This window comes from Uliginosibacterium silvisoli (genome assembly GCF_036017035.1).
GTDB lineage: Bacteria > Pseudomonadota > Gammaproteobacteria > Burkholderiales > Rhodocyclaceae > Viridibacterium > Viridibacterium silvisoli.
In genome coordinates this window covers 933944-990194 of the sequence record NZ_JAYXHS010000001.1, presented here as the reverse complement: position 1 = coordinate 990194, position 56251 = coordinate 933944, and the positions used below count along the sequence as shown (strand labels likewise).

55 protein-coding genes are annotated in these 56251 nt (G+C 62.7%); 18 read left to right on the top strand and 37 right to left on the bottom strand.

The features are described from left to right. Positions 1 to 141: 141 nt before the first annotated feature. On the top strand, positions 142 to 1035 hold the full coding sequence (locus tag VVD49_RS04525; RefSeq protein ID WP_327597939.1) for a LysR family transcriptional regulator: 894 nt from the start codon (positions 142 to 144) through the stop codon (positions 1033 to 1035). Between the two features lie 31 nt (positions 1036 to 1066). Here VVD49_RS04525 and VVD49_RS04520 read toward each other — a convergent pair whose 3' ends face one another. After that, the gene (locus VVD49_RS04520) at positions 1067 to 1837 is read right to left on the bottom strand and encodes an SDR family NAD(P)-dependent oxidoreductase (RefSeq protein WP_327597938.1); all 771 of its coding nucleotides are present in this window, start codon (positions 1835 to 1837) and stop codon (positions 1067 to 1069) included. Positions 1838 to 2189: 352 nt separating this feature from the next. On the opposite strand from VVD49_RS04520, the gene VVD49_RS04515 reads away from it, so the two are divergent. From VVD49_RS04515 to VVD49_RS04505, 3 genes are all read left to right on the top strand, one after another. Then, the gene (locus tag VVD49_RS04515; RefSeq protein WP_327597937.1) at positions 2190 to 3092 is read left to right on the top strand and encodes a LysR family transcriptional regulator; all 903 of its coding nucleotides are present in this window, start codon (positions 2190 to 2192) and stop codon (positions 3090 to 3092) included. 108 nt (positions 3093 to 3200) lie between these two features. After that, a complete protein-coding gene (locus VVD49_RS04510; RefSeq protein ID WP_327597936.1) occupies positions 3201 to 3752 on the top strand; it encodes an NADPH-dependent FMN reductase in 552 nt (183 codons plus the stop codon). Between the two features lie 187 nt (positions 3753 to 3939). After that, on the top strand, positions 3940 to 6486 hold the full coding sequence (locus VVD49_RS04505; RefSeq protein WP_327597935.1) for an ATP-binding protein: 2547 nt from the start codon (positions 3940 to 3942) through the stop codon (positions 6484 to 6486). A gap of 16 nt (positions 6487 to 6502) precedes the next feature. Here the strand turns inward: VVD49_RS04505 and VVD49_RS04500 are convergent, their stop codons facing one another. Continuing rightward, positions 6503 to 7450 carry a LysR family transcriptional regulator gene (locus tag VVD49_RS04500; protein WP_327597934.1) on the bottom strand — a complete coding sequence of 316 codons (948 nt, stop codon included), beginning with the start codon at positions 7448 to 7450 and terminating at the stop codon, positions 6503 to 6505. A gap of 133 nt (positions 7451 to 7583) precedes the next feature. On the opposite strand from VVD49_RS04500, the gene VVD49_RS04495 reads away from it, so the two are divergent. The 8 genes from VVD49_RS04495 to VVD49_RS04460 all read left to right on the top strand — a co-directional run bounded on the left by VVD49_RS04495 (position 7584) and on the right by VVD49_RS04460 (position 13956). Beyond that, positions 7584 to 8207, top strand: coding sequence for a glutathione S-transferase family protein (locus VVD49_RS04495; RefSeq protein WP_327597933.1), 624 nt, complete (start codon positions 7584 to 7586; stop codon positions 8205 to 8207). Between the two features lie 47 nt (positions 8208 to 8254). Then, a complete protein-coding gene (locus VVD49_RS04490) occupies positions 8255 to 9226 on the top strand; it encodes a pyridoxamine 5'-phosphate oxidase family protein (protein WP_327597932.1) in 972 nt (323 codons plus the stop codon). Between the two features lie 91 nt (positions 9227 to 9317). Continuing rightward, a complete protein-coding gene (gene trmA / locus VVD49_RS04485) occupies positions 9318 to 10418 on the top strand; it encodes a tRNA (uridine(54)-C5)-methyltransferase TrmA (RefSeq protein ID WP_327598942.1) in 1101 nt (366 codons plus the stop codon). A gap of 67 nt (positions 10419 to 10485) precedes the next feature. Then, positions 10486 to 10917, top strand: coding sequence for a thioredoxin TrxC (gene trxC / locus VVD49_RS04480; protein WP_327597931.1), 432 nt, complete (start codon positions 10486 to 10488; stop codon positions 10915 to 10917). An 83-nt stretch (positions 10918 to 11000) separates the two neighbouring features. Further along, positions 11001 to 12128: a bifunctional DNA-binding transcriptional regulator/O6-methylguanine-DNA methyltransferase Ada gene (ada, locus tag VVD49_RS04475; protein WP_327597930.1), complete on the top strand. Its 1128-nt coding sequence runs from the start codon at positions 11001 to 11003 to the stop codon at positions 12126 to 12128. 13 nt (positions 12129 to 12141) lie between these two features. Next, positions 12142 to 12792 (top strand): DNA oxidative demethylase AlkB, encoded by a 651-nt coding sequence (gene alkB / locus VVD49_RS04470; protein WP_327597929.1) that lies wholly within the window; start codon positions 12142 to 12144, stop codon positions 12790 to 12792. Between the two features lie 82 nt (positions 12793 to 12874). After that, positions 12875 to 13582 carry an N-acetylmuramoyl-L-alanine amidase gene (locus tag VVD49_RS04465; RefSeq protein ID WP_327597928.1) on the top strand — a complete coding sequence of 236 codons (708 nt, stop codon included), beginning with the start codon at positions 12875 to 12877 and terminating at the stop codon, positions 13580 to 13582. After that, complete coding sequence (locus VVD49_RS04460) at positions 13579 to 13956, top strand: lysozyme inhibitor LprI family protein (RefSeq protein WP_327597927.1); 378 nt, start codon at positions 13579 to 13581, stop codon at positions 13954 to 13956. The genes VVD49_RS04465 and VVD49_RS04460 overlap by 4 nt, the downstream gene beginning before the upstream one ends. Positions 13957 to 14029: 73 nt before the next feature. Here VVD49_RS04460 and VVD49_RS04455 read toward each other — a convergent pair whose 3' ends face one another. From VVD49_RS04455 to VVD49_RS04435, 5 genes are all read right to left on the bottom strand, one after another. After that, a complete protein-coding gene (locus VVD49_RS04455; protein ID WP_327597926.1) occupies positions 14030 to 15007 on the bottom strand; it encodes a trypsin-like serine protease in 978 nt (325 codons plus the stop codon). A 217-nt stretch (positions 15008 to 15224) separates the two neighbouring features. Continuing rightward, positions 15225 to 16451, bottom strand: coding sequence for an exo-beta-N-acetylmuramidase NamZ family protein (locus VVD49_RS04450; protein ID WP_327597925.1), 1227 nt, complete (start codon positions 16449 to 16451; stop codon positions 15225 to 15227). A gap of 13 nt (positions 16452 to 16464) precedes the next feature. Further along, on the bottom strand, positions 16465 to 17013 hold the full coding sequence (locus tag VVD49_RS04445; RefSeq protein WP_327597924.1) for a DOMON-like domain-containing protein: 549 nt from the start codon (positions 17011 to 17013) through the stop codon (positions 16465 to 16467). Positions 17014 to 17056: 43 nt separating this feature from the next. Then, a complete protein-coding gene (locus VVD49_RS04440; RefSeq protein WP_327597923.1) occupies positions 17057 to 17479 on the bottom strand; it encodes a DUF4870 family protein in 423 nt (140 codons plus the stop codon). Positions 17480 to 17525: 46 nt separating this feature from the next. Continuing rightward, the gene (locus tag VVD49_RS04435; RefSeq protein ID WP_327597922.1) at positions 17526 to 18164 is read right to left on the bottom strand and encodes a hypothetical protein; all 639 of its coding nucleotides are present in this window, start codon (positions 18162 to 18164) and stop codon (positions 17526 to 17528) included. Between the two features lie 270 nt (positions 18165 to 18434). Here VVD49_RS04435 and VVD49_RS04430 point away from each other — a divergent pair, with 270 nt between their 5' ends. Further along, positions 18435 to 19295, top strand: coding sequence for an NAD(P)-dependent oxidoreductase (locus tag VVD49_RS04430; protein ID WP_327597921.1), 861 nt, complete (start codon positions 18435 to 18437; stop codon positions 19293 to 19295). Between the two features lie 165 nt (positions 19296 to 19460). On the opposite strand, the gene VVD49_RS04425 is transcribed toward VVD49_RS04430, so the two are convergent. The 5 genes from VVD49_RS04425 to VVD49_RS04405 all read right to left on the bottom strand — a co-directional run bounded on the left by VVD49_RS04425 (position 19461) and on the right by VVD49_RS04405 (position 23689). Next, positions 19461 to 20135 (bottom strand): cytochrome c3 family protein, encoded by a 675-nt coding sequence (locus tag VVD49_RS04425; protein ID WP_327597920.1) that lies wholly within the window; start codon positions 20133 to 20135, stop codon positions 19461 to 19463. 10 nt (positions 20136 to 20145) lie between these two features. Next, entirely contained in the window at positions 20146 to 20622 is a 477-nt protein-coding gene (locus VVD49_RS04420) for a nitrate reductase cytochrome c-type subunit (protein WP_327597919.1), read from the bottom strand. Between the two features lie 42 nt (positions 20623 to 20664). Next, a complete protein-coding gene (gene napA, locus VVD49_RS04415) occupies positions 20665 to 23154 on the bottom strand; it encodes a periplasmic nitrate reductase subunit alpha (protein WP_327597918.1) in 2490 nt (829 codons plus the stop codon). Then, a complete protein-coding gene (locus VVD49_RS04410) occupies positions 23138 to 23437 on the bottom strand; it encodes a chaperone NapD (protein ID WP_327597917.1) in 300 nt (99 codons plus the stop codon). The genes napA and VVD49_RS04410 overlap by 17 nt, the downstream gene beginning before the upstream one ends. An 84-nt stretch (positions 23438 to 23521) precedes the next feature. Further along, a complete protein-coding gene (locus VVD49_RS04405; RefSeq protein ID WP_327597916.1) occupies positions 23522 to 23689 on the bottom strand; it encodes a periplasmic nitrate reductase, NapE protein in 168 nt (55 codons plus the stop codon). Between the two features lie 343 nt (positions 23690 to 24032). Between VVD49_RS04405 and VVD49_RS04400 the strand changes: the two genes are divergently transcribed. Further along, positions 24033 to 25751, top strand: coding sequence for an ABC transporter ATP-binding protein (locus VVD49_RS04400; RefSeq protein ID WP_327597915.1), 1719 nt, complete (start codon positions 24033 to 24035; stop codon positions 25749 to 25751). Between the two features lie 141 nt (positions 25752 to 25892). Here the strand turns inward: VVD49_RS04400 and hisC are convergent, their stop codons facing one another. From hisC to VVD49_RS04380, 4 genes are all read right to left on the bottom strand, one after another. Beyond that, positions 25893 to 26948, bottom strand: a complete 1056-nt coding sequence (gene hisC / locus VVD49_RS04395; RefSeq protein WP_327597914.1) for a histidinol-phosphate transaminase — start codon at positions 26946 to 26948, stop codon at positions 25893 to 25895. Positions 26949 to 27090: 142 nt separating this feature from the next. Further along, entirely contained in the window at positions 27091 to 27888 is a 798-nt protein-coding gene (locus tag VVD49_RS04390; RefSeq protein ID WP_327597913.1) for an SDR family NAD(P)-dependent oxidoreductase, read from the bottom strand. Positions 27889 to 27915: 27 nt separating this feature from the next. Then, positions 27916 to 28359 carry an SRPBCC family protein gene (locus tag VVD49_RS04385; RefSeq protein WP_327597912.1) on the bottom strand — a complete coding sequence of 148 codons (444 nt, stop codon included), beginning with the start codon at positions 28357 to 28359 and terminating at the stop codon, positions 27916 to 27918. Beyond that, on the bottom strand, positions 28356 to 28748 hold the full coding sequence (locus VVD49_RS04380; protein WP_327597911.1) for an ArsR/SmtB family transcription factor: 393 nt from the start codon (positions 28746 to 28748) through the stop codon (positions 28356 to 28358). The genes VVD49_RS04385 and VVD49_RS04380 overlap by 4 nt, the downstream gene beginning before the upstream one ends. Before the next feature lie 221 nt (positions 28749 to 28969). On the opposite strand from VVD49_RS04380, the gene VVD49_RS04375 reads away from it, so the two are divergent. Further along, positions 28970 to 29182, top strand: coding sequence for a hypothetical protein (locus VVD49_RS04375; protein WP_327597910.1), 213 nt, complete (start codon positions 28970 to 28972; stop codon positions 29180 to 29182). Between the two features lie 227 nt (positions 29183 to 29409). On the opposite strand, the gene VVD49_RS04370 is transcribed toward VVD49_RS04375, so the two are convergent. Then, complete coding sequence (locus tag VVD49_RS04370) at positions 29410 to 29958, bottom strand: hypothetical protein (protein WP_327597909.1); 549 nt, start codon at positions 29956 to 29958, stop codon at positions 29410 to 29412. Between the two features lie 1141 nt (positions 29959 to 31099). Between VVD49_RS04370 and VVD49_RS04365 the strand changes: the two genes are divergently transcribed. Next, positions 31100 to 31633 (top strand): REP-associated tyrosine transposase, encoded by a 534-nt coding sequence (locus tag VVD49_RS04365; protein ID WP_327597908.1) that lies wholly within the window; start codon positions 31100 to 31102, stop codon positions 31631 to 31633. Positions 31634 to 31758: 125 nt separating this feature from the next. Here VVD49_RS04365 and VVD49_RS04360 read toward each other — a convergent pair whose 3' ends face one another. From VVD49_RS04360 to VVD49_RS04285, 16 genes are all read right to left on the bottom strand, one after another. Continuing rightward, a complete protein-coding gene (locus VVD49_RS04360; RefSeq protein WP_327597907.1) occupies positions 31759 to 33747 on the bottom strand; it encodes a family 2A encapsulin nanocompartment cargo protein cysteine desulfurase in 1989 nt (662 codons plus the stop codon). Then, on the bottom strand, positions 33722 to 34648 hold the full coding sequence (locus VVD49_RS04355; RefSeq protein ID WP_327597906.1) for a family 2A encapsulin nanocompartment shell protein: 927 nt from the start codon (positions 34646 to 34648) through the stop codon (positions 33722 to 33724). The genes VVD49_RS04360 and VVD49_RS04355 overlap by 26 nt, the downstream gene beginning before the upstream one ends. 340 nt (positions 34649 to 34988) lie before the next feature. Beyond that, entirely contained in the window at positions 34989 to 35231 is a 243-nt protein-coding gene (locus tag VVD49_RS04350) for a helix-turn-helix domain-containing protein (RefSeq protein WP_327597905.1), read from the bottom strand. Continuing rightward, positions 35228 to 36181, bottom strand: a complete 954-nt coding sequence (gene epsC / locus VVD49_RS04345) for a serine O-acetyltransferase EpsC (RefSeq protein WP_327597904.1) — start codon at positions 36179 to 36181, stop codon at positions 35228 to 35230. The genes VVD49_RS04350 and epsC overlap by 4 nt, the downstream gene beginning before the upstream one ends. Positions 36182 to 36351: 170 nt before the next feature. Beyond that, the gene (locus VVD49_RS04340; protein ID WP_327597903.1) at positions 36352 to 36879 is read right to left on the bottom strand and encodes a rhodanese-like domain-containing protein; all 528 of its coding nucleotides are present in this window, start codon (positions 36877 to 36879) and stop codon (positions 36352 to 36354) included. A 134-nt stretch (positions 36880 to 37013) separates the two neighbouring features. Further along, on the bottom strand, positions 37014 to 37688 hold the full coding sequence (locus VVD49_RS04335) for an RBBP9/YdeN family alpha/beta hydrolase (protein ID WP_327597902.1): 675 nt from the start codon (positions 37686 to 37688) through the stop codon (positions 37014 to 37016). A gap of 65 nt (positions 37689 to 37753) precedes the next feature. Further along, the gene (locus VVD49_RS04330; RefSeq protein WP_327597901.1) at positions 37754 to 37969 is read right to left on the bottom strand and encodes a TOBE domain-containing protein; all 216 of its coding nucleotides are present in this window, start codon (positions 37967 to 37969) and stop codon (positions 37754 to 37756) included. A 43-nt stretch (positions 37970 to 38012) separates the two neighbouring features. Further along, complete coding sequence (locus VVD49_RS04325) at positions 38013 to 38852, bottom strand: ATP-binding cassette domain-containing protein (RefSeq protein WP_327597900.1); 840 nt, start codon at positions 38850 to 38852, stop codon at positions 38013 to 38015. Positions 38853 to 38928: 76 nt separating this feature from the next. Further along, entirely contained in the window at positions 38929 to 39717 is a 789-nt protein-coding gene (ssuC, locus tag VVD49_RS04320) for an aliphatic sulfonate ABC transporter permease SsuC (protein WP_327597899.1), read from the bottom strand. Positions 39718 to 39719: 2 nt separating this feature from the next. Beyond that, positions 39720 to 40907 carry an FMNH2-dependent alkanesulfonate monooxygenase gene (gene ssuD, locus VVD49_RS04315; RefSeq protein ID WP_327597898.1) on the bottom strand — a complete coding sequence of 396 codons (1188 nt, stop codon included), beginning with the start codon at positions 40905 to 40907 and terminating at the stop codon, positions 39720 to 39722. 36 nt (positions 40908 to 40943) lie between these two features. Continuing rightward, the gene (locus tag VVD49_RS04310) at positions 40944 to 41930 is read right to left on the bottom strand and encodes a sulfonate ABC transporter substrate-binding protein (protein WP_327597897.1); all 987 of its coding nucleotides are present in this window, start codon (positions 41928 to 41930) and stop codon (positions 40944 to 40946) included. 82 nt (positions 41931 to 42012) lie between these two features. Continuing rightward, complete coding sequence (locus VVD49_RS04305) at positions 42013 to 42990, bottom strand: sulfonate ABC transporter substrate-binding protein (RefSeq protein ID WP_327597896.1); 978 nt, start codon at positions 42988 to 42990, stop codon at positions 42013 to 42015. A gap of 65 nt (positions 42991 to 43055) precedes the next feature. Then, positions 43056 to 43631 (bottom strand): NADPH-dependent FMN reductase, encoded by a 576-nt coding sequence (gene ssuE / locus VVD49_RS04300; RefSeq protein ID WP_327597895.1) that lies wholly within the window; start codon positions 43629 to 43631, stop codon positions 43056 to 43058. 225 nt (positions 43632 to 43856) lie between these two features. Beyond that, positions 43857 to 44378: a chemotaxis protein CheW gene (locus VVD49_RS04295; protein WP_327597894.1), complete on the bottom strand. Its 522-nt coding sequence runs from the start codon at positions 44376 to 44378 to the stop codon at positions 43857 to 43859. Between the two features lie 8 nt (positions 44379 to 44386). Beyond that, on the bottom strand, positions 44387 to 46033 hold the full coding sequence (locus VVD49_RS04290; RefSeq protein ID WP_327597893.1) for a methyl-accepting chemotaxis protein: 1647 nt from the start codon (positions 46031 to 46033) through the stop codon (positions 44387 to 44389). Positions 46034 to 46292: 259 nt separating this feature from the next. Further along, a complete protein-coding gene (locus tag VVD49_RS04285; protein WP_327597892.1) occupies positions 46293 to 47306 on the bottom strand; it encodes a sulfate ABC transporter substrate-binding protein in 1014 nt (337 codons plus the stop codon). On the opposite strand from VVD49_RS04285, the gene VVD49_RS04280 reads away from it, so the two are divergent. Continuing rightward, on the top strand, positions 47287 to 47475 hold the full coding sequence (locus VVD49_RS04280) for a hypothetical protein (RefSeq protein ID WP_327597891.1): 189 nt from the start codon (positions 47287 to 47289) through the stop codon (positions 47473 to 47475). The genes VVD49_RS04285 and VVD49_RS04280 overlap by 20 nt on opposite strands. On the opposite strand, the gene VVD49_RS04275 is transcribed toward VVD49_RS04280, so the two are convergent. The 4 genes from VVD49_RS04275 to VVD49_RS04260 form a co-directional block, all read right to left on the bottom strand. Then, entirely contained in the window at positions 47457 to 47837 is a 381-nt protein-coding gene (locus VVD49_RS04275) for a group II truncated hemoglobin (RefSeq protein WP_327597890.1), read from the bottom strand. The two genes, VVD49_RS04280 and VVD49_RS04275, sit on opposite strands and share 19 nt — an antisense overlap. A gap of 376 nt (positions 47838 to 48213) precedes the next feature. Next, positions 48214 to 49653: a glycoside hydrolase family 88/105 protein gene (locus VVD49_RS04270; RefSeq protein WP_327597889.1), complete on the bottom strand. Its 1440-nt coding sequence runs from the start codon at positions 49651 to 49653 to the stop codon at positions 48214 to 48216. Between the two features lie 446 nt (positions 49654 to 50099). Further along, entirely contained in the window at positions 50100 to 51503 is a 1404-nt protein-coding gene (locus VVD49_RS04265; protein ID WP_327597888.1) for a glycoside hydrolase family 88/105 protein, read from the bottom strand. Between the two features lie 389 nt (positions 51504 to 51892). Continuing rightward, positions 51893 to 53371 (bottom strand): glycoside hydrolase family 88/105 protein, encoded by a 1479-nt coding sequence (locus VVD49_RS04260; protein ID WP_327597887.1) that lies wholly within the window; start codon positions 53369 to 53371, stop codon positions 51893 to 51895. A gap of 513 nt (positions 53372 to 53884) precedes the next feature. Here VVD49_RS04260 and VVD49_RS04255 point away from each other — a divergent pair. Next, positions 53885 to 55858: an ABC transporter substrate-binding protein gene (locus tag VVD49_RS04255; protein ID WP_327597886.1), complete on the top strand. Its 1974-nt coding sequence runs from the start codon at positions 53885 to 53887 to the stop codon at positions 55856 to 55858. Positions 55859 to 56251 lie beyond the last annotated feature (393 nt).

Genomic DNA, 56251 nt, shown 5'->3' with positions numbered 1-56251 from the left:
GGGTGAAGCGGCCGCATCGGCTGGTGGCCAAGACGGGACACTGTGGGGAGTGCCTGCAGTCTAGGTCCGCACGACTTGCGAATAAAGCGTTAGAGTTGATCAGGATTGTTTCCTGAAACGAACAAATTGCCGGGAGCCGTAGTGGACCGTCTGATCAACATGGCCAGCTTTGCCGAGATCGTCGACGCGGGTGGCCTGTCTGCCGCCGCCGAGCGCCTGAACTGCTCGCGCGCTGTAGTCAGCAAGCGCCTCAGCGCGCTGGAGCAGGACTTCGGCGTCACCCTCCTGAACCGCACCACGCGCCGCCAGAGTCTTACCGAGGCGGGCCAGACGCTTTACGCGCACTGCCGCCGCATGCTCGATGAAATGCTCAGCGCGGAGACCCGCCTGCACGAATTCTCGGCCAGCCCGAGTGGCACCCTGCGTGTCTCGGCGCCGCATTCCTACGGCACGCGCGTCCTCAGCAAGCGCCTGCCGGAATTCCTGCAGCGCTATCCCGACATCCGCCTCGAGCTGCAACTGGCCGACCAGCTTGCCGATCTGGCCGGCACCGCTGTCGATATCGCCGTGCGTCTTACGGACAAGCCGGCACCGGGCCTCGTCGCGCGCAAGCTGGTCGGCGTGCCCTACGTCGTGTGTGCCTCACCCGACTACCTCAGGCGCCACGGCAAGCCGCAGCACCCGCACGAGCTGGTGCGGCACAACTGCCTCTACTATGTCGGCGGCATCATCCAGACGCCCTGGCATTTCGATGGGCCAGACGGGCACAGCGTGGTGGAAGTGCAGGGCTCGCTGACCGTGAACAGCGTGGAAGTCCTGCGCGACGCCGTTGTCGGCGGGCTCGGTATCGTCGCGATCTCGCGTTACCACCTGACCGACGAGATCGCGCGTGGCGACATCGTCGAGCTGCTGCAGGACTATCGCCTGCCCGAGCGCGCCATCTACCTCATGACCTTGCCCGACCGCCTGTTGCCGGCCAAGACGCGCGCCTTCATCGATTTCCTGTGGCAGCGTGGCGATCCGGCGCAGGCGTGAGTCCCGGCTTGCGCCGGGATGACAAGGGCGCTCAGATGAACTGGCCGCCCGACACCTCAATGCGTTGCGCATTGATCCAGCGGTTGTCGTCCGACAGCAGCGACGAGATTACTCCGCCGATGTCGTCAGGCAGGCCAACGCGGCCCAGTGCCGTGTTCGACGCAACGAAGCGGTTCAGCTCGGCGTTGTCACGCACCCTGCCACCGCCGAAATCCGTTTCTATTGCACCCGGCGCCACCACGTTCACCGCGATGCCACGTGCGCCCAGCTCCTTGGCCATGTAGGTCGTCAGCACTTCGACAGCACCCTTCATCGATGCGTAGGCGGCGTAACCCGGTAGTGCGAAGCGCGTCAGCCCTGTCGACACATTCACGATGCGGCCACCATTGGCCAGCAGCGGCAGCAGTTTCTGCGTGAGGAAGAACACGCCCTTGAAGTGGATGTTCACCAGCTCGTCGAACTGCGCCTCGCTCATCTCCGCCAGCGGGCCATAGATGCCGACGCCAGCGTTGTTGACCAGGAAATCGAAGCTGTCGCGTTGCCAGTACGTGCTCAGGGAGCGCTTCACGATCGACGCGAAATCCGCGAAGGATTTGCTGTCGGCCACATCCAGTTGCAGCGCCACGCCGCGGCCGCCCAGCGCGGCGATCTCTGCAACTACCGCGTCGGCTTCTGCCTGCTTGCTGCGGTAGGTGAGGATCACATCCACGCCCTTGCGTGCCAGTTGCAGCGCCGTGTTCTTGCCCAGCCCGCGGCTACCGCCGGTGACGATTGCGATCTTTCTTTCCGTGTTCGTGCTCATGTCCTGCTCCTTGTGGGTTCGGGGCTGGTCCGGTTGAGTCAGCCAGTGAGGGCAGTATATTGAGCGGATATTTGGCGATAAATTGGCTTGTTTTGATTAAACTGTTCGTGATTTTCGAACAGTTATCGACGGCCGGTTCGATGCAGAAGAGCGCTTGAGAATAGACGAGGCCCTCACCCGGCCTGACGGCCACCCTCTCCCATCGCATGGGAGAGGGGACTGCTACGAGCGGCCCGAGCGCCCACCTGTGCGCACCGGCGTCGTCTCCTCCAGCGTTTGCGGGAGAGGGTGGGCGCGACAGCGCCGGGTGAGGGTGCCTTGGGAAAAGTGGACGTCGCAAAGGAGCGGGCGAATGAACAAACTCGAAGCCATGCAGATCTATCTGCGCGTTGCCGAGCTGGCCAGCTTCACCCAGGCGGCCGACAGCCTTGGCCTGCCCAAGGCCAGTGTTTCCAGTGCCGTGCAGCAGCTTGAAGCGCAGCTTGGCACGCGACTCCTGCAGCGCACGACGCGCAAGGTGCAGATGACGCACGACGGCCAGGTCTTCTACGAACGCAGCCGCGACCTGCTGGCCGACATGGAAGAGTTGCAGGGCTTGTTCCAGGCCAATCCGGCGGCGCTCACTGGCCGGTTGCGCGTGGATATGTCCGACGGCATCGCACGCAATATCGTGGTGCCGCGCCTGCCTGAATTCCTCGATGCGCATCCCGGACTGGAGATAGAACTCTCCAGCACCGACCGCCGCGTCGACCTCATCCGCGAAGGCTTCGATTGCGTCTTGCGTGTCGGCGCGCTCAGCGACTCCAGCCTCATCGCGCGGCCGCTGGGTCACTACCGCCAGATCAACGTCGCCAGCCGCACCTACCTCGCCGAGCATGGCACGCCAGGCACGCTGGCCGATCTGGCGCAGCACAGGCTGATCCACTACGTCCCCTCGCTGGGCGCGAAGTCGGCCGGCTTCGAGTACGTCGATGACGACGGGGCACTGCGCTGCGTGCCCATGGCGGGCGCGCTGACCGTCAACAGCTCCGGGGCCTACACCGCGGGCTGCCTCGCCGGCCTCGGCATCATCCAGTCACCGGGGGTCGGCTTGCGTGAGCATCTTGCCAGTGGCGCCCTCGTTGAAGTGCTGCCCGGGTATCAAGCGCCTCCCCTGGCGGTCTCGCTGCTCTACGCCAATCGCAGGCACCTGCCGAAGCGCGTGCAGGCGTTCATGGCGTGGGTTGCCGAGGTGATGCGGCCGGCGCTGGGGTGACAGCGCCATCCGGCATGCGCGGAGGCGCTGCGGACCGAAGGCCATGACGACAGACACGCCCGCATGAATTGGGCATGATCTGTTCTCATCTTCAGCAGGAGTATTGCCATGGCCAGGATCGTCGGTATTGCGGGCAGCTTGCGCGCAGGTTCGTACAACGCCTCCTTGTTGCGCGCAGCGACGGGCTTGATGCCTGCGGGCAGCACGCTGGAAGTTGGCACCATACGCGGCATTCCGCTGTACGACGGTGACGTGGAAGCTGCCGAAGGCGTGCCGCCTGCCGTGGTGACGCTCCGCGACCAGATCGCCACCGCGGATGGCGTGCTGATCGTCAGCCCCGAGTACAACAACTCCATGCCCGGGGTGCTCAAGAATGCGATCGACTGGCTGTCGCGCCAGTCGGCGAATGGCGACCACACTTTCGGCAATCGCGCCTTCGCCGTCATCGGTGCATCGCCCGGCGGTTTCGGCACCATCCTCGCGCAGAACGCGTGGTTGCCGGTGCTGAGGACTCTCGGCACGCGCCAGTGGTTCGGCGGGCGCCTGATGGTGTCGCGCGCGGGTAGCGTCTTTAATGAAGCAGGCGAGTTGGTCGATGAAAAAATCGCCGCGCAACTGGCTAAATTCCTGGACGGTTTTGTAGCCTTTACAAAATCCTGACGATTGGCTGACAGCAAGGCTGGGCGCGCTTTACCGGCGGATGTCCCGCCTTGCAGAATGAATATGGTGCACCGCGCAATAAATAGGTGCGCAGCGCACCGGATGCGCTATGCTGTTTCGGCAGACCCAGTCCACCGCCTGGCAGACTAATGCTGCCGAATCCCGCCACTGGCTGTAGAAGGACCGAATGAATCCGGACTCCCCACGCGCTCTCGAGCCTCGGTCCCTGTCAGCGAGATTGCGGCCCTGGCTGTTCGTACTGCTGGCCGTCGTGGTCAGCATGGGGATCACGCTGGCCTTGCGGCCGATCTTCGGGCCGCGGGCTTTCATCATTGCCTTTCCCGCAGTCATCATCGTGGCCTTGTTCGTGGGCGTCACGCACGCCATGTTTACGGCCGTAGGCTGCGTACTGTGGGTGCTGGTTTCGCAGCTGTATCACCCGCCTCCTTTGCCGGCCGACGTGGCGGCGATTGCGTCGTTCCTTGCCCTGTCCTTCCTGCTGGCAACGCTGTGCGGCCTGGCGCGTACGCGCGCACGCCAGGCGGGGGCGCAGCAGGCCCTGCAGCCGCGCGGCGATGGGCATACCAGCTTGCCGCGTACGGCCCTGGTGAACTGGCTCACGGCTTCGATGTATGCCGCTGTGGTACTGCCGGCAACCTTCTTCGTGGGTGCGAGCTGGTACGCCTATGAACGTGCAACGGACCAGGCCAGCCTGGAAGTGGAACGCGCCAACCGCATGGCCGACCAGTTGCTGCAGAACTCGTTCAGGACCAATCTCGCCGCGCTCGACCGGCTGAAAGCGCTGGTCGGCACGACGCCGGACTTTGCGCTGAAGATGCGCGAGAAGGAATTGCATGAGCATCTCGTCGAGCTGGCCGCAGGCCGGGCCGACACGCAGGCAATCTGGATCTGGGGGGCAAACGGGCGCGCCGTAGCGACCAATCGTTTCTACCCGGTACCGCAGGACACGGTGATTACCGACCGCGAATATTTCCGCGTGCACCAGCGCGGCGAGATCGGCCTGTACATCAGCGACATCCTGTTCGGGCGCATTTCGAACGAGCACTTCTTCAATATCAGTGCGCGCCGGAATTATGCGGATGGCACTTTCGGCGGCATCGTGTCGGTGTCGATGTATCCATCTTTCTTCGCCAACACCTACGCCACCATGGCGCGCGACATGAAGGACCTGACCATCACGCTGGCGCGCGAGGATGGCAAGATCCTGGCGCGCTGGCCGAGCTCGTCGCCCCTCGAGGGCAAGGCTGCCGTGATGAGCAATGAGGCGATGCAGGCGATCGCCGGCAAGGCGGCGACGGGCATGTTTTCGCATATCTCGCCGGTCGACGGCGAGAAGCGGCTCGTCTCGTTCCGCAAGGTCGGGCCATGGCCCTTGTATGTCTACGCGGGTCTGAGCTATCGCGAAATCCTCACCGACTGGTATCGCGACGTGCTGGTGCTGGCGGGCTTCACGCTGACGACGGCGATCGGCCTGATCTATGTGTCCTGGGTGGCGCTGCGCCTGACGCGCCGAGAACAGCTCGCGCAAGTCGAACTGCAGTCCGAGAATGCGCGTCGCCTGCAGGCCGAGGATGCCTTGCTGCAGGCGCAGAAGCTCGAAGCGCTCGGCCAGATCACCGGCGGCGTGGCGCATGACGTCAATAACCTGCTGATGGTGATCGGTACCAATACGCACGTGCATCGCATGATGCAGCCGCACCTGCCCGCCGATAACGCACAGCTGGCGGCCATCGACCGCTCGGTTGCGGCCGGCGCCAAGCTGACGCGCCAGCTGCTGTCGTTCTCGCGCAAGCAGACGGTGGCCCCCGAGGTGATCCACCTGCAGACGCAGTTGCTCGGCCTGCTGGATCTGGTGCGTACCTCGTTGGGCGGCGGGATCGAGCTCACGATGGATGTCGCCGCGGACACGCGTCTGGTGGTGCTCGATCTCGTCGAGCTGGAGCTGGCGCTGATCAATCTCGCGCTCAACGCGAGAGACGCGATGCAGCAAGGCGAAGTGCGCATCACGGCCTGCAATGGCAGGGTCGGCGACATTCCGGCAGCACCGACACAGGAATGCGTCGTGGTGCGCTTCAGCGACAAGGGCGCCGGTGTCTCGCCGGACAATATCGAGCGCCTGTTCGAACCCTTCTTCACCACCAAGCCGCCGGGCAAAGGCACCGGCTTGGGCCTCAGCCAGGTGTATGGCTTCTGCGTGCAGGCCGGCGGCACGGCGCGCATCGAAAGCACCCTGGGCGAGGGCACCTGCGTGTCCATGTATTTCCCGGTGGCGTTGGAAGCAGGCCACACGCCCAAGCCCGTCCAGCCCCTGGCCGTGCCGCGCAAGCTGAGCGGCCATGTGCTGCTCGTCGAAGACAATGAAGAAGTCGGCACCAGTACCATGGCCCTGCTCAAGAGCCTTGGCCTCACGGCCTATCGGGTGGCCAGCGCCGACGAGGCGAAGAACCTGCTCCACGAAGCGCCCGTCGGCCATTTCGATGCGGTGCTGAGCGACATCTTCATGCCCGGCACGCTCGATGGCATCGACCTCGCATTGCGCTTGCAACGCGATGCGCCGGATCTGCCCGTCATACTCATGACGGGATACGCTGCCGAGGAACACAAGGCGGTTGCAGCAGGGCTTCGCGTGCTGTCGAAACCCTTCTCGCCAGACCTGCTGGCAGATGCGCTGGGCCGGGTTCTGACAAAGCTCGCCACTGCAGCGAAGAGCTGACCTGCCTGCGGGCGCCTCAGGTCCGCGGTGCGCTGCCCGTGCCTGCTTGCCAGGCCTGCAATTGCGCGCGCCAGCCTTCGTGCAGGTTTTCCAGCTCCTGTTTCATCCAGTCGATGAAGACGCGCGTGCGTACCGGCAGCAGGCGCGATTGCGGGTAGAGGATGTGGATAGGGCGCTGCGCGGGCTCGTACTTTTCCAGCACGATCTGCAGCTCGCCACTGAGCACCCAGGGCGCGACCTGGTATGAGATGAACATACCCGGGCCGAGCCCGGCGCGACACGCCTGGGCCACCGGTGCCGCCTGGTTGAAGCTGAGCGAGCCCTGCACCGGTACGTTGAAGGTCTTGCCGTTCTCCTCGAAGCTCCACCACGGCGCACTGCTGCCCGAGAAGCGCAGGCAGTTGTGTTGCAACAGGTCGCGCGGGTGCTGTGGCGTACCGCAACGCGCGAGATAGTCCGGCGTGGCGACGACGATGCGCCGCAGGCTGCCGACGCGCTGTGCGACGAGCGAAGAATCCGCCAGCGCGCCGATGCGGATACCCACGTCGATGCCTTCCTCCACGAGATTCACCACGCGGTCGAGCAGTTGCACGTCCACGCTGATCCGGGGGTAACGCTGCACGAAGCGCGTGATCGCATCGCACACGTGCAACTGGCCGAACAGTACCGGCGCCGTGACACGCAGCAGACCCTGCGGCTCGGCCTGCTCGGCGCCCAGTTCCGCGTCGGCTTCGGCCACTGCGGCGAGTACCTGCCGGCAGCGCTCGAGGTAACGACGACCTTCTTCAGTCAGCGCGATGCGTCGCGTGGTGCGGTTGAACAGGCGCGTGCCGAGTTCGGTCTCCAGCGCCGCCAGCGTGCGCACAACTGCGGGCAAAGAGGCGCCGAGGGTCTGTGCCGCACCGGTCAGGCTGCCTGCATCGGCAATGCTGGCGAAGGTCTGCATGGCTTTGAGCTTGTCCATGCGCTGCAGATTACTCCGCAAAGTGGAGTAGTCAAATCAAGATTCCGCCATTTATTGCGGCTGGCGCTTGGCGGACAATCATTCCACTGCATTCACCCACTCACCCACCGACGCAACCGACCGAGGCCCTGCCATGTCACTGCCATCCGCCCCCATCCGTCTTCATCGCTTTGCCCGGTCCGGCCATTGCCATCGTGTCGAGCTGTTCCTGTCGCTGCTCGGCCTGCCGTACGAGGCCATCGATGTCGACCTGCCCGGCAAGGCGCAGAAGACCTCGGCCTTCCTCGCCATGAATCCTTTCGGTCAGGTGCCGGTCATCGAAGACGGCGCGCTGGCGCTGGCCGACTCCAATGCCATCCTCGTCTATCTCGCGGCGCAATACGGTGGCGCGCGCTGGCAGCCGCAGTCGCCGGTCGCGGCGGCCGAGCAGCAGCGCTGGCTGTCTGTGGCGGCGGGCCTGCTGGCCTTTGGCCCGGCGGCGGCACGCGCCAACCTCCTGTTCGGAGCGCCCAACGATCTGGCGGCCGTGCAAGCGCGTGCAAAAGCGCTGTTTGCCGTCATGGAAGCGCATCTCGCGCAGCAAGCCTTCCTCACCGGCGACGCGGTCGGCCTCGCAGACGTGGCCAACTACGCCTACGTCGCACGCGCGCCGGAAGGCGGGCTGCCGCTCGCCGATTACCCGCACATCCGCGCCTGGCTGGCACGTATCGAAGCCTTGCCCGGCTTCGTGCCGATGCCGGTCAGCGCGCAGTCCTGAGGGGCGTCGCCAAGGGTGCAGGTGAATTTGCGAAAGGAGTCTCCATCATGAACGCAGCCGATCAGGCACAGGGCGCCTTCCACGCCGGTGAGCGCGCCATGCAGGCCAGTGTGGGCCTTGCCGAGCGCATGGCGCTGGTGGGTGCGCAGGCGATCCGCGACTACATGCCGCAGCAGCATCGCGACTTCTTTCCGCTGCTGCCCTTCCTCATCGTCGGCTCGGTCGATGCCAGCGCGCAACCCAGCGCATCCGTGCTTGCCGCGCCGGCTGGTTTCGTCAGCTCGCCCGATGAGCGCAGCCTGCGCATAGAGGCGCCCATCGACCACGACGATCCGCTCGCTGCCAACCTGCACCTTGGCGCATCGCTCGGCGTGCTCGGGCTGGAGCCGCACACGCGCCGCCGCAACCGCGCCAATGGCCGCGTCAGCGCGCGCGACGAAGATGGCTTCACGCTGGCTGTGCAGCAAAGCTTCGGCAATTGCCCGAAGTACATCCAGGCGCGTGAGCCGGTCTTCGCGCCGCAGGGGGCTGTGGCGGGTGGTGTGCGCATCAGCGCCGGGCTGGACGAGCAGGCGCGCGCGCTGATCGGTCGCGCCGACACCTTCTTCATCGCCAGCGCACATACGCGTTCGGCATCTGACGATGCGGCGCGTGCGCAAGGCGTCGACGTCTCGCATCGTGGCGGCAAGCCGGGCTTCGTACGCGTCGAGGGCAACACGCTGACGGTGCCGGATTTCCGCGGCAACTTCTTCTTCAACACGCTCGGCAATCTGCTCGAGCACCCGCAGGCGGGCCTGCTGTTCATCGACTTCGCAACGGGCGACCTGCTGCAGCTCGCGGCAGCGGCAGAGATCATCACCGAGGGTGCCGAGCTGGCAGGTTTCGTCGGTGCCGAGCGTCTGCTGCGGCTGCGAGTGGGTGAAGCTCGTTTTCGCCCCGCAGCCCTGCCGCTGCGCTGGGGCGAGGCAGAAATCTCACCGGTGCTGGCCGGTGTGGGAGCGTGGCCGCAATCCACCTGATTGCGCGGGCAACTGCGGCGCAGGTTCGGCGGCAAGGCGGAAGCGCGGTATGCTTGCGGCCGCTTGTAACCCCGGTTTTCCGTTCTGCTCCATGGCCTTACCCAGCATCAACCCCGCCGACTACGAATCCCAACTCGCCGCCAAGCTCGCGCAGTTCAAGGGCTCCTTCGCGCCTTTCGGTCTGCCCGAACCGGACGTGTTCCGTTCTGCGCCGCTGCATTTCCGCCAGCGTACCGAGTTCCGCATCTGGCACGAGGGCGATGAACTGCACTACGCTATGTTCGATCCCGACGAACCGAAGCGGCCGGTGCTGATGGAGACCTTCCCGGTCGCCGCGGAGTCGATCTGTGCCTTGATGCCACGTCTCAAGGCGGCCTTGAAGCGGCAGCCGGAATTGCGCCGCAAGATATTCCAGGTGAATTTCCTGTCCACCCTGTCCGGCGACATGCTGGTAACGCTGATCTACCACCGCAAGCTGGAAGCGGAGTGGGAAGTCGCAGCGCGCGCGTTGGCGACAGAGCTTGGCGTGGCGATCATCGGTCGCAGCCTCAAGCAGAAGATCGTGCTGGAGCGCGACTGGGTCATCGAAGAACTCGAAGTCGACGGCCGTCGTTTGCGCTACCAGCAATTCGAAGGCGCTTTTTCGCAACCCAATGCGGGCGTCAGCAGCAAGATGCTGGGCTGGGCCAGTGTTCAGGCAAATTCGCAGGCGGCAGGGCTCGCCGGCGACATGCTGGAGCTGTACTGCGGCAACGGCAACTTCACGGTGGCGCTGGCACCGCACTTCGGCAAGGTGCTGGCGACCGAGATGAGCAAGCCTTCCGTGAAGGCAGCGCACTACAATCTGGATGCGAATGGCATCAGCAACGTGACCATGGTGCGCATGGCCAGCGATGAGATCAGCGCGGCGCTGGCGCGTGTGCGGCCCTTCAACCGCATGAAGGATGTCGACCTCGACAGCTATGCCTTCAACACCCTCTTCGTCGACCCGCCACGCAGCGGGCTGGATGCGCCCACAGTCGACCTCGCGCGTGGCTTCGAGCGCATCCTCTACATCTCGTGCAATCCGCAGACCTTGCGCGAAAACGTCGAAGCGCTGCAAGGTACGCACGCCATTGCCGCAGCGGCCGTGTTCGACCAGTTCCCTTATACCCACCACCTGGAATGCGGGTTGCTGCTCGTTCGCAGATAAAGCCGGGCGTTGATTTCCGGCTTTCCGGCCCAAGCTTCACAACCAAGCCGCCTGCCAGGGATTGACCATGCTCACCGTTTGCCCACACTGCCAGACCATCAACCGTGTTCCCGCTGAACGCAGCGCCAACGACCCGACCTGTGCCAAGTGCAAGAACGCCTTGCTCGACGGCCAGCCGGTCGAACTGACCGACGCGAACTTCGACCGCTTCATCAGTCGTACGGAACTACCCATCGTCGTCGACTTCTGGGCCGCATGGTGCGGCCCCTGCCAGATGATGGCGCCGCAATTCAAGCAGGCCGCGGAGCGCTTCAAGGGCCGCGTGATCTTCGCCAAGGTCGATAGCGACAACAACCCGCGTGCTGCGGCGCGCTTCGGCATCCGCAGTTTGCCGACGCTGGTCATGCTGCGTGGCGGCGCGGAAGTGAACCGTCAGGCCGGTGCCATGCAGACCGCGCAGATCGCTGCCTGGGTGAACAATGCCGCGCAAGGCAGCTGATTCGAAAGCAAGCAACGGAGTGCGCGGCGCTGGCGCGATGCGTAGATTGCGAGCCATCATGTGCTGCGTTGAAGGAACGAATCATGAAGGCTTCACTCCCCCGCCCTGAGCGTGCCGCTGCCACCCTGAACGACCCGCGTTGGGCCGCCGTTGCCGGGCGCGACGCGACGGCCGACGGCAAGTTCTATTACTCGGTGCAGACGACGGGCGTGTATTGCCGGCCCTCGTGTGTCGCACGCGCCGCCTTGCCCGAAAACGTGGCGTTTCACGCGACGCGCGAAGCGGCGGAACAAGCCGGCTTCCGCCCTTGCAAGCGTTGCAAGCCTGACCAGCCGGCGCTGGCCGAACAGCATGTCGCGAGGGTCACCGAGGCTTGCCGCATCATCGAACGGGCCGTCATGGAAGCGCAGGCCCTGCCTTCCCTCGATGCCTTGGCGCTGCAGCTCGGTCTCAGCACGCATCACTTCCATCGCCTGTTCAAGTCGATCACCGGCGTGACGCCCAAGGCCTATGCGATGGCGCGCCGCGCCGAACGCCTGCGTGCGGACCTGCCACGCGCAGCGAGCGTCACCGAGGCGATCTTCGACGCCGGCTACAGCTCCAGCGGGCGTTTTCACGCAGATGCGGATGGCACGCTTGGCATGACGCCAACGCAGTACAAGTCCGGTGGTGCGGATACGCAGATCCGCTTCGCTGTCGGCGAGTGTTCGCTCGGTGCCATCCTCGTCGCGCAGAGTGAGCGGGGCATCTGTGCGGTGCTCATCGATGACGATGCGGAGGTGCTGGTGCGCGACCTGCAGGACAGGTTTCCGCGTGCGCAGCTCATCGGTGGCGATGCGGCTTTCGAGCGTCTCGTGGCGCAGGTAGTAGGTTTCGTCGAAGCTTTCGGCGTGGGTTTCGCGTTGCCGCTCGATGTGCGTGGCACGGCCTTCCAGCAACGTGTGTGGCAGGCCCTGCGCGACATACCGCCCGGCCAGACGCTCAGCTATAGCGAGCTGGCCGAACGCATCGGCGCGCCGAAGGCCGTGCGCGCGGTGGCGGGTGCCTGCGCGGCGAATGCCATCGCGGTGCTGATCCCCTGCCATCGGGTAGTACGTAACGATGGTTCGATCTCGGGCTATCGCTGGGGCGTCGAGCGCAAGCGTGCCTTGCTCGACAAGGAGGCGGCCGTAGGGGACAAGCCGCCGGCCCGGCGCAAGGTCCGGACTTGATGCGGGTCGGGCAATGACGCTGGGTCTGTTCGGCAGTGGCGATGCGCAGGGCTGGCGTGAGGAGTTGCTGCCCGGTGCTGTCGTGCTGCGCGCCTTCGCGCTGGCCGACGAAGCCGCATTGCTGGCCGCCATCGACGCGGTCCTGAAGCAGGCGCCATTCCGCCACATGCAGACACCCGGCGGCTACACCATGTCGGTGGCGATGAGTTGCTGCGGCGACCTGGGCTGGGTAACCGACAGCACGGGCTATCGCTACCAGCGCAACGATCCCTTGACCGGACATGCCTGGCCGGAAATGCCTGTGGCATTTCGCCGGCTGGCGGTGCGCGCTGCCGATAGCGCGGGCTTCGCCGGGTTCCAGCCGGACGCCTGCCTGATCAACCGTTACGAGCCCGGTGCGCGCATGTCACTGCACCAGGACAAGAACGAGCGCGACTTCTCCGCACCCATCGTGTCCGTATCACTCGGCTTGCCCGCCGTCTTCCTGTTTGGCGGCATGGCGCGGTCCGACAAGTCCCTGCGCGTACAGCTCGCGCATGGCGACGTGGTGGTGTGGGGCGCCGCAGCACGTCTTCGCTATCACGGCGTCATGCCGCTCGCCGCTGGCGTGCATCCATTGTTGGGAGAGCAGCGCATCAACCTGACGTTCCGCAAAGCAGGCTAGGGGCGGGCGCCGAACGTCGGGGGTCCCGCACGTCCCGCTGTTGGATGTCGAAAGATCCGGCGTCGCAATGTATTCTCCGACGATGTCCAGATTCTGCGCAGCGCTCGGTACCGCCATCCTTGCAATCTTTCCGGGCTGGGCCGCTGAAGCGGCGCTGATCGCCGTCGATACCGGGCATACGCCCTTGCGCTATGGCGCAACGGCGCCCGATGGCCGCGTCGAATACCAGTACAACCTGACGCTCTCCAGTGCCGTTTCGCGTGAGCTGACCGCCAAGGGTGATCAGGTCTTCAGGATCTCCGCTGACGGTAACGAGGTGGAGCTGGCAAAGCGCGCGACGCTTGCACCGGACGCCAGCTTGTTCGTCTCGATCCACCACGATTCGATCCAGCAAGCGTGGATCGATGCGGGGCGCCGCCGCGAATTCGCGGGCTTCTCGCTTTTTGTCTCCGAAAAGAACCCGCACTACGCAGAGAGCCTGGCATGTGCGAAGGGGGTCGCCGAGCGCTTGCTGGCGATCGGAGAAATGCCGTCCGGGTATCACGCAACGCCCATCCCGGGCGAGAATCGCCCGTTCATCGATAAACGACTGGGCATCCATCGCTTCGATGACCTTGTTGTACTCAAGACTGCGACCATGCCTGCCTTGCTGATCGAAGCAGGTGTGATCGCCAACCCCGACGAAGCGCGGCGTCTTGCCGCTGCAGAGACGGTCGACCGACTGGCAAGAGCCATCGCAGAAGGCTTGCACGCTTGCCAGAACCCATCATCCACACGGAGCACGCAATGAAGAAATTCGCACTGGGCCTTGCCTTGATCGTTACCGCAACCGGCAGCTACGCCGCGGGTTGCGGCAAGCCCCGCAACGCTTTCGACCAGGTGTATTGCGCGGGCAACCTGTTCTCGCAGAAGGACAACGATCTGAACAAGGCCTACACGAGCTTGCGCCAGCAACTCGACTCAGGACAGAAGGAGTCGCTGAAGCAGGGACAGCTGGCGTGGATCAAGTCGCGCGATGCCGCGTGCAGCAAGGAAGACAGTAGCGGTTACTTCGTGAATCTGGATTGCGCTGTGGACAAGACGCAGGCTCGTCTCGACTTTCTCAAGGAGCGTGAGCGCGAGTGCAAGAGCACGGGCTGTAGCAACGACAAGCTGGCGAAATAAGCTGCTGCAAAGATGACATCACCGCCGGTGTGCTGCCATCAACACCGCACGAGGGCTCTGTGCCGGGTGGAATTCAGCGCGTACGCCGGCGTGACTTTCCGAACGCCAGCAAGCCTAGACCGGCCAGCAACATGGCGTAAGTCTGCGGCTCCGGCACGGCGATCACCGAGTTGATCCAGCTGCTGTAAGCCGACACCGAGGTCGCGCCACCGATCGAACCGAAAGTCGTGGTGCTGGTCGAGAAGGGCGAGGTCACGCCATTGATCGTCTGGTTGACCATGCCGTTGAAGCTGGCAATGCCGATCACCTGCAGCTGGCCATTGACCGTCGTGAACAAGGGGCTGCCGGAATCACCGGCACCGAACTGCGCCTCGTTGCTGGCGACGCTGGTAGCGGGGGTGAAAACGTTCTTGCTGGTGCTGGCGGGATTGTCGAAATCGAAGATCATGATTTCGCTCTTGCCGGTATAGCCCGCGCCGGAAGCATCGTCGTCGGCAATCAGGCTATCGACGCGATTGCTGCCAACGGTCTTGATGCTGGCATTGGCGCCGGCCGTTTCGCCGTTGACGCCATCCCCCGTGCCGCCGTAGCCGACCATGGTCAGGGCGGTGTTGCGCGTGGGCGTGCCGGTGTAGATGTCATAGACAGCCGCTGTGGTGGGCGCAGCGACAGACAGCTTGATGAGCGCCAGATCGTCATGCCACAGGCCATCGCTGCCGGGCGTCGTGCCGGCAAAACCAGGAAAGAGCGTCACGGACTGGGCGAGGATGCTCTGGCCGCTGCCATCGTTGAAGTTGACGAGCACGCTGTCGGCAGAGGCGTAGCCAACCACATGCGCTGCGGTCAGGATGTAACCGTTCGCCAGTAGCACGCCGGAGAAGGTACCGCCGCCGATGGAAATCGACACGACGCCGGAATACAGCGAACTGCTCGTATTGGCATCCACCGTCGTCGCGCCGACGAGGGCCATGCCAGGCTGGGCGAACAGGGCACTGCACAGGCCCATTGCCAGCACGGACAGGCGCGCAGTGAAATTTGTCCTCGTTGCCATGCCACTCTCCCCGGATTGATCCCCCACTCTAGCGGTGGAGGTATTACAGACATTCGTGAAAGTACTAGGCGTACCGGGATCGGACAAGGGCGCGAGGGACTTTCGCGCGCGCCACGCCAGCACGCATCATGACCTGCCCGCCGTCGGGCCGCGTGGACACTCGGTTCCGCACGTCCTCATGCACCGCACAGCGCAGATGTAAAAATTCCTCAAGCGCTCAGCGATACAGCAGGAACGCCTCGCGCTCGATGGCCCAGGCAGCTTCGTCGGCCAGCGTGAGCGCATCCAGATCGCCCGGCGCGGCTTCGTTGTCATCGACCCATTCACGCAAGATCGGCGAGCCGTTGATGAGATCGATGGCGAGGCGGTCGAACTCGTATTCGTAGGGGAAGTCGCGCCACAGCGCGTAGTCCGGTTGCAGGTTGCGCAGGGCCTTGAAGGCGAGGGCTTGCAGGCGCCAGGGCTTGAAGGCGGCGTGCTCGTAGGCGCCGTCCTCGACGTGGATCTGGATGCCATTGCACTGCTTGCCGGCATGCTTGTGGAATGTCGGTTCAAACCAGCATTCGCGCAGGCGGCAGCCTTGCAGCCAGTGCGGGGCGAGGCGCTGCATTTCCGTGAGCACGGAGCGGGCGTGGATGTCAGGTGCGCCGAACAGTTCGAGCGGGCGCGTCGTGCCGCGGCCCTCCGACAGGGTCACACCTTCCAGCATCACGGTGCCGGCGTAGGCGCGCGCCATCGACAGGTTTGCGGCATTCGGGCTCGGGTTCACCCAGTTGCGCTCGCCGAGCGGCCAGCCGTAGCCGGGCGCTGCCTCGGGTTGCCAGCCCTGCATCTCGATGACCTTGTATTCGAGCTGCAAGCCCAGCTTCGCGATGAACCAGTGGCCCAGCTCGCCCATCGTCAGGCCGTGCCGCATCGGCATCGGGCCGGCACCGACGAAGCTTTCCCAACCTTCGCGCAGGGTCAGGCCCTCGATGGGGCGACCGGCGGGATTCGGGCGGTCGAGCACCCACACGGCCTTGCCATGTGCAGCTGCGGCTTCGAGCACGTAACGCAAGGTGGTGATGAAGGTGTAGATGCGGCAGCCCAGATCCTGCAGGTCGACGAGCAGTATGTCGAATGACGACATCATCGCGTCGGTCGGCTTGCGGACTTCGCCGTAGAGGCTGAACACCGGAATGCCGTGGCGCGGGTCGCGGTAGTCGGGCGACTCCATCATGTTGTCCTGCTTGTCGCCACGCAGGCCGTGCTGCGGGCCGAAGGCCGCGCTGAGATTGATTTCCGGCAGCGATGCGAGGGCGTCGATGGCGTGCGTGAGATCGCGCGTCACGGAAGCCGGATGCGCCAGCAGGGCAACGCGGCGGCCGGCGAGCGGCGCGCGCAAGGCGGGTTCGGCGAGCAAGCGGTCGAGGCCGAACAGGACAGGAGGGGCGGTGTGGGTCATGGTTGTGCGGGGCTCAGGATGAGTTTGCGAGCTGTAGCGTGAAGGCAGCACGGAGGTGGAAGTCGGGGCGCTCGCCGGGATGCGCCAGCGCCCAGTAGCTGATCGCGCCTTCTATCGTCTCGACGACGGCAGTGAGGCCGATATGCAGGATGCCTGAGCGGGCCGGTAGCAGCGTGGCCGGGATGCTTGCGGCGAGCGTGAGCGCGTCCGGCGTTTGCCGGCTGTTGAAGTCGGGTGCCTGTGCGGGCTGCCAGCCGGCATCGCGCTGGCGGTAGTCGCTGAACGCATAGGCAGCCCATTGGCCGGTCGGCGAGAAATTGAATTCGTGGTAGCTCGTCGCCTCGGCATGGCTGACGAAGGCCTCGAAGCAGGTGTGTTTCCACAGCTCGTCGGCAAAGCCGGATTGCGTCGGCGCAGGGATGCGCAGTGCATCGAGCGCACCTGTCAGCGTGTAAAGCAATTGCAGACTGCCATCGGCTGCGAGGGAAGCGCTGGCCTGCAGCGCCGTGACGGCGGCGCAGGGATGCGCGGGATGGCAGATCAGACGTGAAAGGACGACCACGGAGACAGGCGTTCGTTGCGAAGCCGGTACTGTACCGAATCCCTCAGCCGACCGGCTTGCCTTCCTTCAGCGCCAGCCAGCCCTTGATGATGCGATACACGGCCCACAGGCCCACCAGGCCGAAGATCAGCCAGTTGATGAGGAAGCCGATGAAGAGGAAGTAGAGCATCACGCCGATCACCATGACGATCAGGCAACGCCAGAAAGTGTCGGCCTGCCAGACCAGATGGCTCTCGAGGAACGAGCCTTTCAGCTCGTCGCGTTTCACGTAGTTGATGATGATGGCGATGATGGACGCCCAGCCAAAAACGAAAGCGCCGATCATGGTGACCGCTTGTGAAGCAGCCCCGACGACGAGGCCGATGGAGTGCAGCAGGTAGAGCAGGTGCACCATCTGCACATCGCCCGGTTTTGCCTGGGAAAAGCTCTGGCCCTCGATTACATCCAGCGTTCGTTCGTCACTCATACCGCTCCTTCCGATCCAGGGGATGTTGCGATGGGCTGCCCGACATTCAGGCGCTCACAGTTTGCGCTGCGGCAGGCGCGGGCGCCAGACTCACATTACCCGAGGGGATGCCATTGGCGGCCCAGCGATCCAGCTCGTCCATGATGGCCTTGTGCGTCTGCTGGCTGATCTCCGGTAGCTTGCCGCCGAGCATGGCTTGCGCCTCGTCGAAGCCCTTCTGGATCGCCGCGCGGAAAGTCTCGATCTTCTCCGGGTCGTCGCCAATGCCGAACTTCGCAAAATTCAGGATGCGCTCGGCCACCTTGGTCACACCGAACTCACCATCCGGCGCGATGGCTGCCTTGGCCTTCTCGATGGTCGCCGGGTCGGCGCTGAGCTTCTGCTCGCCACTCACCACCTTGTCGATGGCCAGGCCCTGCTGCTCAAGCAGCGGTTGCAGGAAGGCCATGAAATCGTCGACCTGCTGCTTCGAGTCGGCGAGCAGCCTGGCCAGGTCCGGGCGTTCCGTTTCCAGCCGCGTGCGCGGGTCGGCGTAGGTCAGGTCGTCGCCCTTGCTGCCGCCGAGCGAGACGATTTCCTGCGGCGAGTTGCCGTTGGCCGTACTGGTCGTGACCGGCGTGGCGGTTGTGTTGGTGACTGCCGTTGTATTGCGTGGCGCCGTCACGGAAGGGAGTTGAATGGACATGATGCGGTCTCCTGGCTTGTGCATCTCTCATGCGTACTCAGGATGGAGTGCGCGATGGCGCAACAGTTCCGGCGGATTTGTGTCCCGGGGCCTGTGCATTCTTCCTGTTTTATAGCCTACGCAGCCCTGCCCGGGCCTTCTCGACGGGGCTTATCGAGCTGAGCGATAAGCTTGATATGCCCGCCGTTGCGCGATACGCGGCACAATCCGGCAAGGCCTGCTTGTGCGTGCAGCAACAGGATTTCCGAGCGGATTGAAAGGATGTGTGTCGTGGCAACTTATGGTTTTCTGGGCCTGGGCATCATGGGCAACGCAATGGCGGCGAACCTGATTCGCGCCGGCTTCGATGTCACTGTGTGGAACCGCACCGCCTCGCGCTGTGCACCACTCGTTGCGCTGGGGGCAAAACAGGCGGCCACGCCGCGTGAGGTTGCGGCCAGTTGCGACATCACCTTTGCCATCCTGTCCGACCCGGCCGCGGCGCGCGAGACCTGCTTTGGGGCCGATGGCGTGCTGGAAGGCATCGGCGACGGTCGTGGCTACATCGACATGTCCACCGTCGACGACCAGACCGCACGCGACATCGGCGCGGCCATCACGGCCAAGGGCGGGCGCTTCCTCGAAGCACCGGTCTCCGGCACCAAGAAGCCGGCCGAAGACGGCACGCTGATCATTCTCGCCGGCGGCGAACGCAGCCTCTTCGACGACGCCTTGCCGGCCTTCGAGAAGCTCGGCAAGAAGAACCTCTATCTCGGCGAGCTCGGCCAGGGCGCGCGCATGAAGCTGGTGGTCAACATGATCATGGGCGGCATGCTGGCAGCATTCAGCGAGGGGCTCGCGCTCGGTCTCAAGAGCGATCTCGACGGCGCGCAGATCCTCGATGTCATCGAAGCCGGCGCGATGGCCTGCCCGATGTTCAAAGGCAAGGGGCCGATGTTGCTGGGCGAGAACTACACCACCAGCTTCCCCCTCAAGCACATGCAGAAAGACTTGCGCCTCGCCATCGCACTCAGCGAAGAGCTTGGTCAGAGCCTGCATGCTGCCAGCGCCAGCAACGAGCTCTTCAAGCGTGCCAGCATCGCCGGGTATGGCGACGAGGATATCGCCGCCGTGTACCGCGTCATCAAGTAAGCCGGATGTAGGTTGGATATAGGTCGGAGGTAGGTCGGAAAAGCGAAGCGCCTTCCGACATTGCGGAGCTCCATCGGGGCGCAAGCCGTGTTTGACAGCGTGATGTCGGAAGGCGCTGCGCTTTTCCGACCTACGAGGCCTGCATCGGCGTATCGCGTGAGCCGGTCAATCCGCGGCGCGCGACCCGGGTGATGCCAGGGCCGCGAGCGGCGGCCAGCTCGCCGGCACATCCTGCGGCGCGTTCAAGCCCATCTGCGAAGGGTCGACGTCGCGTAGCGGTGGCAGGTGGTGGGCGATGCCCTTGTGGCAGTCGATGCAGGTCTTTTCCTTGTTGCCGAGATACTTCGAATGCATGGCGGCCGCGCGCTGGCTCTGGCGCGTGAAATCCATGGAGTCGTAGTTGTGGCAATTGCGGCATTCCAGCGAGTCGTTGGCCTTGAAGCGCGCCCACTCGTGCTCCGCCAGCTCCAGCCGTCGCGCCTCGAATTTCTCGCGCGTGTTGATGCTGCCGAAGATCTTGCCCCATACCTCCTTGGAGGCCTGCATCTTGCGCGCGATCTTGTCGGTCCAGTTGTGCGGCACATGGCAGTCAGAACACTTGGCGCGCACGCCTGAGCGATTCGTGAAGTGGATCGTGCTCTGCAGCTCGACGTACACGTTCTCGCGCATCTCGTGGCAGCCGGTGCAGAACTGCTCGGTATTGGTCAGCTCCATGGCGGTGTTGAAGCCGCCCCAGAAAACGATGCCGGCGACGAAACCCGCAATGGTCAGAAACCCCAGACTGAAATGCGCGCTGGGCCGGTTGAGGACTTTCCAGTAGCGCTTGAGCAGATTGAGCATGCAGGCTCCGCTATTTTTTCTTGCTGGAGGAGGACTGACGCGACTGGCGCAGCACCGTGTCGATGTCTTCGAAGTTGCTCGGCACGACGAGCTTCACATCCATCTGCGGCACGTGGCATTGCTGGCAGAAGTAACGCCGTGGCGACACCTCGGCGAGCACGTTGCCCTGGCGATCCATGTAGTGCGTGACACTTAGTGGCACGGCCTGCGTTTCTTCGGCGCGTGAGCGGGCGTGACAGAACATGCACTGGTTGAAGTTCTTGTCGACGCGGTAGTTGTCGATCTTGTGCGGAATCGTCGGCGGCTGCATCGAGTAGGCGCGCGTGCGGCGGATGTCGCGATTCTCCTCGTTGCCGATCGGTGGCGGTTTCGCTTCGTCGGCAATCGGCGTGACGCCGCGCGCGGGGTCGTAGAACGGCACCGTCTGCGCCATCGCGAGCGCAGAGGTCACCAGACAGAGCAGCGCAATCAGGGTTCGGGCTTGCATGCAGGTCTCCGTGAGTTTCGACGGTTCTGGTCAGGTGCCGCCTCAGACGGCAACCACCTTCACGGCGCACTTCTTGAAATCCGTCTGCAGCGAGATCGGATCGGTCGCATCCAGCGTGAGCTTGTTGATGAGCTGGCTGGCATCGAACCACGGCACGAAGACCAGGCCGCGCGGTGGCTTGTTGCGGCCACGCGTTTCGATGCGCGTACGCATCTTGCCGCGTCGCGAGATGATCTCCACCTCCACGCCGCGCCGCAGGCCCAGCTCCTTCGCGTCGTCCGGGTGCATGAAGCACACCGCGTTCGGGAATGCCTTATGCAGTTCGGGCACGCGCTGAGTCATCGAGCCGGAGTGCCAGTGTTCCAGCACGCGACCGGTCGACAGCCAGAAAGGGAACTCCTTGTCCGGCGATTCGGCGGGCGGCTCGTAGGGCAGGGCGAAGATATTGGCCTTGCCATCGGCATTGCCATAGAACTGGAAACCCGTGCCGGCCTTCACATACGGGTCGCTGCCTTCGCGATAGCGCCACAAGGTCTCCTTGCCATTCACCACCGGCCAGCGCAGGCCATGCGCTTCGTGATAAGCCTCGAAGGGCGCGAGGTCGTGGCCATGGCCGCGGCCGAACTGTGCGTACTCCTCGAACAGGCCCTTCTGCACGTAGAAGCCGAAGGCTTTCGACTCGTGATTGGCATTGCCCGCCTCGATCTGCGAACTCGGGAACTTGTCGACCTGGCCATTGCGGTACAGCACGTCGAACAGGGTCTTGCCGCGCAGCTCGGGCTTCTTGGCGATCAACTCTGCGGGCCACACTTCCTCGACCTTGAAGCGCTTGGAAAACTCCATGAGCTGCCACAGGTCGGAGCGCGCCTCGCCGGGCGCATCCACCATCTGGTGCCAGAACTGTGTGCGCCGTTCGGCATTACCGTAGGCGCCTTCTTTCTCGACCCACATCGCGGTCGGCAGGATCAGGTCGGCTGCAACGGCTGTCACGGTCGGGTAGGCGTCTGACACGACGACGAAGTTGGCGGGATTGCGATAGCCCGGATAGCCCTCCTGCGAGAGGTTGGCCGCGGCCTGCATATTGTTGTTCACCTGCACCCAGTAGGCATTGAGCTTGCCATCCTTGAGCATGCGGTTCTGCAATACCGCGTGGAAGCCGGGTTTCGGATCGATGGTGCCCTCGGGCAGTTTCCAGATCTGCTCGGCCTTCTTGCGATGCTCGGGGTTGGCAACGACCATGTCAGCCGGCAGGCGGTGCGCGAAGGTGCCGACCTCGCGTGCCGTGCCGCAGGCGGAAGGTTGGCCGGTCAGCGAGAACGGGCTGTTGCCGGGCGTGGAGACTTTGCCGGTCAGCAGGTGGATGTTGTAGACGAGGTTGTTGGCCCAAACGCCGCGCGTATGTTGATTGAAGCCCATGGTCCAGAAGGACATGACCTTGGTCTTCGGATCGGCATAGGCCTCGGCCAGTGCCAGCAGGCGATTCTTCGGCACGCCACTCATCTTCGCGGCGTAGTCGAGGTCGTACTTCGATACGAAGCGCGCGTACTCGTCGAAGCTGATCGGCTTCGAGCCGCCGGGGTCGCCGGCGTTCTTCGCGGCTTTCTGCAGCGGGTGATCAGGGCGCAGGCCGTAGCCAATGTCATCGTTACCAAGCTTGAAGTTGGTGTGCTTGTTCACGAAATCGCGATTGACCTTGCCGCTCTTGATGATGTGGTTGGCGATGTAGTTGAGGATCACCAGATCGCTCTGCGGCGTGAAGGTCAGCGTCACGTCGGCGAGGTCGTAGGAGCGGTGCTCGAAGGTCGACAGCACGAAGACCTTGCCGTCGGGATTGCTCAGGCGGCGGTCGGTGACGCGGGTCCACAAAATAGGGTGCATCTCCGCCATGTTCGAGCCCCACAGCACGAACACGTCAGCCGCTTCGATGTCGTCGTAGCAGCCGGGCGGTTCGTCGGCGCCGAAGGTGCGCATCATGCCCATCACAGCCGAGGCCATGCAGTGGCGCGCGTTGGGGTCGATGTTGTTACTGCGGAAACCGGCCTTCATGAGCTTCAGCGCGGCATAGCCTTCCCACACCGTCCATTGGCCCGAGCCGAACATGCCGACCGCTGTGGACCCCTTCTCCTTGAGTACTTTCTTGAACTGCGCCGCCATCACATCGAAGGCCTTGTCCCAGCTCACCTCGCCGAACTCGCCGTCCTTCGCATACACGCCATCCTTCATGCGCAGCAGCGGTTTGGTGAGGCGGTCGCCGCCGTACATGATCTTGGAGAGGAAGTAGCCCTTCACGCAGTTGAGGCCCTTGTTGACCTCGCTGTTCATGTCGCCGTGCGTGGCGACCACGCGGCCGTCCTTGACGGCCACATTCACGCCGCAGCCAGTGCCGCAGAAACGGCACGGCGCCTTCGCCCACTTGAGCTTCATGTCGCCCGTGCCGGCGATGTTCTGCGCACTGGCGGGCAGGGACACGCCGGCTACTGCCGCAGCCGATGCTGCAGCACTCTGTCTGATGAAGTCACGCCGCGTAGTCATTGCTCAGCTCCTCGTTCATGGCGTCCAGGGTATCGGCATGTTGATAGACCAGCGCGGCGGAGATCACGCCGGGCAATTGCTGGATCTCGCCGAGGAGAACCATCATCGGGCCCTCGCCGGGCGTCTCCAGCGTGACGACGATCTTTCCAGTGGGCGTGCTTGCATGGATGCACACGCCTTCCATGCGACTCATGGCCGCATGCGTGCGGGCCAGGTGAAGCGGCACGACGTGCACGACCACGCCGGCGATATGCAGTTCAGCAGCATGTAACGCGTCTGTCATTCGATGTTCCCGCACGGATGATTCAGGGAAGCGCGTGGCCGTGGCGACGCGCAGCAAAGGCACGATCAGGAATGGGGGAGACGATCAGGGCAAGCCACTGCCGGGTGGCCCTGCGAAGAGCTGGTAGATCCAGACGAGAAAGCCGTAGCCGATCACCACGGCAACGGCGAGAGCTGGCGTCATGACGACGACGAGAAACAGCCAGCTCCGAACCTCTTCGGTTCGAGAGAACTGCTCTGATGGGGTTTCCACTTACGGCCTCCAAAAGCCGATCGACCACACTCCGTTGCGGCCGCTTCATGCCAATAGTATTAGGGTGCGGAACGCATGAGGTCAAGAGGCATGATCGAAAATCATGCGCGCATGCTGCGATACAACAATCCCCGCCATCGCCGCGAGAGAGACGAGTCGCCTCGTGTTCTCAGCGAGCGTCTGGCAATGCATTAAGCATATATAGAACGCTCATCCATCGTGGCTGGCTCAAACCGCATTTTCAATCAAGCCTGATAGTTCCACATTGCATATCCTCTGACCTCATAATGGCAGCCCGTCCGGCCACGAGCCGACGCAGGAGCCAGTCACCCCTGAGGCAGTCATGAAAACCAGCAACCCCGCAGCATTCGTCGCCAAGTCCCTGTTGTTCTTCCTCGACTCCGACCGGAAGCGCTACTTCCTGCACGTGCCCATCGTCCTCGGCAGCGAGACCGGCGAGTTGATCGTGCCCTACCTGCTGGGCGTGCTGATCACCATGCTGATGGCCTACAAGCCGGGCGACAGCCTCTTGCCCATTGCCTCCGTCATCTTCGCGCTGGCTGCGCTGCGCGGCCTGATCGCCTGGATACGCCTGCGCAGCAAGCGCATCCTCGGTCAGGTTGCTCTCAACTGTCGCTACCGCGCCCGTGTGTGGGGATTCGAGCGGCTCGTCGGCTTCTCGATGAGTTGGCATCACGAGGAGTCGGCCGGCAACAAGGTGCAGCGTCTCATCACCGGCTCCGACGCCGTGCGCGAATGGGGCATTTTCCATAACGAGATCGCCGGGCCGCTGGCCACGCTGATCGGCGTGACCGTGTCGTGTTTCTTCATCAGCCCCTGGTTCGTGCTGTTCGGTGTGTACTTCGTCATCGGCATGTCGCTGATCGAGCGCCACTACGATCGCAAGATCGCGCTGGTCAGCGCGCGTCTCAACAAGAGCGCCGAGAACGCCAGCGGCAGCATCGTCGAGGGGGCCACCAACATCCTCACCATCAAGGCGACCGGCGCTGGCGCGATGGTGCGCAGCGCCGTACAGGGCAAGGAAGCGACGACCACCGCAGCCGGTCACGAGCGCGTCATGCTCGGCACGCAGAAGTGGATGGTGTTCCAGGTCTTCACCGGCATCTCTTTCGGTATCTTCCTCGCGGCGATTGCCTGGGCGGTGCTCAGCCACGTTATCGCCATCGGCTTCGTCATCACCTACGTGCAGTACTTCAACGGCCTGCGCACTTCGACGACCGCATTTACCGACAAATTCCAGGCCATGGTCGAGCGCTATTCCGAACTCATGCGCCTGATGCCGCTGTTCGACGACTCGCAGGTCGTCAAGGCGCAGGCGCGCCACGCGAAATTCCCGGAGGACTGGGACGCCATTCGCGTCACCGATCTCGAATACAACTGGAAGGTGCAGGAGGAACTGAAGCCCGCACTGCGCGGCATCAGCTTCGAGGTCCAGCGCGGCGAGCGCGTCGGCATCACCGGCAAATCCGGCAGCGGAAAATCCACGCTGATCAAGCTGCTGCTCGGCCTCTACGAACCGGCTGCCGGGCGCATCGAGATCGGCGGCCTCAGCAATCTCGAAATCCAGCCCGACGAGTTCGAGCGGCATATCACCGTCGTGCTGCAGGACGCCGAGCTGTTCAACGTCTCGATCAAGGACAACATCACCCTGATGCGCGAGCTGGACGAGGCGCTCTACGACAAGGTCTGCATCGCAGCGGGCCTCACCGAATTGATCGCCCGACTGCCGCAGCGCGACGCGACACAACTCGGCGACCGCGGCTACTCGCTCTCCGGCGGCGAACGCCAGCGTATCGGCATCGCCCGCGCACTGTACCGCCAGCCGTCGATCCTGATCCTCGACGAAGCCACTTCGGCGCTCGACGACGCGACGGAAGATCACGTCATGAACGGCATCCTGTCGTGCATGCCAGGGGACTCCGTCGTGATCGCCATTGCACATCGCACACGTTCCCTGAAGGACATGGGCAGGGTGCTGCATTTCGCTGAGGGAAAGCTGGTGAGCGACCGTAGTGTCGACGAAACCGCAGAAGTGGCATGACGCAGGTCGGAAAAGCGTAGCGCCTTCCGACTTCAAGCCATCGAACAAGGCCTTGGCGCCGATTCACCCTCGCAATGTCGGAAGGCGCTGCGCTTTTCCGACCTACGTGCGGTGCAGGGTGCGCTGCGCCTCGAGCCCTCCCTACGTCAAGGCGGCAAGTGCCTGCAACAAAGCCTCGCACTGCGCTTCGTCACCGATGGTGATGCGCAGGAACTGATCGATGCGCGGTGAGCGGAAATGGCGCACGAGGATGGCGCGTTCGCGCAACTTTGCTGCGAGCTGCGCCGCATCGTGTTGCGGGTGACGTGCGAAGACGAAGTTGGCGGCCGATGGCAGCACCTCGAAGCCGAGCGCCTGCATACGGACGACCAACGCTTCGCGACTGGCGATGATGCGCTGGCGCGTCTGCTCGAACCATTCGCGATCTTCGAGCGCCGCGACGGCGCCGGCCTGCGCAATGCGATCCAGCGGGTAGGAGTTGAAGCTGTCCTTCACGCGCGTCAGCGCTTCGATCAGGGCCACATCGCCCACCGCGAAACCAACGCGCAGACCTGCCAGTGAACGCGATTTCGACAGGGTCTGCACCACCAGCAGATTTGGGTAGCGCACGACCAGTGGAATGGCGGACTCGGCACCGAAGTCCACGTAAGCCTCGTCGACGATCACCGGCACATCGGACCGGGCTTGCAGCAAGGCTTCGATCTCTGCCAGCGGCAGCGCACGGCCTGTCGGCGCATTCGGGTTCGGGAAGATGATTGCGCCCGCGCCCTCATCGTAGTCGGCCAGGCGGATGCCGAAACCTTCATCCAGCGGCACTTGCTTGAAGGCGATATCGAACAGCCCGCAGTACACCGGATAGAAGGAATAACTGATGTCGGGAAAGTACAGCGGGCGCGGGTGCTTGAGCAGCGCCGCGAAGGCGTGCGCCAGCACTTCGTCGGAACCGTTGCCGACGAACACATTTGCCTCGCTCACGCCATGCATGGCCGCCACCGCCTGGCGTACCGTGCTGCTCTCGGCATTCGGGTAGAGACGCAGGCTGTCGCCCAGTTGAGCCTGCATCGCCGTGATGGCGCGTGGCGAAGGGCCGTACGGGTTCTCGTTGGTATTCAGCTTGATCAGCTTGGCGATCTTCGGTTGCTCGCCGGGTACATAGGGGCTCAGCGTGCTGACGAGGGGGCTCCAGAATTGACTCATGATTTTACGGCTGGGGACAAACCGCAATTCTAGACGACTGCGTAGCGTCGATCGGGCTGAAGGCCATCACCCGCCGGAGAGGGGGCTTGTCCGTGGCAACGATTGCCGGCGGTGGACTATGCCCCTTGCCCGCTCCGACCAGTCAATCCACGAGCGAGCCGCAAGTCAGATTTGCAATCGCGCCCGTCATGGCGCTGCCGCGGTCAGAGGCCACGAAAGCTGCGTAGTCGGCGACTTCGCCAAGCGTCGGGAAACGCTGCAGCAGCGTGCCGCTGCGGCCTCGTTCGGCCAGCATCGCATCCACCGTGGTGCCGAAGCGATCGGCGAAGCCCTGGAAGACCTGGCGGGCGTGCGAATGTGGCTGCGCTTCGGGGATCGCATCGGGCCGCAAGCAGATGACGCGGATGCCATTGCCGCCCAGCTCGCCTGCGAGCAGGCGTGAAAAGCCCTCGATCGCTGCGCAGGTCACGCCATAGCCCAGAAAGCCCTGACCCGTCATCCGTGCACCTGGTGTCGACAGCGTGAGGATCACGCCCGCGTGTTGTGGCGTCATGTGTCGCGCTGCCGCCTTGGCGGTGATGAAGTTGCTGCGCGTGTAGCCCGAAATCGGCAAGGTGAAGTCGGCCAGCGACAGCTCGGCCAGTGGCGGGCCCTGTACATGCATGAGGCCGATGGCATTCAGCGAAATGTCGATGCGGCCGGCGCTTGCCGCAATGGCATCGGCGTGGCGATTGACCGTATCTTCATCGAGGGCATCGAGCGCTGCGATGTCGACACGGCCACCCGCAGCGCGGATGTCAGCGGCTACGGCTTCGAGCCTGGCCAGCGTGCGGCCAGCAAGAAATACCCGGGCACCTTCGCGGGCGAAGCTACGCGCGACCGCGCCGCCGATGGCACCGCCACCGCCGTAGATGACTGCAACCTTGTCTGTCAGCAGCATGCTTCTCTCCTTCGCCTAAGTCCGGCATCAGCCAATATGCATATTTCCCAGCAATTCCAGCGCGCCGCTCCAGCCTTCGGCGTGCGACGCCACCGCCTCCTGATCCGGCAGGCGTTCGTGGGTCACCACGATCTCCGTAAATCCGCTGCGCCTACCTGCCCTGAAATCCACGGTGACCAGCGATTCGGTCTCGTGCGTGGCAGCCGAGATCCAGGTGAACACCAGCTGACGTGGCCTGTCGATGCACTGATAGACACCGCGATGCCAGTACGACTCGCTGAGTGCATGCATCGTCACCTCGAAGTGGCCGCCTTCACGTGCATCCAGCCTTGCCACCGAATGCGTCACGCCCATCGGGCACATCCAGATTGCAATGGCGTCCGGGTCCAGCCAGGCATCGAACAACTCCTCGGCCGAAGCCTCGATTTCGCGTCGCACGGTGATGCCCGGAAAGACGGCAATACCCGTCATGTCTGCTTGCCTTTCCTGACCACCGGCTTGTCAGCGGGCTTCTCTGCAGCACTGGCGGTTTTGCGCCGACTCCTCACGAAAGCCTCCAGTGCTGCCAGGCGCTGCTCCCAGAACTGGCGATAGAAATCCATCCAGTCGGCGGCCTCACTCATGGGCCTGGCGTTGAGCGACAACACATGATCGCGCCCGCTCACCGTGCGGCTGACCAGCCCGGCACGTTCCAGCATCCGGATGTGCTTCGACACCGAGTTGAGCGAGATCGGGAAGTCGCCGGCCAGTTCGGTCACACGCGCATCGGCCTGCGCCAGGCGCGCCAGGATCGCGCGCCGCGTCGGGTCTGCTACCGCACCGAATACGGCATCCAGCTGAGAGGTTTTATATTCATCCATATGGGTGAATATAGGCGCGCGTGGCAGACGGGTCAAGTAACGATGTGGCGTGTGCTCAAAGCGCCGCCCGCTTGCCGGCCCTGACCGGCATTGAATCGCGACGCTCTTCGAGGGAGATCACCGCCGGCCTTTAACGCAGATCAAACGTCCTCCTGATCCCGCTGGCGCCGCGCCAAGGCAGGCCTAGCCTGAATACAGGCAGATGGAAAACGGAGGGCAACATGGAGGAGAAAAGAACAGGTGCGGTGCGCACTCGCTGGAACAGGCTTTGCCAGAACACCCATGTCTGTAGCGAGTGCTGTGCACTGCTGTTCCTGTTGGTGGCCTTTGGGCTGGCGACGGTCGGGCTGCATATCGGGCCGCTTGCGCTGGTGCTGATGGCGATCCTGATTTCGGGCAGTGATATCTATGAATGGTGGAAGGAGCGACACTGACAAGAGATGCCATGGGAGTCACCCGCAAGCACTGCGCCAGCAGCGCAACGCGTGGGGAAAAGTGAGTGAGAGGATCTGCACGACGATGATCAGTACATGAGTCAGTACATGAGGCAGTGCATGAGTGCCGACATGAGCCGGCACAGGCAGGCAAGCAAACGGCCGCTTTCGCGGCCGTTTGTCTTTGCGCGCGCGTGCGCGATCAGGGGGTTGCTGAGCAACCCACTCTAAGCCTGATCCGGGCGGTAGCTCAGGCGGGGAATCCACAACAGCGCAATCATGCACAGCACAGCGACGACCGCTGTCAGCCAGATCGCCGGTGACGTACCCACCGCCCGCGACGGATAGATATTCACGAAGGCCGCCACGGCTACGAGGTTGCTCGCACCCACCAGCACCGCCGAAGCGTAGTCATGAAAACGCCGCGCGCGATTCGCTTCCAGCGCCCAGCGTGGATCGGTGTTGTAGCTCGGCAGCTTCACATGCCCGTCGTCGATACGCTCCAGCGCCGACAGGAAAGCACGCAGATTACTCAGCGCCCGCTCCGTCTTGTAGTTGAGAAAGGCGAGGCAGGTCGACGCCACCGGAAAGCCCAGCACCAGCCACTCCACCGGCAAAGCCGTCCCTCCTGCGCCCGGCTTCAGCGCCACCAGCGCTGCAAGCAAGCTCACCACCAGGGTCACGTAAAGGCTCAACGCCTGCTGTCGATGGGCGATGCGCGCATTCACTTCCTGCGCGGCTGCGATGTAACGGTAGTTGGCGTCTACGCCGGGCATGGCTTATCTCCTCGAGGTGGGGCTGTCGCAAGTGGGGGCGCTGTCGGGCAGAGGCTGCCATGCATAAAGGTATGCTTATGTGCTGCAAGTTAGCGCTCTTGCAGTTTGGATTCGGTAAAAAGCAACGACTCGCCAACGCGCTCATGTAGGGCGTCAATAAGCGAAGCGCATTGCACCGGATGTTTGTAAAGATAGATCGGCAACCATTCGGTGCAATGCCTTCCGGCTGTTGCACCCTACTTCTTGAAGTATATTCACAGGGGATTTGATCGCGAAATCATGCGGGGTGGCGATTACACTTCCCACCCTGCGTACCTCTTGAGCCTCCTCCACGAAACATTAAAAGAATGTCCAACAAGTTCTGGCGCTGTGTTGAATGTAGAAAATTCAATTTACCCCAAAGCAAGCAATGCACATTTTGTGCGGAAGCGCTTAAGGTCACATTGCCACCTGCTAGAGCACCCTTAGTGGAAAGGCAGAAAGAATCTGTTCACACATTGGCCGCTAACCTCTCGCCAGTTGGGGCTTTGGCGATCGCTGTATTCTTCCCTTTGGTTATTCTTACATGCGTATTGATGGCCCATGTCGACCTATGGATACTGGCCGTCCCGTTGTTTATCCTTACCTTAGCGGTCTCGGTCGAGGTTTTTCGGCCTTTGGCTAGAGCGGCAAAATCTGGAAAAGCGCTTCTCACTATTTCATCCGCTGGCATCTCAACGTCCATGTGGGACTTTGAGACAATCCCATGGCAAGACATAAAGTCAATCCATATTGAGAAGAGGCCCGGTTTAGATTCCCCCTTGAAGTACTACATCCTGCACGTAGAGGTCTTGGATCGAAAGAAATACTCAATGCCTTTGTCCGGATCAAACAAGCGAATTGACTCATTACTACGGCCCGGCACTCCCAAGCCCATGAACATCCGGGGGCTGAATGTCACTCCCAAGCGGCTGATGGCTGCAACTGAGTTCTGGCTTCTTCGACAGCAGAGCAACGTGGCTTAGCTCGTAGGGCGGGTTCGCGAGGCAACCCACCGTCTTCGTTGTGCGTGGCGGTGGGTTGTTGCTGTGCTTGTTCCGCAAGTAGGGCGCAATAACCGAAAGGCATTGCGCCGGATGTTTCCCTCCGGCATCGTGCCCAAATGCCTGACTATCGACGCGCCTGGTTACCGGGCGGCACGTATTTCTTCACTGTCAATCTTCTCCAGCGGCACAGCAACCATCTGCTTACGCGGCACGTAGAGTTGCTACGCGAAGTAGTCCGCGACGTCCGTGCTCGCCACCCTTTTGTGATTCACGCCTGGGTTGTGCTGCCGGAGCATCTTCATTGCATTCTCGAACTGCCGCCCGGCGATGCTGACTTCGCCACGCGCTGGCGTTTGATCAAGATGAATTTCTCGAAAGGCATTTCGCCATCAGACGAACGACGCGATGCCGTGCGGGTCCGCCGCGGTGAGCGTGGAGTCTGGCAGCGCCGATACTGGGAGCATGTCATCCGCGATGAGCGCGACTACCACGCGCATATGGACTATGTGCACATCAATCCACTCAAGCATGGACTTGTGAACAGGGTTGTCGATTGGCCGTACTCGACGTTTCACCAGCTTGTTCGGGAGGGCTTTTATGCGCTTGATTGGGCTGGCGGTGATGAGGGAGAGATCGAGGTGCCGGATTGATGTGTTGTGCATGAGACCATCCGGCGCAATGCGCTTCGCTTATTGGCGCCCTACGTTAGGACACGTTTGGTGAATGTGAAAACGGCTCGCGTGTGCGAGCCGTTTTGTTGCTGCGTGCGAGTCGGCTAGCGATTCGCCGTCGCCAGCCGATACACCACCGACACCATGCGATCCACTTCCTCGCAGGTGTTGTAGAAGGCCAGCGAAGGACGCACCGTGGTCTCGACGCCGAAGCGGCGCAGGATGGGCTGCGCGCAGTGGTGGCCGGTGCGTACGGCGATGCCTTCGCGGTTGAGGGCCTTGCCGACTTCTTCGGTCGTGTAGCCCTTGAGCACGAAGGAGGCGACGCTGGCTTTGTCGGCTGCGGTACCAATCAGGCGGATGCCCGGAATCGTCTTGAGACCATGCGTGGCGTATTCGAGCAGGTCGTGCTCGTAGCGGCCGATGTTCTCGATGCCGATGCGATCGACATAGTCCAGCGCAGCGCCGAGGCCAACCGCGTCCGCGATGTTGCCGGTGCCGGCTTCGAAGCGGTTGGGCGGTGGCTGGTAGACGGTGCGCTCGAAGGTGACGTCCGCGATCATGTTGCCGCCGCCTTGCCATGGCGGCATGTGTTCGAGGATGTCGCGCTTCGCATACACCGCACCGATGCCCGTCGGGCCGAAGATCTTGTGGCCGGAGAAGACGAAGAAGTCTGCGTCCAGCGCCTGCACGTTCACACGCATATGCGATACGGATTGCGCGCCGTCAACCAGGGCCTTGGCGCCGACGCTGTGCGCCATGGCGACAAGTTCCTTGATCGGCGTGACGGTGCCGAGTGCATTCGAGACTTGCGTGACGGCGACGATCTTCACCTTGTCGGTGATGATCTTGCGGGCTTCGTCGAGCAGGATCTGGCCGCTGTCATCCACGGGAATCACGCGCAGCTTGGCACCGGTCTGCGCAGCGAGTTGCTGCCAGGGGACGATGTTGGCGTGATGCTCGAGATTGGAGACGACGATCTCGTCACCCTCGTGAACGTTCTGCACACCCCAGGTCTTGGCGATCAGGTTGATCGCTTCGGTGGTGCCGCGCACGAAGATGATCTCTTCGCTGGAGCCGGCACCGATGAAGCGCGCGACCTTGTTGCGGGCGCCCTCGTAAGCATCCGTCGCGCGCGCCGCGAGTTCGTGTGCAGCGCGGTGGATGTTGGAGTTCTCGTGTGCGTAGAAGTACGAGATGCGATCGATCACGGCTTGCGGTTTGTGCGTGGTGGCGGCGTTGTCGAACCAGACCAACTGCTTGCCATTCACGCGTTCCTGCAGGATCGGGAAATCGCGGCGTACTGCGTTCACGTCGAACGGTGGATGACCGCTCGGTTGTGCGAGTGGGGCCTTGCCTGCTTCTTGACCGTTGTGACCACGCGTCAGATCGGTGAAGTAGAACCACCCATCCTTGCTGCTCGCTTGCGAGGGCTGTGCCGGCGCGCCGGGACGCGTCTGCGCAGCGGCTTGCGGTGCGCCTGCATCGGGTGATGACGGTGCGCCACCAAGCAGGACACGCAGCTCGTCTTCACCGGGCAGGCCGAAGGAGCGAGCGGTCACGCGGTCTTCGCGTGGCACGTTCACTTCAGGCGCAGTCTTCGGATACGCGCTCTGTTCGCCGAGGAAGTAGTACGGCGAGCTGGGCGGGTTTGCTGGCAAATGAGCAGGCGTCTGCACAGGTGCTTGCGGTGCGTCGATGCTGGGCAACGAGGCAGCGTAGGCTTCCGGCACGGCCTGGCCGGGGCTGCGGCTCGAAGCACCGGCGGTGTCGGCGAACTTGTCCGGCACGCCGGTTTGCGCAGCCGACGCAGGCGCCAGCGACGGACCGCGCGCGCCAAGGGCGAGCACGGGCTCGGGTGGCTGCGGCGGTGTGACGAGTTGCGACGGGCCACCGATATGGCTGAGCCCCAGTGGCAGACCGTTGCTCACGCCACCGGGTGCAGCCGTCGTCGGCAGAGCCGAAAAGAACTCACCGGCCAGCTTGGCGATGTCCACGATGTCGATGGGTGGCGTCAAACCACTCACACCCGACCCCACACCACCCAAGCCGCCTGCTTCCGCAGGATTACTTGTAGGTGTCTGGGTAGTCATGGAACTTGCCGACCTCCACGTCATCAAGCACAGCGAGAGCGTCGTCGGTCAGGACGGCGAGCGAGCAGTACAGCGAAATCAGGTAGGACGCGATGGCGTTGCGGTTGATGCCCATGAAGCGCACCGACAGGCCCGGGCTTTGTTCGCCAGCCAGACCAGGCTGGAACAGGCCGACCACGCCCTGACGCTTGTCGCCAACGCGCAGCAGGATGATCTTGGTCTTGCCATCGGCAACCGGCACCTTGTCCGAAGGGATCAGCGGGATGCCGCGCCAGGTCAGGAATTGCGAACCGAACAGCGACACGGTTGGCGGTGGCACGCCACGACGGGTGCACTCACGGCCGAAAGCAGCAATCGCCAGCGGGTGGGTCAGGAAGAAGGCCGGCTCTTTCCACACCTTGGTGAGCAGCTCGTCGAGGTCGTCCGGCGTCGGTGCGCCGGTCAACGGGAAGATGCGCTGTTCTTCGGCGACGCTGGCCAGCAGGCCGTATTCCGGATTGTTGATGAGCTCGGACTCCTGACGCTCCTTGATCGTCTCGATCGTCAGGCGCAGCTGTTCCTTGATCTGGTCGTGCGGGCTGCTGTACAGGTCCGACACGCGGGTGTGCACGTCGAGCACGGTGCTGACGGCGTTGAGGAAGTATTCGCGCGGCTGCTCTTCGTAGTCGACGAAGGTGTTGGGCAGCTCATCGGATTCGTTGCGTTGCGTGCATGCGACCTGCACGTCCTGCGGGTTCTTCACCTTGTTGAGGCGATAGATACCGGCTTCGACCGGCTGCCACTGCAGCAGATGCGTCAGCCAGCGTGGCGTGATGATGGAAAGCTGGGGGACGGTTTTGGTCGCATTGGCTAACTGCCGTGCGGCGTTGTCGCCCAATGCCTGTTGATTTACATCTGCCACGATCGACTCCTTATCTGGAAAATGAATATGGATAGCGGGAAAATTGCTAACCGAGTTTCGCGGTGATGAGGGATTACCTCAACATGCTATAGCCACCAATGGTGATGAATGACGGAGGCATGGTGGTTAGGTGTTGAGGTCGATCAACGATTTCCCCCTCTCCCGCCCTTGACGGGGCACCCTCTCCCTCAGGGCGAGGGGACTGCTAAGTTCTTGCCGTGCTCGCACCTGCGGTCTCGCTGCTTCACCAAGGGCCGGGCCGTTGCCGTTCCCTCTCCATTAGGGAGAGGGTGGCCGGTAGGCCGGGAGAGGGGAAAGCGTTCGTGCCCAGTGGTTGTAACTAGCAACTCGCACTCTGCTCCGCCGTCTTCTCATATCGCGCCAACAACGAGCTCGGCGTCACTTCCAGCGCGCTCGACAGCTTGATCAGGGTCGCCAGTGAAGGCATGGCGATGCCGCGCTCGATCTCGCCGATGTAGGAGCGGTTGAGGTTGGCGCGCTCGGCGAGTTGCTCCTGCGACAGGCTGTGCGTTTCGCGCAGTTGCCTGACGACGGAACCGAAGCGGATGCACAGGCTGCTCATTGCACGCTACCCGGTTCCTGTCGCAGGCCGCCCTGGGCGACATGGCTGCCGGCAGGCACGCTGCGCGTGAGCCAGACATTGCCGCCTATCGTCGAGCCCGCGCCGATGGTGATGCGGCCGAGCACGGTGGCGCCGGCGTAGATGACCACGTCGTCCTCCACGACCGGGTGGCGCGGCAGGCCCTTCTGCAGCGTGCCGTCCTCGTCCTTCTCGAAGCGCTTGGCGCCCAGCGTTACCGCTTGATAGAGACGTACGCGCGCGCCGATCACGGCCGTCTCGCCGATGACGACGCCGGTGCCGTGATCGATGAAGAAACCGGGACCGATCTTCGCGCCGGGGTGCAGGTCGATGCCCGTCTCGGAGTGGGCAATCTCGGCGACGATGCGCGCCAGCAAGGGCACGCCAAGTCCGTAGAGCACATGCGCGAGACGGTGGTGAATGATGGCGATGATGCCGGGGTAGCACAGCAGCACCTCGTCGACCGAGCGCGCTGCCGGGTCGCCCTGGAAGGCGGCGAGCACGTCGGAGTCGAGCAGGGTGCGTACGCCGGGCAGGGCCGCGGCGAAGTCGTGCACGATGGCGACGGACTGCAACTCCAGCGTGGCAGCATCGCCGGGCTTGTGACGCGCGGCGTAGTGCAGCTCCAGCCGCACCTGCACGAGCAAGGCGTTGAGCGCGGCGTCCAGCGTGTGACCGACGTAGAAGTCTTCGCTCTCCTGGCGCAGATCGGGCGGGCCGAGGCGCATCGGGAAGAGTGCACCGCGCAGGCTCTCCACGACTGACCTGAGCGCGTCGCGCGAGGGGAACTCGCGGCCGCCGAATTCGCGCTTGCGATGCTGGCTGGCACGCCATTGCTCGCGTGCTGCACGCAGGCCGCCAACCACGCGGTCGAGTTCCCAGTTGGGTACTGCAGCGAGGTGCTGCAGTGCTTCGTTTTCATCGGCACTCATGCCGCTTCTCCCTGTGCCTTTGTGCTGTCTTTACCGTATTGCTGTGCGGGTACTGCCGTCGTCGACGCGCAGGTCAGTCCCCGGCAGGCCATGCCTGCGGTACTGCGAATGACGATCTGCTCGTCATGTTGATCGCGACAGTGATCGCAATGGCAATCACCAGCAGACGCCTAGTCCTGCACCCATGGCAGGCCGTGATGACGCCAGCCATCGCTCGAGCCGCGCTGCTGCTGGGCGTTGATCTCGCCTTCAAAACCTTCGAGCACATTGAAGGCGTTGCTGAAACCGGCCTTGGCCGCTGCTTCCGCCGCGAGCGCAGAGCGCTTGCCACTGCGGCACAACAACAGCACGACCTGATCCTTCTTGACCTTGGCTTCGAGCTCGCGCGTGAAACGTGGATTGCGCGTGAGCGCCGTGCCGGTCGCCCAGGCAACGTGAGTGGAACCGGGGACGTGGCCAACGAACTTGCGTTCTTCGGCGGAGCGCACATCGACCAGCACGGCCGCACCCGACGAGAGCAGCGCCCAGGCATCGCGCGGCGAAACACCGCCGGCATACGGCAGGTTGAGCTCGTTCGCTTGTTGGCGGGCCTGTTCGAGGGCTTCGGATGAGGGGGCAGACAAGACGGCTGCAGGAGCGCTGCCGGCGGCAGCGAGGCCTGTCGATGCAGGCGCGGTTTCGGTGTGGATCGCGGACATCGCGTGTCTCCGTAATCAGATTGCGAGCTTGCAGATTACGGCTTCGTGCTTACACCTAAAACGAATAAAAACTTGGCTGGTTATCTGTAATTGTGCAAAAGGATGCGATGACAGGCGCGTGTCGACGCGAGCGCTCACACCGCGATCCTGTAGTCGTCATCAAGGCCCGCTCTGAAAGCTTGCATGCGGCGGGCGAGTGCGTCCCGGCGGCCGCTGCTGCTGCCGCTACCGGCCTTACCCGTGCCGCGACGGCGCTCGCCACCGCCACCGCCGAACTGGCCCAGAGGCAGATCGTCCTGCGCGCGGCGCAGTCGTTCGAAAATGAGCAGGCCCTCCGGCCACGGGCCGAAACCTGCGTCGGTGTTGATGTGTCCGGCGGCACCGATATTGATGAAGTGGCTACCCCAGCAATCGGCCAGCCAGGCGGCGCGCATCAGCCGCACCCACGGGTCGTTGGTGCTCGAGACGACCACGCTCGGGAAGCCGAGGTGCTCCGTCGGGATGATGTTCGTCACCTCGAACTTCTCGGGGTCGGCGGGCGCGACGAACATGGCACCGGCGATGCGATCGCGGTAGTCCCACGCGGCGTGGGCCGCGGCGAGGCAGCCGAAGCTGTGTGCCACGATCCACACGTGTCCCTTGGCACGGTCGAGCTGCTGGCGCACTGCGCCAGCCCAGCGTGCGATCTGTGGCGTGCTCCAGTCGCTCTGTTCGACACGTACACAATCCGGCACCTGACCTTCAAGCCAGGTTTGCCAGTGCGCGGGGCCGCTGCCATGCAGGCCGGGAACGATCAGGACGGTGCTCATGTGCGGAGCCCTTCTGCTGCTGAGGAAGCTTGAGACAGTACCGGGAAAACTCCCGGTGGTCTCGTTCAGATAGTTGCAATCGACACTTCGGTGGACTTCACCAGCGCGACGACTTCGGTGCCGACCTTGAGGCCGAGGTTGTCTACCGAGCGCGTGGTGATGACGGAGGTGACGATGCCGGACGGGGTCTGCACATCGATCTCGCTGACGACGTCGCCACGGATGATTTCCTTGATGGTGCCGCGGAACTGGTTACGTACGTTGATGGCCTGGATGCTCATGACTTGGTTTCCTTTTGTGGTTCGGGGGAGGTGAGTAAAAAAATCAAACGGCCCAGCGGACCTGGTCCACCGTGCGATGCAGGGACACATCGCCGGTCTGTTCGGTCTCGGGGTTGGTTTCGTTAGGGGCTTGTTGCAGCACTCGACGCAGCACGCGTTCTTCGAGCGCCGCGAAAGCCGCGCTGCCGCGATTGCGCGGGCGTGGCAGGTCGATGCGCTCGTCCAGCGTGATGCGGCCTTCGTCGATCAGCACCACGCGGTCGGCAAGCACGATGGCTTCGCTGACATCGTGCGTGACCAGCAGCGCCGTGAAGCCGCTCTCGCGCCACAGCGATTCGATCAGGGTGTGCATCTCGATACGCGTCAGCGCGTCGAGCGCGCCGAGCGGCTCATCGAGCAGCAGCAGGCGTGGCTTGTGCACCAGGGCGCGAGCCAGTGCGACGCGCTGGCGCTGGCCGCCGGAGAGGCGTGCAGGCCATTCGTTGCGGCGGTCACGCAGCCCGACCTGGCCGAGCACGTACTCGGCATTGATGTACTCATGCGGCGGCAGGCCCAGCGCGACATTGTCACCGACGCGCTTCCACGGCAGCAGGCGCGAGTCCTGGAACATGATGCGCGTGGCATCGCGGTTGTCCGTGGCACTGCCGTCGTAGAGGAGCTGTCCTTCCTGGCCGGATTCGAGACCTGCGATCAGGCGCAGCAGCGTGCTCTTGCCGCAGCCGCTGCGACCGACGATGGCGACGAACTCGCCCGGCTTGATGTCGAGATTGATGCCCTTGAGCACCTCGCGTTCGCCGTAGCGCTTGTGTACGCCGCGTACTGAAAGCGCGATGCCGAAGGCACTGCTGGCCACTGCGCTGTTTTCTTCTGGATTTATCTGCATGGTCAAGACTCTTTCTTACCCGTCATTCCCGCTCTCGCGGGAATGACGCAATGGGGTACGGCGGCTCGGCAGGCGCTTACGCACTTGCATAGTTGGGGTTCCAGCGCAGCCAGAAGCGTTCAAGACCGCGCGCAATGACATCTGCCAGCTTGCCGAGCAAGGCGTACAGCAGGATGCCGACGAGCACGATGTCGGTGCGCAGGAACTCACGCGCATTCATGGTCATGTAGCCGATGCCCTCGGTCGCGGAGATGGTCTCCGAGACGATCAGCAGCACCCACATCAGGCCCAGTGCGAAGCGCAGGCCGACGAGGATGGAGGCGAGCGCGCCGGGGAAGATGACATCGCGATACAGGCGCCAGCCGGTCACGCCGTAACTGCGGGCCATCTCGATCAGCGCCGGGTCCACCGAGCGGATGCCGTGATAGGTATTGAGATACAGCGGGAAGAAAACACCGATGGAGACGATGAAGATCTTCGCGCTCTCGTCGATACCGAACCACAGGATGACGAGCGGGATCAGCGCCAGCGGCGGGATGTTGCGCACCATCTGCAGCGTCGTGTCGAGTGCCGTCTCGGCGCGCTTGAAGGTGCCGGTGATGAGCCCCAGCAAAAGCCCGGCACCGCCACCGATGGCGAGGCCGGTGAGGGCGCGCTGAGTGCTCACCAGCACGTGGTGATGCAGCTCGCCCGACTTGAGCAGGAGCCAGCCCGACTTGAAGATGGCACCCGGCTCCGGCAGCACGCGGCTGGACAGCCAGCCAACACGTGCCGACAGCTCCCACACCACGAGCAGCAAGACGGGCAGCACCCAGGGCAGCACGCGGCGAGCAAGTGTCGATTGTTTCTGCACGGTTGCACTCATGATCAGCTCGCGGCGGCCTGCTTCGGCTCGGAATGCTTGGGCACGAAGTGGTTACCAATGACTTCGCCGAACGGGCCGGTCAGCTTCTGGCCCGGCAGCTTGTCATTGGCGCCGTGTTCGAGTGGCAGTAGCGGGAACACCAGCTCGGCGAAACGGTAGGCCTCTTCCAGATGCGGGTAGCCGGACAGGATGAAGGTGTCGGCGCCGACGTCGGCGTATTCCTTCAGCTTGGCCGCGACCTGCTCGGGGCTACCGACGAGCGCCGTACCGGCACCACCGCGCACGAGGCCGACACCGGCCCACAGGTTGGGGCTGATCTCCAGATCGGCGCGCGAGCGCTTTACGCCACCGGCGTGCAGCGCGGCCATGCGGCGCTGGCCTTCCGAATCCATCTTGGCGAATGCCGATTGCGCACGGCCCACTGTCTCGTCGTCGAGGCGGCTGATCAGTTCTTCTGCCGCAGCCCAGGCCTTCTCTTCCGTGTCGCGCACGATGACGTGCAGGCGCACCCCGGCCGTGATCTTGCGGCCACGCTTGGCGGCGCGCGCCTTCACATCGGCGACCTTCTTCGCGACCTCTGCAGGCGGCTCACCCCAGGTCAGGTAGGTATCGGCATGCTCGGCGGCCAGATCGTGCGCGGCATCCGAGGAACCTCCGAACCACACCGGTGGATAGGGGTTCTGGATAGGCGGGTAGAGCAGCTTGGCGCCCTTCACCGACAGATGCTTGCCCTCGAAGTCGAGCGGCTCGCCGGCGTGGCTGCGGGTATTGATCTCGCGCCAGATGCGGATGAACTCCTCGGACGCTTCGTAGCGCTCGGCATGCGAGGTGAAGACACCGTCGCCCGCCAGCTCGTTGGGGTCGCCACCGGTGACGAGATTGATCAGCAGACGGCCGCCGGAAAGGCGATCGAAAGTCGCTGCGGTACGTGCGCCGAGACTCGGCTGGATGAGGCCCGGACGCAGGGCGACGAGGAAGCGCAGGTTCTTGGTCGCACCGATCAGGCTGGACGTGACGACCCACGGGTCTTCGCAGGAGCGGCCGACGGGCGTGAGCACGCCGTAGTAGCCAAGGTTGTCAGCGGCCTGTGCGATCTGGCGCAGGTAGTCGTAGCTGACCTCGCGTGCGCCATCGCTGGTGCCGAGGTAGCGGCTGTCGCCGTGGGTGGGGAGGAACCAGAGTACTTTCATGATGCTGTGTCCTTGTTGTCTTCGTGGCGGCGCAGCTCAGCGGCGCGCCAGATCATTGGCCGTCGGTTTCCACACGATGTCGGCCACCTTCACGGCTGCGGGGATCAGCCCGAGCTGGAAGAAGGCATCCGCCACCTGTTGCTGGTCGAGCAGCACATCGGCATTGATGGGCTTCACCGCGCCGAGAGGGCGGCGGGCCAGCACGCGCTCGATGACCTTCTGCTCCAGGCCGAAGGCCTTGGTGAGCAGTTGCACGGCCTCGACCCGGTTGTTCTGGACGTACTTCTCGGCTTGCGTCAGCTCTTCGAAAACGTCGATCAGCGTGCTGCCGTGGCGTGCGGCGAAAGCCGATGAAGCGAGATAGAAAGTGTTGTTGTTGGAGAGGCCACGGCTGGTGGCGAGCACGCGCACCTTGCCGCTTTCCTCAACTGCTGCGTAATACGGATCCCAGATGCTCCAGGCATCGACACTGCCGCGCTCGAACGCAGCACGGGCATCGGCCGGCGCGAGGTAGATCGGCTGGATGTCGCTCCACGCCAGCTTGGCGCGCTTGAGTGCCTGCACTGTCAGGAAGTGCGCGCTGGAGCCCTTCTGCATGGCGATCTTCTTGCCCTTCAGGTCCTCGAGCGACTTGATCGGCGAGTCAGCCGGCACCAGTACGGCAGAGGTGTCGGGCTTGGGTACTTCATAGCCGACATATACGAGGTTCTTGCCAGCGGCTTGTGCGAACACCGGCGGGCTGTCGCCCGTTGCGCCGAAGTCGATGCTGCCGACGGCGAGCGCTTCGAGCAGTTGCGGCCCGGCGGCGAACTCAACCCAGGTGACCCGGGTTGCTGCGCTCGCAGCTGCGCCCTTGAAGCGTTGCTCGAGCAGGCCACGCTCCTTGAGCACGGTCAGGTTGATCGTGCCCTTCTGGTAGCCCACCCGCAGCTCGGCCGGGGCGCCCTGTGCCATTGATTGCGCGGAGAGGAGCAGGCCCGTGAGCAACACAGCGAGGTTCTGGATACGACGGATGATGCTCATGACATTCACTCCTTTCTCACTCAGCCATCGTCATTCCGGCTTCCGCCGGGATGACGAACGTTCGAGAACTGCGCAACAACTCTCAGGGATTGGCGGCGAGGCGCTTGGCGCCAAGCGTGGCGTCCTTGACGCGGATCGGTGCCGGGATCAGCTTCAGCTCGGCGAAGGTATCGGCGATCTTCTGCTGTGCGTCGAGCACCGAGTCTTCGAGCGGATGCACGCCTTGCGGGTAACGCGACAGGCTCAGCTCGATGACTTCGGCGGGCAGGCCCTGAATCGGCGACAGCTGCGCGGCAGCGGCCTTGATGTTCTTCTCGACCCATGCGCCTTGCGTGCTGACTTCGTCGAACAGCAGCTTGGTCAGGTCAGGACGCTTGGTGGCGAACTCGCGCTCGGCGAGGAAGAACTGGTGGTTGTTGGCGACGCCGACGGCATTGGTCAGTACGCGGGCGCCGGTCTGCTTTTCAGCGGCAGCGGTGAAGGGATCCCAGATGACCCAGGCATCAATGGCAGCACGCTCGAAAGCGGCACGTGCATCGGCCGGCGTAAGGAAGTTAACGGTGACGTCGGCGTACTTCAGGCCGGCTTTCTCGAGTGCCTTGACCAGCAGGTAATGCACGTTCGAGCCCTTGTTCAAAGCCACTTTCTTGCCCTTCAGATCGGCCACGGTCTTGATAGGCGAATCCTTCGGCACGAGGATGGCTTCGGCTTGCGGAGCTGGCTTCTCGTAACCGACGTAGACGAAGTTGGCACCTGCAGCTTGCGCCACGATGGGCGGCGTTTCACCGACATAGCCGAAGTCGATGGAGCCGACGTTGAGGCCTTCCAGCAGCTGCGGGCCAGCGGGGAACTCCACCCACTTCACTTCGATGCCTTGCGGCGCGAGCTTCTTTTCCAGCGTGCCGTTGCCCTTGAGCAAGACCAGCGTGGCGGCGGATTTCTGATAGCCGATGCGCAGCAGCTTCGGGTTGTAGTCGGCGAAGGCTGGCAGCGATGCGCTGGCGAACAGTACGGCTGTGGCGCCGATGAGCTGGCGACGGGTCCATTTGATGGCGGACATGGTCAATTCTCCTTATGCGAAGTGCGAGGTTTCTGGATGGGTGATGGTGTGATGAGGGCGATGAATCAGGCCGCCTGTGCTTGCGGCAGACGTGCAAACTGCTGCAGCTCGGCGGCATGCGGCAACTGCGCCCGCAAGTCGGCCAGGCGCAGGGTGAGGCGCGACAACAGGGCGGGGGACAGCAACAGGCTGCCGTCACCCTGGACTTCGATTTCCTTGTCCACCGCGAAGATGCCCGGCAGCACGTTGTGCGCATTGAGCGAGCTGAGGACGGGACGCAGGGCGTAGTCGATCGCCAGGGCATGTGCGAGGCTGCCGCCCGAGGCGATCGGCAGGACCAGCTTGCCGCTGAGTGCATCCTGCGGCAGCAGATCGAGGAAGATCTTCAGCAGGCCACTGTAGGCTGCCTTGTAAACCGGGGTGGCGATGATGATGGCATCTGCTTCGGCAACGGCCTTTACGGCAGCTGCGATCGAGGGCTCATTCACATTGGCACGCACCAGCGCTTCGGCCGACAGGTCGCGCAGGTCGAGGTGTCCGCCGACGATGCCATGCGCCGCCAGGGACTCACGTGCACGGCCCAGCAGGCGCGCCGAGCGCGAGCTGGCAGAGGGGCTGGAGGCAATGGTGAGAATCGACATCTTCGTTCCTTTCGCTGCAGGCGCTTGGGGGGCCGGGCTGGCCGGGCGTCTGAGTGAACGGAACTGTACGGATTGCAACAGCCGGAGCTAACCAATTAGTTCTGTATTGCTTATCGCGCTTTGCGTGGATTGCATATGTGGCGGGAGGAGCGGCAGACAAAGAAAAAGCCCCGCGAGCGGGGCTTCATGACGGCGCTTGGGTGGCGTTGTGCCACGCTGCAACGATCAGGCCGGCAGCGCAAGCACGGCCTGTGCATCCTGCCCGACGTCCGGCAGGCCAACGAGCCCGGCCATCTCGGTCGCCGACAGGGTCCTGTCGGTGTCGAGGATGACAACGAAATGGTCGCCGTGACGGATCATGCCCTTCACGAAATCGGCGTGCACCCCGAGGCCGAAGCCGGGGCGTGGCTCGATCTGATCGGCTGACACATCCAGCACTTCATTGACGCGATCGACGAGGATGCCGAGTGATTGCATCTCGCCCTCGCTGGCGATCTCGATAATGACGATGCAGGTGCGGCGGTCAATCCCGGTCACGGCGCGGCCGAAGCGTACCGACAGGTCAATGACGGGCACCACGGCGCCGCGCAGGTTGATGACGCCGCGGATGAAGCTCGGCGTCATCGGGATGCTGGTCAGCCCGGGGTACTCGATGATCTCGCGGATCGGTGCGATCTCGACCGCGAAGGTATCGGTGCCGAGGCCGAAGGTCAGGTACTGGCCGGAGGTAAGGGTAGGTGTGTTCATGCTCGACCTCAGAAGTTCGTGAAGCTGTCGAGGTTGTCGATCTCGGTCTGTTTGAGCGGTTTGCCCTGGCGCAGCGCCGTGGCGTTCGCGCTGGATTGCGGACGCTTGCGTGCGACGCCTTGCGTGGCGGGCGTTGCCTGCTGCACGCCGGTCCTGAAGTAGCTCATCAACTCTTGCAGTTGCTGTGCCTGTGCACTCATTTCCTCTGCGGTAGCGGAGAGTTCTTCCGAGGCGGAGGCATTGGCCTGCGTGGTCTGTGTGAGTTGATTGACGGCGGAGTTGATCTGCTCGAGGCCGGTGGTCTGTTCGCGCGAGGCGGCCGAGATCTCCTGCACCAGATCGGCGGTCTTGCTGATCGAGGGCTGCATGGCGGTCAGCAATCTGCCCGCGCTTTCAGCCTGACCGACGCTGTCGGATGACAAGGTGCTGATTTCCTGTGCGGCGACCTGGCTGCGTTCGGCCAGCTTGCGCACTTCGGCGGCGACGACAGCAAAGCCCTTGCCATGTTCGCCGGCACGCGCCGCTTCAATGGCGGCGTTGAGGGCCAGCAGATTGGTCTGGTAAGCGATGTCGTCGATGATGCTGATCTTCTCGGCGATCTTGCGCATGGCCGAAACGGTTTCACGCACGGCTTCGCCACCTTCGCGCGCTTCCTGCGCCGAGCGTGTGGCGATGCCGTCGGTGACGCCGGCATTTTCGGCATTCTGGGCTACGGTCGAGGACAGCTCTTCGACCGAGGCGCTGGTCTGTTCGACACTGGCTGCCTGCTCGGTGGTGTTCTGGCTGAGCGTGGTTGCCGAGGCAGATACTTCCTCGGAGGCCGAGGCCAGGGTGTCCGCGGAGGAGCGCACCTCGCTGATGATGTGGGTCAGCTTGGCCACCATGTCGCGGGTACTGGCCAGCAGGCTGCTGTCATCGCCCTGACGCGTGGCAACGTCCACCGTGAAATCGCCGGCGGCGACTTTGCGCACGATGTCGGTTGCGTAGTCGGGCTCACCTCCCAGCTGGCGCGTGATGATGCGTGTGACCCACAGGCCCAGCGCAATGGCCACGACGGCAGCTCCGAGCAGCACACCGATCATGACGTTGCGCATGTTCTCGACTTGCCGGGCGGCGCCTTCATCGGCTTCCTGCCCCTGGCGGGATTGCTCCTTGAACAGCACGTCGAAGACAGCTTCGATCTTGTTCGTGAGCAGACGGAAATCGCCGTTGAGGAGCTGCGAGGCGTTGGCGCTATGGCCGGCGAGGATCTCCGTCGCCAACGTTGCGGACATGCGCTGGTATTCGGGCATCAAGCCATCCAGGATCTTGAGCTGGGCGACTTCTTCGTCGCTGAGCTTGGTCGCGCGATAGGCCGTGAGCGGTTTCTGCATGGCCTCCCAGGCCGCCTTGGCGCGGCCCAGCGTGGCTTCCGCGTCCTTGAGGTTCTGGCCGCCGGCACGGACAAAGGCGCGCGAATTGACGGCCAGCCTGCCGTTGGCTTCGGCGAGTTGCTGCAGGGCCACGAGATTGCCCTCGTACATATCGTGCAGCAGGCCACCGACGACGGTGATGCGGTTCAGACCGAACAGGCCGATGCCTACGGTAAACAGCACACAGACCAGATAGGTGACCAGCAACTTGTTGGCCAGCTTGAGTTTCATGAACCAGTTCATCAGTCAGCTCCAGGGAGGAAGTCGGGGGCATGACAGCGCAAGATGATCTGGCTGTCATACCGGGATAGCAGGATTGCTGCGGTATGAAGCGATTATCGACAGAGCGGGGGGCGGCCTTGATGAGTAAATCTACTCAGAAGATGCAGGCGGAACTACTCAGGGCGGTGCGATCACGCGGTAATCGAGCATGCCGCCCGGACGCGGCACCAATGAAAAAGGGCTGCCCGCGGGCAGCCCTCTGTATTTGCGCTGGACCTGATTAACGGCCTGGCGTGTAGATCTGGTCGAACTGACCACCGTCGGCAAAGTGCGTCTTCTGCGCGGTCTGCCAGTTGCCGAACAGCTCTTCCAGCTTGAACAGCGATACCGGGGCAAACTGCTTGGCATACTTTGCAGCAACCTTCGCATCGATCGGGCGATAGTAGTTCTTGCCGGCGATGTCCTGGCCTTCAGGTGAGTAGAGGTATTGCAGGTAGGCCTCTGCCACCTTGCGCGAACCCTTCTTGTCCACCACCTTGTCCACCACGGCAACCGGTGGCTCGGCGAGGATGGACAGCGAAGGCGTCACGATTTCGAACTGGCCTGGCAGCTCCTTGAGCGACAGGTAGGCTTCGTTTTCCCAGGCGATCAGCACGTCGCCGATGCCCTTTTCGGTGAAGGTCGTCGTGGCACCGCGTGCGCCGGAGTCAAGCACCTTGACGTTGCCGAAGATGGCCTTGACGAAGGCCTTGGCGCTGGCGTCATTGCCGCCTTGCTTCTTGAGGGCGTAGCCCCAGGCTGCAAGATAGTTCCAGCGTGCGCCGCCGGAGGTCTTCGGATTCGGCGTGATCACTTCGACGCCGCCGCGTGCCAGATCGGTCCAGTCCCTGATCTTCTTCGGGTTGCCTTTGCGTACCAGGAAAACGATGGTCGAGGTGTAAGGCGCGGAATTGTGCGCGAGGCGCTTCTGCCAGTCCGGGGCGATGATGCCCTTGGCGGCGATCGCCTCGATGTCGTAGCCGAGCGCCAGCGTCACCACGTCGGCATCCAGACCGTCGATCACGGCACGTGCCTGACCGCCGGAACCACCGTGCGATTGCTTGACCTTGACCACTTCGCCGCTCTTTGCCTTCCAGTACTTGGCGAAGGATTCGTTGAAGTTCTCGTACAGCTCGCGGGTCGGATCGTAGGAGACGTTGAGCAGCGTCGTGTCAGCCCAGGCGGCACCCGCAGCGACGGCCAGCGTCAGCGCGAGAATGGCACGGCGAGCCGGTTTGAAAGAAGAGAAGTACATCTGTGCGCCCCTGCGTTTTGTTGTCGATGGACGCACTGTATTGATCGCTCCTTATGAAAGGAACGAAGAAAAACTGCATTGCTTATGCAGAGTTTCTGCTGATGCTTATGCCGCAAAACGCCGCCTGCGTGCTCCGGCAGGTGACCGTATTTACTGGTTGCGCATGTGATCGGCGAGGCCGACGATGGCCTCCCAGAACTTGTCACGCGTTTCGCCGGCAGGCAGCACCTCTTCGAAGGCCTGCCGCATGCAATGCAGCCACTGGTCGCGCTCGGCCTCGCCGATGGTGAAAGGCATATGGCGTGAGCGCATGCGTGGATGGCCGTTTTTTTCGACATAGGTCTGCGGGCCACCCAGCCAGAACGAGAAATACTCGAACAGTTTCTGACGGCTGCCTTCCAGTGACTGCGGGTGCAGGGCGCGGATGCCTGCGGCGTGTTCGTCCAGATCCATGATGTCGTAGAAGCGCTCGACCAGGGCATGGACGGTGGGCGCGCCACCAAGCGATTCGTAAGCCGTTCGGGATGTCATCAGTTGCCTCGGAGGAGAGCCGCCGCGAGAAGAATGTGGAAGAGGCGGCGGCTCCAGCTGCCCAGTCTACCTTGCGCGGAAGGGCAAGAAAAAGGGGATTGCATACTCGAATCCCCTGGCCTGATGCCGAGGCCCTGGTCGTGCCCAAACGACCGTCATTCCCGGGACAACGTGAATCCAGCTTCGTCCAGGCGCGTTCCAAAGCCACCGGATTTCCGCTCGGCCGCAGGCCGGCCTGTCCTGGGCTTGGCGCAGGGCGGAAATGACGTGGGGCCCGGCGGTTCCAGGGGTTCAGGTATGTAATTCCCAAAAAAAGACCCACGCCGAGGCGTGGGTCTTGTGCCTTCCGGGGCAGGCCCCGGGGAGCGTCGAACGCTCAGTCGTCGGATTGCGCCATCTCGGCGGCGGCGATCAGCACTGCGCCGAAGCCTTGTGGCACGTTGTCGCGGACGTAGATGAACTTGCATTCCGTCGGCGCGGACGTGTAGAGCGGCACGGCAGGCGGGTTGCAGGTTGCGGCCGGGGCAGGCACCGGACCGGTCGTCAGATCGGTGCGGAAGTCGGCATTGACGTAGGAGTTGTAAGTGCCGCCCACGCTCATGCCCACGACCGTCCCCTTGATGGTGACGGCGTTGCCGGAGATCAGGATCTTGGTCTTGACGCCCTTCCAGCCTTTTTTCGCAATGTCACGGTAGTCGTCATTGACGTAGCCCTTGCGTGCTGCCTTGGACAGACCATAGACGAACAGTGCGCTCGCCGAGGTTTCGTTCCAGTTCGGCAACGCGGCAACCTGCTCGGTACGGTAGCCACCGTTGGCTGGCAGCTTGTCGTTGGTGACGTCGATGACCTGGTTCCAGAGGCCGGTCTTCTTGTCCTGATATTTCTTCAGACCGCTGGAGATGTTCTTCACGATCTGGATCAGCGCTGCGCGATCGGCATGGTTCTTCGGCAGGCTGTCGAGGACGTCGATCACGCCAATGTAGTACCAGGCGATCGAACGGCTCCACAGCACCGGCGAGCTGATGTCACCCACTGCAGGTGGCGTCTTCAGACCGCCCCAGACGCCGTCGGCCTGGCCATTCCAGGCGTGGTAGTACAGGCTCTTGGTCGGGTTCAGGGTGAACTGGCTCATCAGCTTGATCTGCTGGGTCACCATGTTCAGTGCTACGGTCGAATCACCCGGCGAGGTCTGGTTGGCGTAGAGCGCGCCGTACTGCGCCAGGAAAGGCAGGGACATGTAGGTCGAATCGAGCCATTGCTGGTTCGGATAGGTCGGCTTGTGCCACCAGGCGCCTTGTGGATTGACCTGCATGGTGTTGAAGACGGCACGCATGTTCTGCATGGCCTTCAGGTAGCGCGCGTCGCCAGTCTTCTTGTACAGCCCGAACAGCAAGGTGGCAGGCTGCATCGTGTCCTGGATGCGTGGATCGCGGGTCGCCGTGCCGCCAAAGGTGTAGCTGATCTTGCCGTCTGCATCGACAAGGCCGTCGATCCAGCTCTTCACGTAGTTGTAATAGCGGATGTCGCCCGTCTCTTCGTACATCTTCCAGATGCCATACATCGGCACGCCGTTGGTGTACTCCCAGTACTTGAGGGATGGGCCAGGGGGGACCGTGGCGTAGTTGAGGCTGAAGCAATTGGTGGTGCAGGTCGGGTCGTCCAGCTTGGGCCAGGTTGCCATCATGTAATCGGCGACTTTCTTGCCCACTTTCACGGCGTCATCGTCATCTGCGTGGACGACGGGTGTCGCGGCGAGCAGGCTCGCACCGAGAAATACCGGCAGGCATTTCTTCAGGACGGGAAGGCACATCTTCATGGTCTTACCTTTCTAGTGATTATTTCTGGTTTCCCAAACACGGCTGCAGCTCGGGCAAGCAGTCATTTCCGGCATATCGCTGCTGATGCGGGCAACACCCTCACGCACGGAAACGCTGTCACGCCAAACCGCTCACTCTCCACAACCAATTCCGGCAAATCCCGTCAGCAGAGCCCACAAAGTGCTGAGATGCGGCCAATTGCAAAATTGTGTTGCTGTCCGGACACTAGCGTTCCGTTCAGCAAACTGTCAATGCCGCGTGTCAGGCAAGTTTGCAAAATCGACATTTACGGAAATTGCCCGTCGTTGCGCGCTCATTTTCATGACAACGACACAATTTCGTGGTTTGTGGCAGAGGACTCCTGCCGTGTGCAAGGCAATAAAAAAACCCACGGCAAGCCGTGGGTTTCTGCCTGCACGCCGGATGAAATCCGGCACGGGCTTTCTTACTCCATTTCGCTCGCTGCCAGCAGCACGGCGCCGATACCTTGTGGCACGTTGTCGCGCACATAGAGGTACTTGCAGTTTGCTGGCGGCGTCACGTAGGCAACCTGCGTGCAACCAGCCGGTGCGGGCAACGGGCCCGTCGTCAGGTCGGTGCGGAAGTCAGCATTGACGTAGGAGTTGTAGGTGCCGCCCACGCTCATGCCGACCACCGTGCCATGCACCTTGACCGATGCGCCGGCGATCTCGACCTGCTTCTTCACGCCTTCCCAGCCCTTGAGGGCGATGTCGCGGTAGTGCGGTGCCAGGATGTCGGCACGTTCAGCCTTCGACAGACCATAAACGAACAGCGCGCTGGCCGAGGTTTCGTTCCAGTTCGGCAGGGCTGCGATCGACTCGTTCGCATAACCGCCATTGGCCGGCAGCTTGTCGTTGGTCACGTCGATGACCTGATTCCACAGGCCGGTCTTTGGATCCTGATACTTCTCCAGTGCAACGGAGATGTTCTTGACGATCTTGCGCAGCTTGTCGCGATCAGGGTGGCTGTCAGGCAGGTTTTCCAGCACGTCGATGACGCCGACGTACAGCCAGGCGATCGAACGGCTCCACAGCACCGGCGAAGTGATCGCGCCGATGGCTGGAGGTGTCTTCAGGCCTTGCCAGACGCCGTCAGCCGAGTCGTTCCAGGCGTGGTAGTACAGGCCCTTGACCGGGTTCAACGTGTTGTCGCTCATCAGCTTGAGCTGTTGGGTGATCAGGTTGAACGAGACGGCTGCGTCACCCTTGAGTTGCTTCTCTGCGTAGTCCTTGGCGTACATGGACAGGAACGGCAGGGACATATAGGTCGAATCCAGCCATTGCTGGTTCGGGTAGGTCGGCTTGTGCCACCAGGCGCCTTCAGGATTGACGGACATTGTGTTGAACACTGCGCGCAGGTTCACCATGGCCTTCAGGTAACGCGCGTCCTTGGTCTTCTTGTACAGGGCTGGCAGCAGCATGCCGGGCTGCATCGTGTCCTGGATGTGCGGGTCGCGCACGGCGGTGCCGCCGAAGGTGTAGTCGATGTTGCCGTTGGCGTCGATCTTCGAATCGACGAATTTCTTGACGTAGTTGTAGTACGCCACATTGCCGGTCTTTTCGTAGATCTTCCACAGGCCCATCAGTGGCACGCCGTTGGTGTACTCCCAGTACTTCGGCACGCCCGTTGCCGGCACGGTGGAATAGGTCAGGTTGAAGCAATTGACGCCGCAGGTCGTATCGTCAAGATTCGGCCAGGTCGTGATCATGTAGTTGGCGACGCTGACGCCGACTTTGGGGGCCGCGTGGCTGACAGCGGCGGTTGCAAGCAAGCTCAGGCCAATGAATGCTGGCAAGCATTTCTTCAGCGCTGGAAGGCACATCTTCATGGTCTTACCTTTCTGATCAGGTATTGCGTTTCTAGTGCAGCAACGGTTGCGGCCGATCAGCCTCCCTGGCGCTTGCGCACCCATGCTGATCAACGTTCGTCGTCCACTCTCCCTGCAAACAATCCCGCGCAAGCAGACATCAAAAAAGCCACTCGACGTGGCTATATCTGTTCAATTGCAAAATTGTGTTGCTGAAACGGACACTATCGTCCGGGTTGACCCGCTGTCAACGCCGCACGTCCGGGATGCCCGGAAGTTGGCATTTATGACACAGATATCTCCGCTTGCCCGCCAGGGCAGGTGTTTCCGTAATGACGCCATGCTGTGTGGCGGCCTGGAAATGAAAAAAGCCCACGGCACGCCGTGGGCTTTTCCAGACTGCGAGTTGCTTAGTGCTTGTCGCGACCGAAGTGCAGACCTGGTTCGTCTTCCATTTCGCTGGCTGCCAGCAGCACGGCACCCAGACCTTGCGGTACGTTGTCGCGCACATAGAGGTACTTGCAGTTTGCCGGTGGCGACACGTAAGCGACTTGCGTGCAACCTGCTGGTGCAGGCAAAGCACCCGTCGACAGATCTGAACGGAAGTCGGCATTCACGTACGAGTTGTACGTGCCGCCCACGCTCATGCCGACCACGGTGCCATGCACCTTGACCGAAGAGCCGGCGATCTCGACTTGCGTCTTTACGCCCTTCCAGCCCAGATGCGCCGTGATTTCATAGAGCGGCGAGATGTAGCCTTTGCGTACCGACTTGGACAGACCATAGACGAACAGGGCGCTGGCCGAGGTTTCGTTCCAGTTCGGCAGGGCTGCGATCGACTCGTTCGCGTAGCCGCCGTTGGCTGGCAGCTTGTCGTTGGTCACGTCGATGACCTGGTTCCACAGACCCGTCTTGCGATCCTGGTACTTGGCCAGCGCTTGCGAGATGTTCTTCACGATGCGCTCGAGTTGCTTGCGATCAGGATGCTTCTGCGGCAGCGAGTCGAGTACGTCGATCACGCCGAGGTAATACCAGGCGATCGAGCGGCTCCACAGCACCGAAGTCGTAACCTGGCCGATTGCCGGTGGCGTCTTCAGGCCGGCCCAGACACCATCTACCTGGCCGTTCCAGGCGTGGTAGTAGAGGTTCTTGGTCGGGTTGAAGGTGAACTGGTCAGCCAGCTTGATCTGCGTGGTGACGGTATTGAAAGCCGTGACCGAATCGCCGGGGATGGCTGCATCGGCGTAGAGCTTGCCGTACTTCGCGAGGAAGGGCTCCGACATGTAGATACCGTCAAGCCATTGCTGGTTCGGGTAGGTCGGCTTGTGCCAGAAAGCGCCTTGCGGGTTCTTCTTGATCGCGTTCATCGACGCGCGGACCTTGGATGCCGCGGTCAGGTAACGCTGATCCTTGGTTTCCTGGTACAGGCTCAGCAGGATCATTGCCGGTTGCATCGTGTCCTGGATCGTCGGATCGCGCAGTGCGGTCGGCGAGCCGTTGGAGGTGTAGTTGATGTTGCCATTGGCATCGATCAACGCATCCATCCACTTCTTGACGTAGTCGAAGTACTTCTTGTCGCCGGTCTGGCGATAGATCTTCCAGATGCCCCACATCGGCACGCCATTGGTGTATTCGAAGAACTTTGGTGCAGCCGTTGCAGGCACGGTTGCGTAGTTGAGGCTGAAGCTATTGACGCCGAGGGTTGTGTCGTCAACGTTAGGCCAGGTGGTCATGATGTAGTCGGCAACGCTGACACCCACTTTTACCGGTTTGTGACCAAACCCGTGGCGGCCATCGTCGTGCGCGCTGACGGCCGATGCGGCGACAGCGAGGCTCAAGCCGACGAGCGTCGGCAATAGCTTTTTCAGTGCAGGGATGCACATGTTCATGGTTTGTACCTTTCTAGTTATTGCTTCCAGGTTCACAACAACAAAACGGCAAGGTCGTCAGTACGTCACGGTGACCCCGGCATTTGTCTGCTTTGCGCAGGAAACGCTGGCGATGCACATGCTTAAACGCTGGCCCGACCTGGCCGCACATCTCACTAAAAGATTTCCCCCTCCGAGAGCCCGGACATTGCTCTGGACCGAATGACATGGCACTTCGTGAGTGCCAGTTATGTTTTGTGATCCTGACTCAGGCTAGCTGTCGCAACCAGAGCAGACAATGCCGCACGTCGGAGAATAGGCCGTTCATCCCCCTTGAACTGATGCCAGATCCATACTTCGCGCGCACTTCGTGACGTGCTGCACATTTCGCAGTGCAGCACAAATGATTCTTCCCGTGTCTTGCTTGTCGCCATATATGTCAGGCAAAGTCGCAATTGACCGGACAACTAACCCTAATTAACCTGTGCGGCCAAATTGTTGCCTTACAACCAAGAGAGATACGAGGAGATCGACATGCGTTTTGAGGAGAGCGGCCCCATGGCCGGGCCGACAGACGGCAAGCTGCTACGCAGGCCGTCCGTGGGGGGAATTCGCGGTGTCCTGTTGTTGGCCTGTATGGCATCGACCGCACTGGCTTCCAGCGCAGCGATGGCCGTCTTTCGCGAAGCCCCCGCACTTGCGCAACAAGTGAAGGAAGGCAAGCTGCCGGCTGTCGACAAGCGCCTGCCCGAGAAGCCCGAAGTCATCAAGCCGGAGAGCATCGGCAAATATGGTGGCGTGCTGCGCTCCGCGCTGCGCGGTAACGGTGATGGCAACGCAATCCTGCGCATGATCAGCCCGCAAGGCCTGGTGCGCTGGAACAAGGAGTTCTCGGCCGTCATCCCCAATCTTGCCGAGAGCTGGACGCTCAGCCCGGACGCCAAGGAATACTCCTTCACATTGCGCAAGGGCCTGCGCTGGTCCGACGGGGCGCCTTTCAGTGCCGATGACGTCGGCTTCTCCATCAATGATCTGCTCGGCAACAAACAGTTCTTCTCGGCGCCGCCCGGACGCTATACGAGCGATGGCAAGCTGATGGAGTTCGAGAAGATCGACGACACGCATTTCAAGATCAAATTCAGCGGTCCTTATCGCACCTTCATCGAAGAACTGGCGACACCGCTGGGTCAGCATCCGGTGATGTATCCCAAGCACTACTGCGGCAAGTTCCATCCCAAGTACAACCCGAAGATCGACGACGAGCTGAAGGCGACGCGTCAGGCCGACTGGGGCGCATTGATGCGCCTGAAGTGCGGTGATATCGAAGTGGCCAGTCGCTGGAGCAATCCGGAGAAGCCGGTGATGGATCCGTGGGTGATCACGGAGCCCTATACCGGCAGCGCCAGCCGCGTCACGATGACTCGCAATCCCTACTTCTGGCAGGTCGACACGGCAGGCAACCAGCTGCCTTACATCGACAAGATCCAGTTCGCCATCATTTCGGAAATCGAGACCATCGTGCTGGCAGCACTCAACGGCCAGCTGGACATGCAGATCCGTCATATCTCGAACATCCAGAATCGCCCCGTGCTGGCTGACGGAGCGGGCAAGGGCGGTTACAAGGTGATGTATCTGCCGGACATCAATGCCACTGCGATCGCCGTGTTCATCAACCAGAGCACCAAGAACGCCAAGCTGCGCGAACTGTTCCGCACCAAGGATTTCCGCGTTGCGCTGTCGCTCGGCATGGACCGCAAGGAAATCAACGACATCATCTTCCTTGGCAAGGGCGAGCCCTGGCAGATTGGACCGGCGCCCGAAAACAAGTTCTACAACGAGAAGCTGGCCAAGCAGTACATCCAGCACGACCCCAAGGCGGCCAACGAGCTGCTCGACAAGATGGGCCTGACCACGCGTGACGCCGAGGGCTATCGTCAGTACAAGAATGGCGGTCGCATCTCGATGGGCGTCATCGTCAGTCTGGCGACCAGCTACCAGGTCGACATGCTGGAACTGCTGCGCAAGCAATACCAGAAGATCGGTCTGGACCTGCAGATCCAGGCTTCCGAACGCACGCTCTACTACGATCGCGCCAACGGCAATGACTACGACCTGAGTGTGGACAGTCTGGCTGGCGGCTTCGACCCGACGCAGAACCCACGTGGCTACGTCGCGGTGCACCCGCAAGAGTCGCGTCAGAGCCTGCTATGGGTGAAGTGGTACGAGACGGGTGGCAAGGCCGGTGAGGAGCCTCCTGCCAGCATGAAGAAGCGACTGGCGCTGTATGACGACTGGAAGAACGCGAAGAACGACAAGGAGGCCGATGCGCTGTTCAAGCAGATCCTCGCCATCTCTGCCGATGAGCTCGAAGTCCTCGGTACGGTGAAGCCACCCACACAGACCGGCATCCACAATGCCAAGCTCATGAACGTGTACGAGAAGATGGTGTGGGGATGGACTTACCCTTCGCCGGGCCCGACGCTCGTGCAACAGTACTACTTCAAGTAATCAGGGAAGCATTGCAGTAAAACGGGGCAGCCAGGGCTGCCCCGTTTTCTTTGGTGAAACACAAACCGGTCCTGCGATCGACCCCTACACCCAGCGGGCCAGACTCCCCCGACTGATGGCGCGAAATATTTTCGCGTGAGGAAATGTCATCTTGATATATGCAGGGTAAACGCCGCGCTATTGAACGATATGACATGCTGTTTTGCGGCGCCGTCAGCGAACCCAGTATTTAGCAACGAACATGCCTGACTTTCTGACTGAAAAACACAACACAAGGAAAGTTGTTATCTGACGAACGGCATTCTATTCTCAAGATGCACAATGGATATATACCTTTGGCATGCTTGGGGTGCGATATGCGGTTCTGCCCGGTTCGGGCGTCCTCACCATATC

Excerpts from the sequence above, each read along its gene's own strand:
- VVD49_RS04520 (WP_327597938.1), bottom strand. The coding sequence starts at position 1,837 with ATGAGCACGAACACGGAAAGAAAGATCGCAATCGTCACCGGCGGTAGC.
- VVD49_RS04515 (WP_327597937.1), top strand. The coding sequence starts at position 2,190 with ATGAACAAACTCGAAGCCATGCAGATCTATCTGCGCGTTGCCGAGCTG.
- VVD49_RS04510 (WP_327597936.1), top strand. The coding sequence starts at position 3,201 with ATGGCCAGGATCGTCGGTATTGCGGGCAGCTTGCGCGCAGGTTCGTAC.
- VVD49_RS04505 (WP_327597935.1), top strand. The coding sequence starts at position 3,940 with ATGAATCCGGACTCCCCACGCGCTCTCGAGCCTCGGTCCCTGTCAGCG.
- VVD49_RS04500 (WP_327597934.1), bottom strand. The coding sequence starts at position 7,450 with ATGGACAAGCTCAAAGCCATGCAGACCTTCGCCAGCATTGCCGATGCA.
- VVD49_RS04495 (WP_327597933.1), top strand. The coding sequence starts at position 7,584 with ATGTCACTGCCATCCGCCCCCATCCGTCTTCATCGCTTTGCCCGGTCC.
- VVD49_RS04490 (WP_327597932.1), top strand. The coding sequence starts at position 8,255 with ATGAACGCAGCCGATCAGGCACAGGGCGCCTTCCACGCCGGTGAGCGC.
- trmA (WP_327598942.1), top strand. The coding sequence starts at position 9,318 with ATGGCCTTACCCAGCATCAACCCCGCCGACTACGAATCCCAACTCGCC.
- trxC (WP_327597931.1), top strand. The coding sequence starts at position 10,486 with ATGCTCACCGTTTGCCCACACTGCCAGACCATCAACCGTGTTCCCGCT.
- ada (WP_327597930.1), top strand. The coding sequence starts at position 11,001 with ATGAAGGCTTCACTCCCCCGCCCTGAGCGTGCCGCTGCCACCCTGAAC.
- alkB (WP_327597929.1), top strand. The coding sequence starts at position 12,142 with ATGACGCTGGGTCTGTTCGGCAGTGGCGATGCGCAGGGCTGGCGTGAG.
- VVD49_RS04465 (WP_327597928.1), top strand. The coding sequence starts at position 12,875 with ATGTCCAGATTCTGCGCAGCGCTCGGTACCGCCATCCTTGCAATCTTT.
- VVD49_RS04460 (WP_327597927.1), top strand. The coding sequence starts at position 13,579 with ATGAAGAAATTCGCACTGGGCCTTGCCTTGATCGTTACCGCAACCGGC.
- VVD49_RS04455 (WP_327597926.1), bottom strand. The coding sequence starts at position 15,007 with ATGGCAACGAGGACAAATTTCACTGCGCGCCTGTCCGTGCTGGCAATG.
- VVD49_RS04450 (WP_327597925.1), bottom strand. The coding sequence starts at position 16,451 with ATGACCCACACCGCCCCTCCTGTCCTGTTCGGCCTCGACCGCTTGCTC.
- VVD49_RS04440 (WP_327597923.1), bottom strand. The coding sequence starts at position 17,479 with ATGAGTGACGAACGAACGCTGGATGTAATCGAGGGCCAGAGCTTTTCC.
- VVD49_RS04435 (WP_327597922.1), bottom strand. The coding sequence starts at position 18,164 with ATGTCCATTCAACTCCCTTCCGTGACGGCGCCACGCAATACAACGGCA.
- VVD49_RS04425 (WP_327597920.1), bottom strand. The coding sequence starts at position 20,135 with ATGCTCAATCTGCTCAAGCGCTACTGGAAAGTCCTCAACCGGCCCAGC.
- VVD49_RS04420 (WP_327597919.1), bottom strand. The coding sequence starts at position 20,622 with ATGCAAGCCCGAACCCTGATTGCGCTGCTCTGTCTGGTGACCTCTGCG.
- napA (WP_327597918.1), bottom strand. The coding sequence starts at position 23,154 with ATGACTACGCGGCGTGACTTCATCAGACAGAGTGCTGCAGCATCGGCT.
- VVD49_RS04410 (WP_327597917.1), bottom strand. The coding sequence starts at position 23,437 with ATGACAGACGCGTTACATGCTGCTGAACTGCATATCGCCGGCGTGGTC.
- VVD49_RS04400 (WP_327597915.1), top strand. The coding sequence starts at position 24,033 with ATGAAAACCAGCAACCCCGCAGCATTCGTCGCCAAGTCCCTGTTGTTC.
- hisC (WP_327597914.1), bottom strand. The coding sequence starts at position 26,948 with ATGAGTCAATTCTGGAGCCCCCTCGTCAGCACGCTGAGCCCCTATGTA.
- VVD49_RS04390 (WP_327597913.1), bottom strand. The coding sequence starts at position 27,888 with ATGCTGCTGACAGACAAGGTTGCAGTCATCTACGGCGGTGGCGGTGCC.
- VVD49_RS04385 (WP_327597912.1), bottom strand. The coding sequence starts at position 28,359 with ATGACGGGTATTGCCGTCTTTCCGGGCATCACCGTGCGACGCGAAATC.
- VVD49_RS04380 (WP_327597911.1), bottom strand. The coding sequence starts at position 28,748 with ATGGATGAATATAAAACCTCTCAGCTGGATGCCGTATTCGGTGCGGTA.
- VVD49_RS04375 (WP_327597910.1), top strand. The coding sequence starts at position 28,970 with ATGGAGGAGAAAAGAACAGGTGCGGTGCGCACTCGCTGGAACAGGCTT.
- VVD49_RS04370 (WP_327597909.1), bottom strand. The coding sequence starts at position 29,958 with ATGCCCGGCGTAGACGCCAACTACCGTTACATCGCAGCCGCGCAGGAA.
- VVD49_RS04365 (WP_327597908.1), top strand. The coding sequence starts at position 31,100 with ATGCCTGACTATCGACGCGCCTGGTTACCGGGCGGCACGTATTTCTTC.
- VVD49_RS04360 (WP_327597907.1), bottom strand. The coding sequence starts at position 33,747 with ATGACTACCCAGACACCTACAAGTAATCCTGCGGAAGCAGGCGGCTTG.
- VVD49_RS04350 (WP_327597905.1), bottom strand. The coding sequence starts at position 35,231 with ATGAGCAGCCTGTGCATCCGCTTCGGTTCCGTCGTCAGGCAACTGCGC.
- epsC (WP_327597904.1), bottom strand. The coding sequence starts at position 36,181 with ATGAGTGCCGATGAAAACGAAGCACTGCAGCACCTCGCTGCAGTACCC.
- VVD49_RS04340 (WP_327597903.1), bottom strand. The coding sequence starts at position 36,879 with ATGTCCGCGATCCACACCGAAACCGCGCCTGCATCGACAGGCCTCGCT.
- VVD49_RS04335 (WP_327597902.1), bottom strand. The coding sequence starts at position 37,688 with ATGAGCACCGTCCTGATCGTTCCCGGCCTGCATGGCAGCGGCCCCGCG.
- VVD49_RS04330 (WP_327597901.1), bottom strand. The coding sequence starts at position 37,969 with ATGAGCATCCAGGCCATCAACGTACGTAACCAGTTCCGCGGCACCATC.
- VVD49_RS04325 (WP_327597900.1), bottom strand. The coding sequence starts at position 38,852 with ATGCAGATAAATCCAGAAGAAAACAGCGCAGTGGCCAGCAGTGCCTTC.
- ssuC (WP_327597899.1), bottom strand. The coding sequence starts at position 39,717 with ATGAGTGCAACCGTGCAGAAACAATCGACACTTGCTCGCCGCGTGCTG.
- ssuD (WP_327597898.1), bottom strand. The coding sequence starts at position 40,907 with ATGAAAGTACTCTGGTTCCTCCCCACCCACGGCGACAGCCGCTACCTC.
- VVD49_RS04310 (WP_327597897.1), bottom strand. The coding sequence starts at position 41,930 with ATGAGCATCATCCGTCGTATCCAGAACCTCGCTGTGTTGCTCACGGGC.
- VVD49_RS04305 (WP_327597896.1), bottom strand. The coding sequence starts at position 42,990 with ATGTCCGCCATCAAATGGACCCGTCGCCAGCTCATCGGCGCCACAGCC.
- ssuE (WP_327597895.1), bottom strand. The coding sequence starts at position 43,631 with ATGTCGATTCTCACCATTGCCTCCAGCCCCTCTGCCAGCTCGCGCTCG.
- VVD49_RS04295 (WP_327597894.1), bottom strand. The coding sequence starts at position 44,378 with ATGAACACACCTACCCTTACCTCCGGCCAGTACCTGACCTTCGGCCTC.
- VVD49_RS04290 (WP_327597893.1), bottom strand. The coding sequence starts at position 46,033 with ATGAACTGGTTCATGAAACTCAAGCTGGCCAACAAGTTGCTGGTCACC.
- VVD49_RS04285 (WP_327597892.1), bottom strand. The coding sequence starts at position 47,306 with ATGTACTTCTCTTCTTTCAAACCGGCTCGCCGTGCCATTCTCGCGCTG.
- VVD49_RS04275 (WP_327597890.1), bottom strand. The coding sequence starts at position 47,837 with ATGACATCCCGAACGGCTTACGAATCGCTTGGTGGCGCGCCCACCGTC.
- VVD49_RS04270 (WP_327597889.1), bottom strand. The coding sequence starts at position 49,653 with ATGAAGATGTGCCTTCCCGTCCTGAAGAAATGCCTGCCGGTATTTCTC.
- VVD49_RS04265 (WP_327597888.1), bottom strand. The coding sequence starts at position 51,503 with ATGAAGATGTGCCTTCCAGCGCTGAAGAAATGCTTGCCAGCATTCATT.
- VVD49_RS04260 (WP_327597887.1), bottom strand. The coding sequence starts at position 53,371 with ATGAACATGTGCATCCCTGCACTGAAAAAGCTATTGCCGACGCTCGTC.
- VVD49_RS04255 (WP_327597886.1), top strand. The coding sequence starts at position 53,885 with ATGCGTTTTGAGGAGAGCGGCCCCATGGCCGGGCCGACAGACGGCAAG.